46 protein-coding genes and 2 pseudogenes (2 of these 48 only partly in view) are annotated in these 57,671 nt (G+C 39.7%); 30 read left to right on the forward strand and 18 right to left on the reverse strand.

Going from position 1 to position 57,671, the window contains the following annotated elements; all coding sequences use genetic code 11:
* The 3 genes in view from AAEY55_RS02530 to AAEY55_RS02540 are tightly spaced (at most 44 nt apart) and all read right to left on the reverse strand, a layout consistent with a single transcriptional unit that may run on beyond the window.
* Window positions 1-269: the start of a metallophosphoesterase gene (locus tag AAEY55_RS02530; protein ID WP_086995201.1), read on the reverse strand. Its footprint begins 553 nt before the window's first position; 269 of the gene's 822 nt are visible here — the first part of the coding sequence; the start codon lies at window positions 267-269; the stop codon falls past the left edge of the window.
* Entirely contained in the window at window positions 256-714 is a 459-nt protein-coding gene (locus tag AAEY55_RS02535) for a DUF1249 domain-containing protein (protein WP_058374175.1), read from the reverse strand. Before AAEY55_RS02535 ends, AAEY55_RS02530 begins: the two co-directional genes overlap by 14 nt.
* Window positions 715-758: 44 nt before the next feature.
* Window positions 759-1,385, reverse strand: coding sequence for an NUDIX domain-containing protein (locus AAEY55_RS02540; RefSeq protein WP_011329239.1), 627 nt, complete (start codon window positions 1,383-1,385; stop codon window positions 759-761).
* 153 nt (window positions 1,386-1,538) lie between these two features.
* On the opposite strand from AAEY55_RS02540, the gene tolC reads away from it, so the two are divergent.
* From tolC to AAEY55_RS02555, 3 genes are all read left to right on the forward strand, one after another.
* The gene (tolC, locus tag AAEY55_RS02545; RefSeq protein WP_011329240.1) at window positions 1,539-2,894 is read left to right on the forward strand and encodes an outer membrane channel protein TolC; all 1,356 of its coding nucleotides are present in this window, start codon (window positions 1,539-1,541) and stop codon (window positions 2,892-2,894) included.
* A gap of 101 nt (window positions 2,895-2,995) precedes the next feature.
* Window positions 2,996-3,919 carry an LpxL/LpxP family Kdo(2)-lipid IV(A) lauroyl/palmitoleoyl acyltransferase gene (lpxL, locus tag AAEY55_RS02550; protein ID WP_193038449.1) on the forward strand — a complete coding sequence of 308 codons (924 nt, stop codon included), beginning with the start codon at window positions 2,996-2,998 and terminating at the stop codon, window positions 3,917-3,919.
* Window positions 3,920-3,967: 48 nt separating this feature from the next.
* On the forward strand, window positions 3,968-4,534 hold the full coding sequence (locus AAEY55_RS02555) for a toxin co-regulated pilus biosynthesis Q family protein (RefSeq protein WP_179806956.1): 567 nt from the start codon (window positions 3,968-3,970) through the stop codon (window positions 4,532-4,534).
* 67 nt (window positions 4,535-4,601) lie between these two features.
* Here AAEY55_RS02555 and glnE read toward each other — a convergent pair whose 3' ends face one another.
* A complete protein-coding gene (gene glnE, locus AAEY55_RS02560) occupies window positions 4,602-7,397 on the reverse strand; it encodes a bifunctional [glutamate--ammonia ligase]-adenylyl-L-tyrosine phosphorylase/[glutamate--ammonia-ligase] adenylyltransferase (protein WP_011329243.1) in 2,796 nt (931 codons plus the stop codon).
* A gap of 79 nt (window positions 7,398-7,476) precedes the next feature.
* Here glnE and AAEY55_RS02565 point away from each other — a divergent pair, with 79 nt between their 5' ends.
* From AAEY55_RS02565 to ruvX, 6 genes are all read left to right on the forward strand, one after another.
* Window positions 7,477-8,370 carry a hypothetical protein gene (locus AAEY55_RS02565; RefSeq protein ID WP_011329244.1) on the forward strand — a complete coding sequence of 298 codons (894 nt, stop codon included), beginning with the start codon at window positions 7,477-7,479 and terminating at the stop codon, window positions 8,368-8,370.
* A gap of 67 nt (window positions 8,371-8,437) precedes the next feature.
* Complete coding sequence (locus tag AAEY55_RS02570) at window positions 8,438-8,917, forward strand: hypothetical protein (protein WP_089368757.1); 480 nt, start codon at window positions 8,438-8,440, stop codon at window positions 8,915-8,917.
* Between the two features lie 72 nt (window positions 8,918-8,989).
* Entirely contained in the window at window positions 8,990-9,724 is a 735-nt protein-coding gene (rsmE, locus tag AAEY55_RS02575) for a 16S rRNA (uracil(1498)-N(3))-methyltransferase (protein WP_011329246.1), read from the forward strand.
* A 54-nt stretch (window positions 9,725-9,778) separates the two neighbouring features.
* Entirely contained in the window at window positions 9,779-10,729 is a 951-nt protein-coding gene (gene gshB / locus AAEY55_RS02580) for a glutathione synthase (RefSeq protein WP_089368758.1), read from the forward strand.
* 140 nt (window positions 10,730-10,869) lie between these two features.
* Window positions 10,870-11,427 carry a YqgE/AlgH family protein gene (locus tag AAEY55_RS02585; RefSeq protein WP_058374183.1) on the forward strand — a complete coding sequence of 186 codons (558 nt, stop codon included), beginning with the start codon at window positions 10,870-10,872 and terminating at the stop codon, window positions 11,425-11,427.
* 12 nt (window positions 11,428-11,439) lie between these two features.
* The gene (ruvX, locus tag AAEY55_RS02590) at window positions 11,440-11,889 is read left to right on the forward strand and encodes a Holliday junction resolvase RuvX (protein WP_011329249.1); all 450 of its coding nucleotides are present in this window, start codon (window positions 11,440-11,442) and stop codon (window positions 11,887-11,889) included.
* Between the two features lie 66 nt (window positions 11,890-11,955).
* Here ruvX and AAEY55_RS02595 read toward each other — a convergent pair whose 3' ends face one another.
* Both AAEY55_RS02595 and AAEY55_RS02600 read right to left on the reverse strand, forming a co-directional pair.
* Window positions 11,956-13,092 (reverse strand): PilT/PilU family type 4a pilus ATPase, encoded by a 1,137-nt coding sequence (locus tag AAEY55_RS02595; RefSeq protein WP_011329250.1) that lies wholly within the window; start codon window positions 13,090-13,092, stop codon window positions 11,956-11,958.
* A 9-nt stretch (window positions 13,093-13,101) separates the two neighbouring features.
* Complete coding sequence (locus tag AAEY55_RS02600) at window positions 13,102-14,142, reverse strand: type IV pilus twitching motility protein PilT (protein WP_041454575.1); 1,041 nt, start codon at window positions 14,140-14,142, stop codon at window positions 13,102-13,104.
* Window positions 14,143-14,144: 2 nt separating this feature from the next.
* Between AAEY55_RS02600 and AAEY55_RS02605 the strand changes: the two genes are divergently transcribed.
* The 8 genes from AAEY55_RS02605 (at window position 14,145) to AAEY55_RS02640 (ending at window position 21,327) form a co-directional block, all read left to right on the forward strand.
* Window positions 14,145-14,858, forward strand: a complete 714-nt coding sequence (locus tag AAEY55_RS02605; protein WP_011329252.1) for a YggS family pyridoxal phosphate-dependent enzyme — start codon at window positions 14,145-14,147, stop codon at window positions 14,856-14,858.
* Window positions 14,859-14,875: 17 nt separating this feature from the next.
* Complete coding sequence (proC, locus tag AAEY55_RS02610; protein ID WP_197181801.1) at window positions 14,876-15,697, forward strand: pyrroline-5-carboxylate reductase; 822 nt, start codon at window positions 14,876-14,878, stop codon at window positions 15,695-15,697.
* Between the two features lie 12 nt (window positions 15,698-15,709).
* Window positions 15,710-16,243, forward strand: coding sequence for a YggT family protein (locus tag AAEY55_RS02615; protein ID WP_089368759.1), 534 nt, complete (start codon window positions 15,710-15,712; stop codon window positions 16,241-16,243).
* Window positions 16,244-16,301: 58 nt separating this feature from the next.
* Window positions 16,302-16,745 carry a DUF4426 domain-containing protein gene (locus AAEY55_RS02620; protein WP_197181802.1) on the forward strand — a complete coding sequence of 148 codons (444 nt, stop codon included), beginning with the start codon at window positions 16,302-16,304 and terminating at the stop codon, window positions 16,743-16,745.
* Window positions 16,746-16,752: 7 nt separating this feature from the next.
* Complete coding sequence (rdgB, locus tag AAEY55_RS02625; protein WP_041454577.1) at window positions 16,753-17,352, forward strand: RdgB/HAM1 family non-canonical purine NTP pyrophosphatase; 600 nt, start codon at window positions 16,753-16,755, stop codon at window positions 17,350-17,352.
* The gene (hemW, locus tag AAEY55_RS02630; RefSeq protein WP_197181803.1) at window positions 17,349-18,485 is read left to right on the forward strand and encodes a radical SAM family heme chaperone HemW; all 1,137 of its coding nucleotides are present in this window, start codon (window positions 17,349-17,351) and stop codon (window positions 18,483-18,485) included. Before rdgB ends, hemW begins: the two co-directional genes overlap by 4 nt.
* Before the next feature lie 131 nt (window positions 18,486-18,616).
* Window positions 18,617-20,449, forward strand: a complete 1,833-nt coding sequence (locus AAEY55_RS02635; RefSeq protein ID WP_197181804.1) for a DUF885 family protein — start codon at window positions 18,617-18,619, stop codon at window positions 20,447-20,449.
* Window positions 20,450-20,640: 191 nt separating this feature from the next.
* On the forward strand, window positions 20,641-21,327 hold the full coding sequence (locus tag AAEY55_RS02640) for a hypothetical protein (protein WP_192531892.1): 687 nt from the start codon (window positions 20,641-20,643) through the stop codon (window positions 21,325-21,327).
* On the opposite strand, the gene AAEY55_RS02645 is transcribed toward AAEY55_RS02640, so the two are convergent.
* Window positions 21,296-22,012 (reverse strand): SIMPL domain-containing protein, encoded by a 717-nt coding sequence (locus AAEY55_RS02645; protein ID WP_011329260.1) that lies wholly within the window; start codon window positions 22,010-22,012, stop codon window positions 21,296-21,298. The genes AAEY55_RS02640 and AAEY55_RS02645 overlap by 32 nt on opposite strands.
* A gap of 112 nt (window positions 22,013-22,124) precedes the next feature.
* On the opposite strand from AAEY55_RS02645, the gene AAEY55_RS02650 reads away from it, so the two are divergent.
* Both AAEY55_RS02650 and AAEY55_RS02655 read left to right on the forward strand, forming a co-directional pair.
* Window positions 22,125-24,791, forward strand: coding sequence for a bifunctional acetate--CoA ligase family protein/GNAT family N-acetyltransferase (locus tag AAEY55_RS02650; protein WP_011329261.1), 2,667 nt, complete (start codon window positions 22,125-22,127; stop codon window positions 24,789-24,791).
* A complete protein-coding gene (locus AAEY55_RS02655; RefSeq protein WP_011329262.1) occupies window positions 24,792-25,745 on the forward strand; it encodes an ion transporter in 954 nt (317 codons plus the stop codon).
* Between the two features lie 57 nt (window positions 25,746-25,802).
* On the opposite strand, the gene AAEY55_RS02660 is transcribed toward AAEY55_RS02655, so the two are convergent.
* The 4 genes and pseudogenes from AAEY55_RS02660 to AAEY55_RS02675 form a co-directional block, all read right to left on the reverse strand.
* Window positions 25,803-30,308 (reverse strand): EAL domain-containing protein, encoded by a 4,506-nt coding sequence (locus AAEY55_RS02660; RefSeq protein WP_197181805.1) that lies wholly within the window; start codon window positions 30,306-30,308, stop codon window positions 25,803-25,805.
* Window positions 30,309-30,528: 220 nt separating this feature from the next.
* Window positions 30,529-30,732 (reverse strand): DUF3283 family protein, encoded by a 204-nt coding sequence (locus AAEY55_RS02665; protein WP_011329264.1) that lies wholly within the window; start codon window positions 30,730-30,732, stop codon window positions 30,529-30,531.
* Window positions 30,733-30,913: 181 nt separating this feature from the next.
* Window positions 30,914-31,158, reverse strand: a pseudogene (locus tag AAEY55_RS02670) (DUF1289 domain-containing protein).
* A 220-nt stretch (window positions 31,159-31,378) separates the two neighbouring features.
* The gene (locus tag AAEY55_RS02675) at window positions 31,379-32,512 is read right to left on the reverse strand and encodes a 1-acyl-sn-glycerol-3-phosphate acyltransferase (RefSeq protein WP_011329266.1); all 1,134 of its coding nucleotides are present in this window, start codon (window positions 32,510-32,512) and stop codon (window positions 31,379-31,381) included.
* Between the two features lie 502 nt (window positions 32,513-33,014).
* On the opposite strand from AAEY55_RS02675, the gene AAEY55_RS02680 reads away from it, so the two are divergent.
* Window positions 33,015-33,959, forward strand: a complete 945-nt coding sequence (locus tag AAEY55_RS02680; protein ID WP_182683903.1) for a D-2-hydroxyacid dehydrogenase — start codon at window positions 33,015-33,017, stop codon at window positions 33,957-33,959.
* A gap of 137 nt (window positions 33,960-34,096) precedes the next feature.
* Here the strand turns inward: AAEY55_RS02680 and AAEY55_RS02685 are convergent, their stop codons facing one another.
* From AAEY55_RS02685 to AAEY55_RS02695, 3 genes are all read right to left on the reverse strand, one after another.
* Window positions 34,097-34,996: a diguanylate cyclase gene (locus AAEY55_RS02685; protein ID WP_011329268.1), complete on the reverse strand. Its 900-nt coding sequence runs from the start codon at window positions 34,994-34,996 to the stop codon at window positions 34,097-34,099.
* On the reverse strand, window positions 34,980-38,750 hold the full coding sequence (locus tag AAEY55_RS02690) for a PAS domain-containing hybrid sensor histidine kinase/response regulator (RefSeq protein WP_197181808.1): 3,771 nt from the start codon (window positions 38,748-38,750) through the stop codon (window positions 34,980-34,982). The genes AAEY55_RS02685 and AAEY55_RS02690 overlap by 17 nt, the downstream gene beginning before the upstream one ends.
* Before the next feature lie 66 nt (window positions 38,751-38,816).
* Entirely contained in the window at window positions 38,817-40,214 is a 1,398-nt protein-coding gene (locus tag AAEY55_RS02695) for a PhoH family protein (RefSeq protein ID WP_192531887.1), read from the reverse strand.
* Window positions 40,215-40,658: 444 nt separating this feature from the next.
* Between AAEY55_RS02695 and rapA the strand changes: the two genes are divergently transcribed.
* A complete protein-coding gene (gene rapA, locus AAEY55_RS02700) occupies window positions 40,659-43,553 on the forward strand; it encodes an RNA polymerase-associated protein RapA (RefSeq protein WP_011329272.1) in 2,895 nt (964 codons plus the stop codon).
* 100 nt (window positions 43,554-43,653) lie between these two features.
* On the opposite strand, the gene AAEY55_RS02705 is transcribed toward rapA, so the two are convergent.
* On the reverse strand, window positions 43,654-44,571 hold the full coding sequence (locus AAEY55_RS02705) for an FRG domain-containing protein (protein WP_058374201.1): 918 nt from the start codon (window positions 44,569-44,571) through the stop codon (window positions 43,654-43,656).
* A gap of 177 nt (window positions 44,572-44,748) precedes the next feature.
* On the opposite strand from AAEY55_RS02705, the gene rluA reads away from it, so the two are divergent.
* Entirely contained in the window at window positions 44,749-45,402 is a 654-nt protein-coding gene (gene rluA / locus AAEY55_RS02710; RefSeq protein ID WP_350549951.1) for a bifunctional tRNA pseudouridine(32) synthase/23S rRNA pseudouridine(746) synthase RluA, read from the forward strand.
* Between the two features lie 92 nt (window positions 45,403-45,494).
* Window positions 45,495-46,520, forward strand: a complete 1,026-nt coding sequence (locus AAEY55_RS02715; RefSeq protein ID WP_350549954.1) for a DUF3530 family protein — start codon at window positions 45,495-45,497, stop codon at window positions 46,518-46,520.
* Here AAEY55_RS02715 and djlA read toward each other — a convergent pair.
* The 3 genes from djlA to AAEY55_RS02730 are packed head-to-tail and all read right to left on the reverse strand — an operon-like array spanning window position 46,503 to window position 49,029.
* A complete protein-coding gene (djlA, locus tag AAEY55_RS02720; protein ID WP_350549957.1) occupies window positions 46,503-47,360 on the reverse strand; it encodes a co-chaperone DjlA in 858 nt (285 codons plus the stop codon). The two genes, AAEY55_RS02715 and djlA, sit on opposite strands and share 18 nt — an antisense overlap.
* A gap of 17 nt (window positions 47,361-47,377) precedes the next feature.
* Complete coding sequence (murU, locus tag AAEY55_RS02725) at window positions 47,378-48,031, reverse strand: N-acetylmuramate alpha-1-phosphate uridylyltransferase MurU (protein WP_058374205.1); 654 nt, start codon at window positions 48,029-48,031, stop codon at window positions 47,378-47,380.
* The gene (locus AAEY55_RS02730; RefSeq protein ID WP_089368768.1) at window positions 48,028-49,029 is read right to left on the reverse strand and encodes an aminoglycoside phosphotransferase family protein; all 1,002 of its coding nucleotides are present in this window, start codon (window positions 49,027-49,029) and stop codon (window positions 48,028-48,030) included. Before AAEY55_RS02730 ends, murU begins: the two co-directional genes overlap by 4 nt.
* A gap of 93 nt (window positions 49,030-49,122) precedes the next feature.
* On the opposite strand from AAEY55_RS02730, the gene lptD reads away from it, so the two are divergent.
* From lptD to AAEY55_RS02765, 7 genes and pseudogenes are all read left to right on the forward strand, one after another.
* Window positions 49,123-51,369 carry an LPS assembly protein LptD gene (gene lptD, locus AAEY55_RS02735; RefSeq protein ID WP_041454580.1) on the forward strand — a complete coding sequence of 749 codons (2,247 nt, stop codon included), beginning with the start codon at window positions 49,123-49,125 and terminating at the stop codon, window positions 51,367-51,369.
* 98 nt (window positions 51,370-51,467) lie between these two features.
* Window positions 51,468-52,763, forward strand: coding sequence for a peptidylprolyl isomerase SurA (surA, locus tag AAEY55_RS02740; RefSeq protein ID WP_011329281.1), 1,296 nt, complete (start codon window positions 51,468-51,470; stop codon window positions 52,761-52,763).
* Between the two features lie 2 nt (window positions 52,764-52,765).
* Window positions 52,766-53,758 carry a 4-hydroxythreonine-4-phosphate dehydrogenase PdxA gene (pdxA, locus tag AAEY55_RS02745; RefSeq protein ID WP_011329282.1) on the forward strand — a complete coding sequence of 331 codons (993 nt, stop codon included), beginning with the start codon at window positions 52,766-52,768 and terminating at the stop codon, window positions 53,756-53,758.
* On the forward strand, window positions 53,755-54,561 hold the full coding sequence (rsmA, locus tag AAEY55_RS02750; RefSeq protein WP_011329283.1) for a 16S rRNA (adenine(1518)-N(6)/adenine(1519)-N(6))-dimethyltransferase RsmA: 807 nt from the start codon (window positions 53,755-53,757) through the stop codon (window positions 54,559-54,561). Before pdxA ends, rsmA begins: the two co-directional genes overlap by 4 nt.
* Window positions 54,545-54,934: a Co2+/Mg2+ efflux protein ApaG gene (apaG, locus tag AAEY55_RS02755; RefSeq protein WP_011329284.1), complete on the forward strand. Its 390-nt coding sequence runs from the start codon at window positions 54,545-54,547 to the stop codon at window positions 54,932-54,934. The genes rsmA and apaG overlap by 17 nt, the downstream gene beginning before the upstream one ends.
* A 12-nt stretch (window positions 54,935-54,946) precedes the next feature.
* Window positions 54,947-55,765 carry a symmetrical bis(5'-nucleosyl)-tetraphosphatase gene (locus AAEY55_RS02760; protein ID WP_350549960.1) on the forward strand — a complete coding sequence of 273 codons (819 nt, stop codon included), beginning with the start codon at window positions 54,947-54,949 and terminating at the stop codon, window positions 55,763-55,765.
* A 252-nt stretch (window positions 55,766-56,017) separates the two neighbouring features.
* Window positions 56,018-57,671 (forward strand): annotated as a pseudogene (locus AAEY55_RS02765) (methyl-accepting chemotaxis protein); it runs 364 nt beyond the window's last position.

Consider the following 57,671-nt stretch of genomic DNA (forward strand, 5'->3'; position numbering starts at 1 on the left):
CAAAATACTGGGCAAGTAAGTGTACTGTTGCTTATAAGCTCACTAAATAATAAGTAAGATTCCACACTATGATCTTGTGTTAAATCACCGCCAAATACCACTGCATCTAGTTGTTGTAACGCCATATGTTCAAGCGCTTGTTGAAAATATGTGGCTGTATTTACCCCAAAGTACTCAGCATTTCTATCGGCAAATAAATGGCAATCTGTAACATGAGCAATACGTAAAGATGGCTTATTAAAAGTATAAGTATCATCAAACCAAGCCATTATTTACATCCCAATTTAGCGTGGCTTGGCCATGCTCAACACACGCCACCAGCCAATCATATAAAAAGGCGTTAAGCTGATATTTTTCATCTTTTTGATGCATTTTAGGATTAGGGTAACCGTAAGAAGGTTTTATGCGCTGATGATAGTCGTGATGAATAATTTCGGCCACTTTCGCATCATTATAAAGCCTAACGGTTAAGTATAATGGGGTAATGCCTTTTACCATTCCTGATAGCTGTTTAATGGACACATCCATAGTGTATTTAGCCATGTCATCTATTTTTACAGCAAACTCACTGTTACCCAACTTTACCTCGCGAATACTTTGTTTAGTTTGCTCGCTTGGTAATAACTTTAAAAGCCGCACGTAATTATGCTCGCAAAGTGTTAAATACTTTGGAAGGTTTTGAATATATCTTTGGGTTGCTAAAAGTGCTGTCAAAGTACCGCCATTACAATTTATAAATTACTATTTATGTATAAAATTTATGCCCACTTGTTGATCATACCATCACGATTGAGCGCTAACCATTGCAAACAAATAACCGTTGCAGCATTGTCTATTTCCCCACTATTAAGCCGTGCCAGTGCATCATCTAGTGTTAATATATGGGTTTTAATATCCTCCCCTTCCGTTTCTAAACCGTAAACTCCGCTGTTTACTTGGCTTAAATCGGCGCGGGCTAAATATAAATGTAACCGCTCAGTAGTGCCGCCGGGGCTTGAAAGATACGAAAGCATAAACTCGAGCTCGGTTAAATTAAGTCCGGCTTCTTCATAGGCTTCTTTTTTTACTACCGCTGCATAATCCTCACTGCCATCGGTCATACCTGCAATACATTCTAACAGCCATGGCGAATGTTTGCTTTTTATTGCACCAATGCGTATTTGCTCTATTAATAACACTGTATCGGTTACAGGGTCGTAAGGCAGCACGGCAATAGCATCGCCGCGTTCTAAAATTTCACGGCTAATGAGTTGCGACTCGCCACCGGCAAATAATGCATGTTCAAATTGATATAAGTTAATTTTAAAAAAACCATCGTAAAGGTTAGTAATAGGTTTTAATCTCACATCTTGGTGAGTAAATTCGATCAACTTTTTATTGGTCATATAACTACCTCTTACTTATTTTAATAAACTAAAGTGGATTAATATATTCTGTTACACTTACAAACATTGTTTTACTCATTTTTTTTTTAGTTATGAGCCAAAACAGGTTAACATGCCCAATAGTATAAAATTTGTCTAAGGACCGAACCACACATGAAAAAGAACATCCTTGCGGCGCTGGTTAGTTTATCATGCGCAATTGGCGCTACAGCTGCTCACGCTGAAGATTTACTGCAAGTTTTTGAAATTGCGACAGCAAACGATCCTACCGTGTTAAAGGCAAAAGCCCAAGCGGATGCACAATCTTATCAAAGTGATCGTGCGATGAGCGCATTATTACCTCAAATAGGTTTAAGCTTAGGCTACGAAAAAAGTGACTCTACCTCTTTTCAAAGTGTTGGCGATTTATCAAATCAAGTTAAAGTAGAAAGCGATACTGACCAATTCACTCGTGGTGTTAGCTTAAGCCAAACACTGTTTGATTTAGGCGCATGGAATAACCTAGGTATTGCTGATAAACAAGCTCTACAAGCCAGTGCACAGTACGATTTTGCCAAGCAAGATTTAATAGTACGTGTTGCCGATGGTTACTTTAATGTATTAAGTGCTATCGATAGCCTTGAATTTGTTAAAGCTGAAAAGCGCGCTATTGAACGCCAATTAGAGCAAACAAAGCAACGCTACGCGGTAGGCCTAACTGCTATTACCGACGTACACGAAGCTCAAGCTCAGTTTGATAACTCAGTAGCACAAGAAATTGTTGCCGGTAATGCCGTAGAAACAGCACGTGAACTACTGCGCGAAATAACAGGTAAGTACCACGCAAAACTTGACGTTTTAAATACCGAAACATTTTCAACTGTAAAGCCAAATAAACCCTCTAGCGACTTAGTTAAAGTGGCTGAAGAAAAAAACTTAAATTTACAAGTAGCAAAAGTCACAGTTGATATAGCTAAAGATCAAATTGAGCTAGCGAAAGCAGGCCACTACCCAAAATTAACACTTGATGCGCGTTACGGTGATTCTTTAACCAATCGCGACATAAACGGTGCAAGTTTTGATAACCAACCTCGTGCCGATTCGACCACTATAGGTATTAACTTTAGTGTGCCTCTTTACTCAGGTGGTGCCACGGTTGCTGCAACTAATCAAGCACGTGCATTTTACGTCGCTGCAAGCCAAGATTACGAAACTAACTATCGCGCAGTTACACGCACAGTTATTACTTCTTATAATCAGGTGGTTTCAGATATAGCGACCTTTAGAGCGCTAGAGCAAGCGGTTATATCTGCCGAAAGTGCACTTAAAGCAACTGAAGCAGGTTTTGAAGTAGGTACTCGTACTATTGTTGATGTACTTGTTAGCACACAAAATTTGTACAATGCAAAACGTAACCTTGCCAATGTTCGCTATCGCTACGTGGTATCTACGCTGCGTTTAAAGCAAGCAACAGGAACACTGACAAATGCTGACTTAATGGCGATTAATAAAGGTTTAAACGCAATTTAACACAGCTTAGTCTAGTAACTAAAAAGCCAGCATTTTGCTGGCTTTTTGTGTTTTATAGCGCTTAGCGTTAAACTAGCGTTTTTATTATTAGAGAATTTTTTGTGGTTACCTCATCTCCTTTTAAAATATCTTTTTTGGGTCCTCGTTACTGGTTAACTTGGGTGGGTGTTTTCTTTTTATATTTAATTTCGTGGCTACCACAAAAGCTACAACTAGCAATGGGCAAGCAGCTTGGCCGATTAGTGCATAAATATATGAAACGACGCCGCCATATTGCTGAGGTAAATATAAAACACTGCTTCCCAGATATGAGCGAAGCAGACCAGCAAGCATTAGTATTAAAAAACATGGAAAATACCGGAATGGCTATGGTCGAAACTGGTATGGCATGGTGGTGGCCAAAGTGGCGAGTACAAAAAGCTTACGGCTCAATTAAAGGGCTTGAGCACTTTGAGCGCATTCAAGCGTCGGGCAAAGGCGTGTTAATGCTAGTTCCGCATATTTTGCATCTTGAAATGGCGAGCCGTGTAATGGGATTAAAATACCAAGGCTTAGGTTTTTATCGCCCGCACAACAATCCGCTTATGGAATACTTTACTACCAATGGTCGCTTGCGCTCTAACGAATATTTAATTGGCCGAAAAGACGTAAAAGGTTTATTAAAAGCGCTTAAAAACAAAAAAATATGTTACTACTTACCTGATCAAGATTATGGTCGTAAGCATTGTGAATTTGTGCCATTTTTTGCCGTACCAGACACAGCAACAACCACAGGAACGCTAATGTTTGCAGCCAGTAAACACTGTGAAACAGTTAGTTTAGTTAGCCGTCGCGACGAACACGGTAAATACCACTTAGAGGTATTACCTGAACTTGAAAACTTCCCCAGTGGCGACAACAGAGCCGATGTCACTCGTGTTAACCAACGCATAGAGCAAGCAATTAATGCCGCTCCTGAGCAATATATGTGGCTACACCGCCGTTTTAAAACACGCCCCGATGAAAATAGCACTTCTTTTTATTAAAAGTAATGGTATAACAATAGATAATAAAAATAAAAATGAGTACCAACTATGTGGTTCTGGATTAAACATTTATCACTGGCTGCGGGGCTAATAATTCTCGCAGTCTACTTTTTATTAGGTGATGGTCCAGTATTTGATTTTAAAGAATCAAACAATGCAGCGGCGCAAGGATTAAGTCGGTTTTACTCTTCAATTCGTAATAAAGTGAGCGACGAGCAAGGTAAGTTTGTATTGCAGCTTAAAAAGCCAGAACAAACTCTTGAGCGTGTTTTAGCTGAGCGCATGCGTATTATTGAACCGATTCCAAAAACCTGGACAGGTAAAATTGAGCCTCGACGCTTTGAAAACGGGTCAACACTAAAAAAGGCGTTATCGCAATATGCCAGTAATGAAGGCATAGAGTTATATTGGTATTTAAGTAAAGATTACGTCGTTAAAGATCATTTTAGAGTCGATAGCAATTTCACTTCTACCTTGTATCAAGTAGGGCGTGCAATTAACGACGACTTTGAAAACGAAGTATACACTTACTTATGTCATAAACAGCGCGCGGCCGTAATTACTGAACTACCTTCTGAATTTGTTCGCACTAACTGCTTACAACTTAAAACTTGAACTTAATAATTAGCACTTTGATACTCATCTGAGTATCAAAGTGACGCGCGCTTAACCAAAGTTCAAGTTAACTTAATTCAAACACAGTTTGCCAGATTGCAGTTACATTTTTAATGTCATCACTAAATTGTGCACGCTCTGCGCGGCGCCCTTGCTGATCTAAACTCAACACATGATAGCGCGAACGGTAATTAATATACGCCTGAATTAATTGCTGCTTTTGCGCCTTGGTAATGCAGCCAAGCTTTGCAGCATCAGTTAAAATTCTGACGTTATCGGAATACACACATAGCTCTTCAAATTGTTGCGCATAATTTAGCACTAAGTACTGAGTAATAAATTCAATATCTGTCATTGCGCCAACATCTTGCTTTAAATCAAATTGCTGCTCATTTCCTGTTGCTAAATGTTCACGCATTTTTTCACGCATTTTTATTACATCGTCTTTGAGCACTTTTTTATCGCGCGGCTGACACAGTATATTTTTACGAATTTGCGCAAAACGCTCAACAAATTCAGCTTGCCCTAAAATCAGCCTAGCTCGCACTAGCGCTTGATGCTCCCACGTCCATGCCTGTGTTTGTTGGTAATGATTAAAGCTCTCTAGGTTAATTGCCAGCAACCCCGATGCGCCTTCAGGGCGTAGTCGTGTATCAAGCTCATATAAAATCCCCGAAGCGGTTCGGGTATTAAATAAATGCATTAAACGTTGCGCCAATTTTAAATAAAATTGCCTTGAATCTATTGGCTTTACACCATTAGTTTGGCTGCTGCCATCGTGGTTATGTACAAAGACTAAATCTAAATCAGAGTCATAACCCACTTCAAAGCCACCGGTTTTACCATAGGCAATAACCGCAAAACCTTTGCTTTCGTCGTTAGTACTAGGTGGCATACCAAAGCGTTTTACACAATTGTGCCATGCAATATTAACGGCCTGATCGACAATAGCCTCCGCCAGTGCCGTTAAATGATCGCTCACCTTCATTACATCCATAACATCGGTGGCATCGGCAGCGGCAATTCGTAACTGATGCGTTTGTTTAAACTGTCGTAACGCCTCCATTTGCATTTCTAAGTCGTCGGGCTCAATACGTAAAAAATATTGCCTAATTTCGTCTTTATAGGCGCTTAAAGGTGTTGGCTTATAAAGTACTGCGGGGTCTATTAGCTCATCAAGCAAAATAGGGTAAAGCGAAATATGCTCACCTATCCATTTACTATAACAACACAATAATACTAACTGCTTTAAGGCACCTGGGTTTTCGTATAACAGCTCTAAATAGGCGGTACGCGAAATTATTTTATTGAGTATTTGGCAAATAACATTAAATGTTTCGGCAGTGGCATTAAAGTCGTTCATTTGTTTGAGTAAAACCGGCATTAATTTATCAAGAATATTACGCCCTCGATTACCCACTTTTGCTTTAGATATACGTTGTTTAAAGTCGTGTAGTGGTGTTTGCCAATCTTCCCTGGGATCATTTAAAAAACTCACATCACCATGATCCCAAGTACTAATAAATGCGCCTTCGCAAGTATCTAGCGGCTCGGTTTCCTCCCCTATTACATGATTAAACTCATTATGAATTTGCCCCATTACATGCTCTAAATAGCTTAACGTAGCGCTAAAGTCGGGCTGATTGAGTAAATAGTTTAAACGTTGCTGATTTAGCTCCTCATCCGGGAGGGTTTGCGTTTGTTGGTCATCAAATATTTGTAGGTACTGCTCTACTTTACGCAGGTATAAGTAGTTTTTTTGCAGATCTTTTGCTTCAAGCTCATCAATTACTTGGCTTAAGCTAAGCTCTTTAAGGGCGTGTAATAATGATTGAGTTTGCAAATTAGCCTCTCGCCCACCACGTACCATTTGTAGTGCTTGTACAATAAATTCAACTTCTCGTATTCCGCCTGCGCCTAGTTTTATATTGTTGGTTAGGCGCTTACGACGTACTTCTTGAGCAATCATCAACTTCATTTTTCGCAGCGACTCAATCACCGAAAAGTCAATATAGCGTCTATATACAAACGGCTTTAATAGCTGGTTAAACTCGCTAAAATAAATGTTAGGCGTGCCAATTAAGCGCCCTTTTAACATGGCATAACGTTCCCAATCACGGCCTTGCTCTTGGTAATAATCTTCAATTGCATTAAAGCTCATAACTAACGGGCCACTTTCACCAAAAGGTCGCAGTCGCATATCTACTCTAAATACTTGGCCGTCAACGGTCACTTGATTAAGTGCGGTTATTAACTTTTGCGCCACTTTGGTATAAAACACTTGGGCTTCGAGCGAGCGACGCCCGCCTTGGGTTTTAATATTGCGAGGATAGGCAAAAATAAGATCTATATCTGATGAGTAATTTAGCTCTTGTCCGCCAAGCTTACCCATTCCTAACACCATTAAAGGCAATGGCTGACCTTGTTCATTTAAAGGCTCACCATTGGTTTTTGCCACCTGTGTATAAGCCCACTGATTTGCACTTTCTATTAGGTTATCTGCTAATTGGCTTACATACTTGATACTATCGGCAATTGGGTTGTCGCAACATAAATCTAAAAAAGCCACTTTAAGCCAGTACTTTTCTCGGTATTGCCGCAGTAATTTATGGCAATCGCGCTCATCAATATTATTTAGGTCTAAGTCAATAAAAGGAGCTGCAATCACCCTATTTTTAATTTCGGTGTTACATAATAACCAGTTTTTTAGCTCAGGTTGCGATGTTAAACAGCGCCATGCAAAGTCACTCAAGGCTAATAACCGTACCAGCGCTAATTCTTGCTTTTGTTGTGGATAAAGCTGTTCGAAGCGTGTTTCGCCAAGTTTTTGTAATTGAATGGGAAGTTGCTTTACGTTACTCATCAATACTCTCTTTTATATCATCAATAACCGTACTAGAATGATTAAAAACCTATTAAGGTAAATACTACTTAGGAAAACCATGTCATATTTGTCATTATCTAACACTAGTTTACTTGCGATTGCTATTAGTTTTATTGTTATTTGCGTGATCATAATGAGCTTAAGAATAACCACTCAACTAAAAGCAAAACAAGCGCTTAAAGATGAGTTAGCGCAGCATGATAACTTTGCAATGGGGATTAGTTTTGCCTCAGAAATATCGGTGGTGATTGCCTCAGTAGCATTTTTATTTGATGAAATAAGCATAAGCACAGCGCAATCGAACCCATTAAAAGTGATCTTTTTAATCGTTTTATTATTTTTATTTATTAAAGTAGGTCACTTAATTCATCGCAAATGGATTTTGCATCGCTTTAATGAAGAAGCCGCTATTTTAAAACAAAATGTCTGCGCCGCACTGGTCGACTCAGGTATGTTAATTGCAAACTGTATTATTACTTTAGGGCTTTACACTTGGACTCACACTCAAGGTTTTAGCAGTTTACTCATTGCCTTTGTAAGTTTTTTTGTACTACAAGGTATGTTTGCTTTTGATAGTAAAATACGTGAATACCACTTTGCCAAAGCTAACCAAGGCGCATCGCTACAAAGTAACTTTGGCCTTGAAAATACCTCTATTGGTATTCGTTACGCGGGTAAATCAATTGGTTTATCGCTGGCCGCGTATGCTGGTTTGTCCAGCGCAGCGTTTCAAAATGGTAAGATGGTCGAAAATTTATTTACACTCGTGATGCATTGCGGTGTAATGTGGGTGCTACTTTACAGTTTAACTTATGTAATAAAAAAGATTTCGTTACCAAATATCGATACTTCGCTGGAAATTGATCATCAAGATAATATTGGTATTGCTTGTATCGAATTTGCGGTTTTTTGTGCTGTAGGTTATTTGCTTATTAGTATGTTTTCAATTTAACACCAAGCTGATTAAATATAATATTTAATCAGCTTGTGAACACTTTGCTTAAGTGTAATGGGGCCTTATGCTATTTGATGTAACCAATTATCTGTTAGTTGATATAGATAATGAGTTTAGCAGAGCATTTGCTGAGTACTCTTTTAATCATGCTCAGAGCCAATCACCCAGCGGGTTAATAGCAGCTGGTAGCCACACCCGGCAGTTAGTAAAAATGATGTTTGATGAACTTATAAAAGATTACTGCTATTGCGACTTTGAAAATGAAATTAGTGTATCAGAGCTCGCTACCTACTTGCATGATCATCATAAAATTAAAGGCGTATTATTTAACCGTGTTGATTACTTACTTGGCGATGATAAACAGCGCTTTATTTATAACTCACTACACAAAAGTCGCTTTTTAGTTAGCCAAGACGAAAATGGCTTTTCGTTTAGCCCAGTAACAGACCCAGGGCATTCAAATCACTTATCGTGCCATACCGATATAGCACAAGCGTCACTAAACCTAATAGAGACTGATGAGCAATTTAATAAAAATAAATAATTGCACCTAGCTCACAGCTTACTTACCATAGCGGCATATAACTTTTATGCACTAACCAATAAGTGACACCACATGCGAGTTCCTCATATTTATCAGGCATCGAGTATTGCCTTAAACACTCCCGTTACATTAGATGACGACGCTGCAGGGCATATTGGCCGAGTATTGCGAATGAAAGTAGGCGAGCACGTGTCTATTTTTAATGGTGAAGGCGGTGAATACCTTAGTGAAATTATTGAGGTGACTAAAAAAAATGTCGTGGTTATGCCACAACAGCTAAATACTCATGATGTAGAGTCGCCCTTAAAAATTCACTTAGGCCAATGCGTATCGCGTGGCGATAAAATGGATTTTACCATTCAAAAATCGGTGGAACTGGGTATTACCGAAATCACCCCTATTTTTAGTCAGCGTTGCGGCGTTAAATTGATGGGCGATCGACTTGATAAAAAACACCAACAATGGCAAAAAATAGCCATAGCCGCCGCAGAGCAATCTGGGCGTAATTTTGTACCTGTTGTTCATCCGCCGGTAGATCTAAAGCAATGGCTTGCACAGCAAAGTGCAGCAATTAAGCTCACTTTGCATCCACGTGCCGAGCACAGTATCAAAACAATTACCGTCCCAAAAGATGGCGTACGCTTTTTAGTTGGCCCTGAAGGCGGCTTTACTGATGAGGAAATGGCGCAAACAAAGCAACAAAACTTTGTAGATATTCGCTTAGGCCCGCGCGTATTACGCACCGAAACAGCAGCATTAACTGTTTTAAGTGCATTACAGCTGCAGTTTGGCGACTTAGCTAATTGAAATAACTAAAAGTACCCACATATATATATTAATATTCATATTAAGGCACAGCGCATGGCAATTAAGTTAGGCATTATTTCAGATCCTATTAGCGGATTTAATATTAAAAAAGACACTGGTTTTGCAATGATGATGCAAGCGCAAGCACGTGGCTATGAAATTTACTATATGGAAATGGATGATCTTTCACTACGCCAAGGTCAGGCATATGCTACAGCTGCAAAAGCACAGGTTTTTGACGATCCAAACAATTGGTACCAGCTTGAGCAAAAAACCACTATTGCACTTGGCGATTTAGACGTTATTTTAATGCGTAAAGATCCCCCTTTTGATACCGAATACATATACGCAACGTATATTTTAGAGCGTGCCGAACAAGCAGGTACACTCATAGTTAACAAGCCACAAAGCCTGCGCGACGCAAACGAAAAGCTGTTTACAGCTTGGTTTAGCGAACACACGCCCGACACTTTAGTAACGCGCAGCCAAAAGCAAATTCGTGAGTTTTTAGCGCAGCATAAAGACATTATTTTAAAACCGCTTGATGGCATGGGTGGCGCGTCGATTTTTAGAGTTAAAGCAGACGATGCTAACATTGGTGTAATTTGTGAAACATTAACCGAGCACGGCAGTCGCTTTGCCATGGTACAAAATTATGTTCCAGAGATCACTCAAGGCGATAAGCGCGTATTGGTTGTTGATGGCGAAGTAATTCCATATTGCTTGGCGCGTATTCCACAAAACGGAGAAACACGCGGTAACTTAGCCGTAGGTGGACGCGGCGAAGCACGTCCTTTAAGTGAATCCGATTTAAAAATTGCACAAGCTGTGGCACCAACACTTAAAGAAAAAGGCCTAATTTTTGTCGGCTTAGATATTATTGGCGACAAATTAACCGAAATTAACGTAACCGCACCAACCTGTGTTAAAGAAATTGAAGCGGCGTACGATATTTCAATTACGGGTATTTTATTTGACGCAATTGAAAAACGACTCGCTAAATAAGTTAGCGTTATTAAAAGCGCTTTCATATTGTAAGGTTTAAGGTATTCATTATTTTTAAATCGTATGAAAGTGCTTATTTTGTTTTAAAAACATGGGTATGTGCCATACTAAAAATTCATTAACTAAAAAGGGTGAAATCTATGCAGTCATTAGAAAATCATTTTTTAATCGCAATGCCGTCGATGCAAGACCCTTTTTTTAAACGTGCTGTTACCTATATTTGTGAGCACAATGAAGACGGGGCTATGGGCTTGGTAATCAACCAACCTATTAATATTACCGTAGGTGAGTTACTCGATAAAATAGAAATTGATAACGACAAAACTCAGCAAGCAGCGCAAGTTAGCGTATATGCTGGCGGGCCGGTTAAAACCGACCGTGGTTTTGTACTGCACTCTCCAAAGCATGGTTACTCTGCGAGCCAAACGCTCAGCAGTGATATCATGATCACCACCTCTAAAGATGTACTCGCTTCGTTAACCACAGCACAAGCACCTGAACAATTTATTATTACTTTGGGCTACTCTGGCTGGGAGCAAGGTCAATTAGAACAAGAGCTATTGGATAATAGCTGGCTGATAATTAAAGCTGATCCGAAAATTATTTTTGACACCCCCGTTGAAAAACGCTGGGAAAAAGCAGTTTCTATGCTGGGCTTTGATATAAGTCAACTCAGCCCTGAAGCTGGTCATGCTTAACAAGATAAACTTATGACAAAAAAAAACTTCAAGCCGCAAGGCCAGCGTACTGTAATGGGCTTTGACTTTGGCACCAAAAGTATTGGTATTGCTATAGGTCAAGAGCTCACTGGCAGCGCATCGAGCCTTAAAGCTGTAAAAGCACAAGATGGCATTCCTAATTGGGATGACATAGCAGTACAAGTAAACGAATGGCAACCCGATTTAATGGTGGTAGGTTTACCGCTAAATATGGATGGCACCGCCCAAGAGGTAACTTTTAAAGCTAAAAAGTTTGCTAATCGATTACACAATCACTATGCCATACCGGTAGAAACACAAGATGAGCGCTTAACCACCGCCGATGCTAAAGCGCGCTTGTTTGAGCAAGGCGGTTATAAAAACTTAGGCAAAGGCAAAGTAGATAACATGTCTGCGGTGATTATTTTAGAGAGCTTTTTTGAAACAAGTTACGGTGAGTAAAAATATTAGGTGTTAGGCTTTGAATATCAGAGCTTTTAAGCTGATACCCAAAGCCTTCTCTTTAACTTAACTAATATTGCCTTTATCATCAAGGCCATCAATAGTGACCCCTTGTAAAAAGCCCGCCCCTTGCTGCTCATTGTTGCGCAGCTTTATCATTAAGCGCAAATCGTTCGCCGAATCGGCATGGTGCAATGCATCTGCATAATTGATTCGTTGCTGTTTATACAGCTCAAATAAGGCCTGATCAAAGGTCTGCATACCCATTTCTTTCGATTTAGCCATGGTTTCTTTAATACCGCCTATATCACCATTTTTAATTAGCTCTGCAACCATAGGTGAATTAAGTAATATTTCAATAGCAGCAACTCGACCTTGCCCGTCAGATGTGGGGATCAGCTGCTGGGCAATAATAGCGCGTAAATTTAATGCTAGATCGTACTTAAGCTTATCGTGCTTTTCTTTTGGCACTAAATGCATGATCCGATCTATCGCCTGGTTAGCGTTGTTTGCATGCAAGGTAGCCACACATAAGTGCCCTGTTTCTGCAAAGCTTAATGCATACTCCATGGTTTCTTGTGAGCGTATTTCGCCTATTAATATTACGTCGGGTGCTTGGCGTAACGAGCTTTTAAGCGCTGACTCAAAACTTTCGGTATCTAGCCCTACTTCGCGTTGAGTAATAATACTTTTACGGTGTTCGTGTACAAACTCAATCGGGTCTTCAATGGTTAATATATGTCCGCGCTGATTACGGTTTCTATAGCCAATAAGTGCAGCAAGTGAGGTTGACTTACCCGTACCGGTTCCCCCCACAAATAGCACTAAACCACGTTTCGACATAATCACATCGGTAAGTGTAGACGGCAGCCCAAGTTCGCCAATTTCAGGTATTTTAGTAACAATACGACGAATAACCATGCCCGCTTTATCGCGCTGCCAAAATGCCGAAACACGAAAACGTCCTTCGTCAGTGGCAATCGCAAAGTTGCATTCTTTCGTTGTATGAAACTCGGCTTTTTGTTTTTCACTCATTGCCGATTCAACCAACTCAAGTGATTGCTCATCGCTGAGCGGCTCATCATCAAGCGGGGTTAATTCACCATTAATTTTAGCGCTGATAGGCAGTTGGCTTGAAACAAATAAATCAGAGCCTTTTTTATCTATCATTATTTGTAAAAAGTTATTTAAAGATAAAGCCATTAGTATTCCTTAACCACCGAACTGAGTTTTGTCTTGCGCTTTAGCTTGCGCTGCAATATTGGTAACAATGCCATGATTAACTAAGTTTGTTAAACATTGATCCATTGTTTGCATTCCATGCGAAGCGCCAGTTTGAATAGACGAGTACATTTGCGCCACTTTATCTTCACGAATTAAGTTACGAATAGCAGGTACTGCAAGCATAATTTCGTGAGCAGCTACTCGCCCACCGCCAATTTTTTTAAGCAGGGTTTGCGAAATTACCGCACGTAATGATTCCGAGAGCATAGAGCGGATCATGGCTTTTTCTTCACCTGGGAATACATCTATAATACGGTCAATGGTTTTAGGTGCAGAGGTGGTGTGCAAAGTGCCAAATACTAAGTGACCAGTTTCGGCTGCTGTCATTGCCAGGCGAATGGTTTCCAGATCACGTAATTCACCAACTAATATTACATCTGGATCTTCACGAAGTGCACTGCGTAGCGCATTTTTAAAGCTATGTGTGTCGCGATGTACTTCTCGCTGGTTAATCAGACTTAATTTGTTATCGTGGACAAACTCTATTGGATCTTCAATAGTGAGAATATGGTGATGTTTTGTTTGATTTATATAATCAACCATAGCCGCTAATGTTGTCGACTTACCTGACCCTGTAGGGCCAGTTACTAATACTAAGCCGCGAGGATTATCGGCAATGGTTTTAAAAATATCGGGAGCACCTAAATCATCTAGTGTGAGCACTTCACTGGGGATCGTACGAAATACAGCGGCTGGGCCACGATGAGTATTAAAGGCATTAACACGAAAACGTGCTAAATTAGGCACTTCAAATGAAAAATCCACTTCGAGATTTTGTTCGTAGTCCTTGCGCTGGTTATCGTTCATAATATCGTAAACTAGGTTGTTTACATCTTTGTCTCCTAGTGCTGGTATATTAATACGCCGCACATCGCCGTCTACGCGTATCATAGGTGAAACCCCTGATGATAAATGTAAATCGGATGCTTTGTGTTGCACACTAAACGCCAATAATTCGGTAATATCCATTTATGACTCCACAACTAACTGATAAATATATGGTTACAATAGCAGAACGACTCACATCCGCCTACGCTAGAATTGCAGTAGCGGCAAAAAACGCCCAACGAAATAGTAACGAAATAACCTTACTTGCAGTATCAAAAACCAAACCAAGTGCCGATATTATTGCTGCCTACAAGCATGGCCAACGCCAATTTGGTGAGTCTTATGTTCAAGAGGCTGTAGATAAAATAGCGCAACTACACGCATATAGCGATATCATTTGGCATTTCATTGGCCCTATTCAATCAAATAAAAGCGCATTAGTGGCCGCCAATTTTGCTTGGGTACAAAGTGTTGATCGGATTAAAATAGCGAAACGCTTAAACAGCCAACGACCAGCCGATAAAGCCGCGCTTAATGTACTTATTCAAGTAAATATTAGTAATGAAGAGGCTAAGTCGGGTTGCCAGCTTAATGAAGTAGCCGAACTGGCCAGTTTTATTAACCAATGTGAACAATTAACTTTACGCGGACTAATGGCTATTCCGGCTAAAAGCGATGATATTACAACGCAAACTCAATATTTTAAGCAATTACAAACTTGCTTTGATAAACTACAGACCCAATATCCTCAAGTAGATACTTTGTCGATGGGGATGAGCAATGATGTTGAAGCTGCAATTAGTGCAGGCTCAACCATGGTGAGGATCGGCACAGACATTTTTGGCACACGAACTTAAAAGGTGATAACAGATATATGTCAGATAAAACAATCGCATTTATAGGCACAGGTAATATGAGCTACGCCATTATTGGTGGCATGGTAAAAAATGGGTTTAATGCAAACAATATTATTGCCACAAACCGTAACCAAGAAAAGCTGGCCAAAGTGGCAGCCGATTTCAAGGTGAAAACCACCAGTGACAATAACGAAGCCCTGCGCGATGCTGACGTAATTGTACTTTCTGTTAAACCACAAATGATGGGCGATTTATGTAAATCGTTTCAAGAGTCGGGTGTCGACTTTAGCGATAAACTGTTTATTTCAGTAGCAGCTGGTTTAACCGTAAAACGTTTGCGCGAAATGCTTGGCCAAGACGTGAAAATGATACGTTGTATGCCTAATACACCTTCGCTACTTGGCCGTGGTGTATCCGGTTTATATGGCACTGGCGAAACGCCAAGCGAGCACGAATTTGTACAACAAGTTTTTGAATGCACTGGCATTGTAGTGTGGGTTGAGCAAGAATCGCAAATTAACGATATTATTGCAGTTACAGGCTCATCGCCTGCTTATTTTTTCTTATTTATGGAAGCCATAGAAGAGAAAGCCAAAGCACTGGGCTTTAACGATGCAGATGCACGTCGCTTAGTACAACAAACAGCACTTGGCGCTGCCGAAATGGCACTAAGCCAACCCGATATAACCATTTCGCAGTTACGCTCAAACGTAACATCTAAAGGTGGTACTACGCATGCAGCCGTTGAGCATTTAAAAGATAAAGGCTTAACCCAAACCGTTGCCGATGCCATGGATGCGTGTATTACGCGTGCACAGCAAATGGAACAAGAACTTTAAGAAGGTTAAATTATGAATGCCATGCAATTTTTAATCAGCACCCTGTTTGATCTATTTTTAATGGTGGTATTACTGCGTTTTTGGCTACAGTGGGCAAAAGCCGACTTTTACAACCCAATGAGCCAATTTGTGGTTAAAGCCACCTCTTTCGCAGTAAAGCCACTGCGTAAAGTTATTCCTGGGTTTGGAGGCCTTGATTTAGCCTCGCTATTGCTGGCATTTTTTGTTGCCGCAGCCAAAATAAGTGTGCTTATGTGGCTTATTTATAAGTCATGGGCTATACAACCAGTACTTATTCAAGCATTAATCACCGTACTAAAAGAAGGTTTAAACTTAGTTTTTTGGGTACTTATTATTCGCGCTATTCTAAGCTGGGTTAGCCAAGGCTACAACCCAATAGAAGCGGTATTCCACCAGCTGACTGAACCTATGTTAAAACCTATTCGTAAAATTCTACCATCGCTAGGTGGCTTAGATTTATCGGTTTTAGTGCTTATTATTGGTATTCAGTTTTTACAAATGCTGCTTATGGATCTGTTAGTTTAAGCGCTTATTTTAGCTAAAGAGGTCACAAGACCTCTTTTTTATGTTTTAGGAGTTAATTATGCAACGGTTAATTAAATTGTTTTTTATTACCTGTTTAGCTTTTACCTTTAATGCCCACAGTGAGCAAGTTTCCGGCGCGCAGTACAAAGAGTTAGGTCAATGGCAAGTACATTACATCGCTTTTCCTTCAACCTTTGTGCAACCTAAAATAGCCCAAGCTTATCGCCTTGAGCGTAGCGGCTACAAAGGGATTGTTAATATATCTATATTAGCTAATGATACCAATAACACGGCGCAAAAGGCCGTGCTAAAAGGCACAGCTAAAAATCTACTAGGCAATAAACAAACGCTTAACTTTAAAGAAGTAATTGAAGGCGATGCAATTTATTACCTTGCTCAAGTTAACTACACTAACGAAGAAGTTTTACGTTTTGAGATTGAAATACAGCAAGACTCACAATTTCAAAAATTACAGTTTCAGCAAAAATTTTACGTAGATTAAATAACTTATGATAAAAACTTTAGTACTTGCCACAGGCAACCCTGGCAAAGTAAATGAACTTGCAAACATGCTCAGCCCACTCAATATTAATGTTGTGCCGCAAAGCGACTTTAACGTAGGTGAGGTGGCCGAAACCGGTACCACTTTTGTAGAAAATGCCATTATTAAAGCCCGCCATGCTGCCCTAATTACCGGTATGCCTGCTATTGCTGATGACTCGGGATTAGAAGTAGATGGTTTAAATGGTGCGCCAGGTGTGTACTCGGCGCGCTTTGCCGGTGCAGGTGCAACCGATCAAGATAACATAGATAAGCTACTACTTGAGCTGGGTAATAACCCAATTAGAACCGCACGCTTTTGGTGTGTACTGGTATTAATGCGCCACGCTAATGACCCAACTCCGCTTATTTGTAGTGCCAGTTGGGAAGGTGAAATAACCCTAACCCAAAATGGCGAAGGCGGCTTTGGTTACGACCCGGTATTTTTTGTACCAACGCTTAATTGCACCAGTGCCGAGCTTACAAAAGAGCAAAAAAATGCCATTAGCCATCGCGGTCAAGCATTACAAAATTTACTACAGCAACTTAAGCTAAAAGGCGGCCTGTGAACCTACCACCACTAAGCTTATATGTGCACGTACCTTGGTGCGTGCAAAAATGCCCATATTGCGACTTTAATAGCCACGGACAAAAAGGTGAAATTCCTGAAGCTGAATATGTGCAGCATTTAATTGATGATTTAAAAGCCGACCTGCATTTGGTGCAAGGGCGTAAAATTCATAGTATTTTTATTGGTGGTGGCACACCTAGCTTATTAACTGGCGCAGCTTACACACGCCTACTTAGTGAGGTTAAAAGCCTTATTGGGCTTGAAGATAACTGCGAAATAACCCTTGAAGCAAACCCAGGCACCGTTGAAACTGGCCGCTTTAAAGATTATGTAAAAGCAGGTATTAACCGCATTTCTATTGGTGTGCAAAGCATGCAAAACGACAAGCTTAAAGCGCTTGGCCGTATTCATGGCAGCGACGAGGCAAACTACGCCGCAGAGCAAGCTAAAGAAGCGGGGTTAAATAGCTTTAATCTTGATTTAATGCATGGCTTACCTGGGCAAACTCTCGATGATGCACTGGGTGATTTAAAGCAAATCATTGCCTTTAACCCGCCGCATATTTCTTGGTATCAGCTTACTATTGAGCCCAATACACAATTTGCTTCTAAGCCGCCTACCCTGCCACAAGACGAAACCCTATGGGACATTCAAGAGCAAGGCCAAGAGTTACTTGCCCAAGCAGGTTACCTGCAATACGAAATATCAGGCTATGCAAAGCCCGGCTATCAATGCCAACACAACTTAAATTATTGGCGTTTTGGCGATTATATCGGTATTGGTTGTGGCGCGCATGGTAAGGTAACTGATGCAAATACAGGCATAATAACCCGCACCGAAAAAGTTAAGCACCCGCGTGGTTACATGGATCTGATCAAACCTTACTTGTTTAAAAGCTGGCAGGTTGAACAAGACGATTTAGCATTTGAGTTTTTTATGAATCGCTTTCGTCTAGTAGAGCCTTGCCCTATTAACGACTTTAATGCGCTTACACAGCAGCCATTACAAAGCCAACAACACGCGCTACAACAGGCAATTAAAACGGGCTTATTAATACAAACCGATAGCCATTGGCAAGTAACACTGAAAGGTCAGCGCTTTTTAAATGATCTGCTAGAGTTATTTGTTTAACTCTAGGTTCTAGGCTCTAGGCTCTAGGCTCTAGGCTCTAGGCTCTAGGCTCTAGGCTCTAGGCTCTAGGCTCTAGGCTCTAGGCTCTACAAAATTATAATAATAAATTTCTAACATCAAGAGGATAAATAATGCGTAAATTTACTTTTATTGCAGCTGCAGTAAGCGTTGCACTACTTGCGGGTTGCCAGCAAGCTACACAACAAGTAACAGCAGTACCTGCGGTACAGGCACAACCAGTACAAAGCGAAATAAACAAAGCAAATACATTTTTTGAAGATACCTTTACTCGTGACGTAATGAGCAGCCCTGTGTATCAAACTTACATGGGTATTAAGCAAGATTACGACAAGTGGGACGATGGTAGCGAAGCTAAAAAATTAAAAGATTTTGCACAAACCAAAGCTGATTTAGTAACGCTTAATAGCATTAATCGTGCTCAGCTTGATGATGCAACTAAAGTAAGTTACGACTTAAAAAAGCAAGATCTTGAAAACTCAATTGCTGACTTCAAATGGCGTTACCACAGTTACCCGGTAAACCAAATGTACGGCACTCACTCTATGATCGCGGCATTTTTAATTAACCAGCATCAAGTAAGTGATGTAAAAGACGCTAAAGCGTATATATCTCGCTTAAACGGTGTGCCAGCAGTATTTGATCAGTTAATTACTGATTTAGAAGTACGTGCTGAAAAAGGCATTATTGCCCCTAAGTTTGTATTCCCGCATGTTATCGACTCAAGTAAAAATATTATAAAAGGCGCTCCATTTGAGCAAGGCGACGACTCTACATTGCTTAGCGACTTTAAACGCAAAGTTAATAAACTAGAAATCAATCAAAGCGAAAAAGACAGCTTAACAGCTGATGCAGTAGATGCTTTAAAGTCGGCGGTTAAACCTGCTTACTCTAAACTGATTAATTATATAGCCCAACTTGAAAAGCGCGCAGATAACCGCGACGGTGCATGGAAATTTCCTGATGGCGAAGCGTTTTATAACAATGCGTTAAAGCGCACCACCACCACAGACCTAACAGCAAAAGAAATACACGCTATTGGCCTTGCTGAAGTAGCTCGTATTCATGACGAAATGCGCGCCATTAAAGATAAAGTAGGTTTTAAAGGCGATTTAGCCGCTTTCATGCAGTTTATGAAAACCGACAAGCAGTTTTATTTACCAAATACTGATGCAGCTAAAGAGCAATATATTAGCCAAGCAACCGACCTAATTAATAATATGAAGTCGCGTCTTGATGAGTTATTTATTGTAAAACCAAAAGCCGATATGATTGTAAAACGCGTTGAAGCATTTCGTGAAAAAGCAGCTGGCAAAGCGTTTTATCAACAACCTGCACCAGATGGCTCTCGTCCAGGTGTTTACTACGCCAACCTTTACGACATGGAAGCTATGCCCACTTACCAAATGGAAGCACTAGCCTATCATGAAGGCATTCCGGGGCATCATATGCAAATTGCAATTTCGCAAGAGCTAGAAGGCGTGCCTAAGTTTCGTAAATTTGGTGGCTACACTGCTTATATTGAAGGTTGGGGTTTATACTCTGAGCTAGTACCAAAAGAAATGGGCTTATACGAAGACCCATATTCTGACTTTGGTCGCCTTTCGATGGAATTATGGCGCGCAGCACGTTTAGTGGTTGATACAGGTATTCACGCTATGCAGTGGAACCGCCAACAAGGTATTGATTACTACGTAAATAACACACCTAATGCGACCTCTGACGGGGTTAAAATGGTTGAGCGTCACATTGTAATGCCATCGCAAGCAACTGCTTATAAAGTGGGCATGCTGAAGATTTTAGAACTACGTGAAAATGCAAAGCAGCAACTAGGTGATAAGTTTGATATTCGCCAGTTCCACGACGTAGTGCTTAAAAATGGCCCTGTACCACTTAACGTACTAGAAAACTTTGTTAATCAGTGGATAGCAAGTAAACAAGCTTAACTTGTAATAACTCAGTAACAATATAGAAGGTCGCTTATGCGGCCTTTTTTTGTTTTATAAGCCAATTGTTTAAGCTAGAGTAGGTAACCTGAGCTCCGGATAATAAAATTAAATATAACTATGATTCAATACATTAGTAAATCTCTTAACCAGTGTTCAGGCTAGGTAATAATAAACTAAGGAGATAAGCCATGGAATTATGCATACAATTACTTAACGCACGCCTTGCTAAGTATCAACTCGACGAGCTTGATAACGACTTTAAGCAGTTAACCCCTGCTCAGCAAGCAAGCCAATTAATGCACTTGTATCAAAGCGCGCAGCGAATGAGTGTTAAATATAACTTTATGCAAAATGTGGCAATCCGTATTTTAACCAGTAACCCTTTACCAACATCGTTTATTAGCCAACTAAGCACCCTAGACGCATTAAGCTTTTTTACACCTGCGCTTAAAGTTAACAAGGGTTTTTTGGCGCAAAATGAGGCCGGTAACACTGTGTTGCATACTGTATTTAAACACCCTGATGCAGATAATTTACCGTTTAACTATGTACGTTCGTTAATGTTATTTGAATCTAACGATGACTTACTAAAAGCGCTGGCACAGCCTAACCTGCAAGGGTTAACGCCAGTTGCCTGTTATATTGCTTATGCAAATAAACCGACTACGCCAATAAAGCATGAGTTCTCGGCGCTACTCGCATTAATGGAAATGGAGCAAAAGCAAAATGCACAAGCAAAACAGCAATTATTAAATGTATTACAAAGCAATACGGTAAACGAAACCACGCTTTTATTAAGCGCTGCCTATTTACAGCGCTCAATAACTCAAGTGATTAATTTACTTAGTCAGAAAGATAATATTCAACACTCGTAACCACGCGAATATTTTTGATTTGCGGCGTATTAGAGTCACGATCACTAATGCTAAATTGCCCTTGGCGAGCCGTTTTTATTTTACCTAATTTTGAATTTGAGTCTTTGGCAAATTTAGTCGCAACTTCACGGGCTTTTTCGGTGGCCTCTTGTACCATTGCTGGTTTAATGTCGTTTAAACCAGTGAACATATACTCCACACGGGTTTCGTAGTTATCTTGCACTATGGCAATATTTTGCTTAGCCAGCTGACTTACCTTGCTCAGGGCATTTTTTACTTTGTCGGGCGCATTTGAATAAACAATAATATTAGAGCGCACTATATATCTAAATTGTTGATTTTCGCTGCCGTATTCGCGAGCTTGTTTATCTATAATTGATTGGCTGCCAGTGCTAATTTCTTCATCATCAAAGCCGTGTAACTTTAAAAATGCAATTACTGCATCGTTTTTGCCCTCAACTCTACTCACTAACGCTTCTAAGTTATTGTCGGCATCACTAAATTGCAGTGGCCAGATCACAGTATCGGCCAGCACTTCTTGCTCAGCCAATCCTTTTACTTGTACGGTACGTTCCATACCTTTGATATCAAGCGCAGCACCTTTTAAAATAAATCCTAAGCTAATTAGGCCTATACTTAAACAAATAGCCGCAATAACAATATTAAAGTTAGATACTTTATTCATTAAAACTCCCTTGTTAAGCGCCTAAAACAACCCTAAACGCTCGAAAATATAATATAAACAGAGTACATTGTGAAATAATAGATAGCAAAGATTAATCAGCATAGGAAAAGCCATGAGTCTCAAGCGGATCAGTCAGTTTTTTAACCCAAGCTCGGTAGCCGTTATTGGTGCATCTAACACGCCAACCCGCGCTGGTTATGTAGTTATGCGCAACTTATTGCAAAGTGGTTTTAAAGGGCCAATTATGCCAGTAACGCCAAACCACACTGCGGTGCATGGTGTACTGGCATACCCTAGTATTGATGCTTTGCCAAAAGTACCTGATCTCGCGGTTATTTGTACTAATAAAAACACTTTAGATCTTATTATTGAGCAACTTGGAAAACTGGGCTGTCATAATGCCATCATCATTGCTGACGGCTTAAGTAACGCACAAAAACAAACTTTAAAAGAGTGCGCACGTAGCCATCAAGTTACGCTGTTGGGCCCAAATTCTTTAGGGTTATTAATTCCTCATATTGGCCTAAATGCCAGCTTTTCACATACCGTAGCGAGCCCTGGCAAACTCGCTTTCGTTTCACAATCGGCGGCAGTGTGCTCAACCATTTTAGATTGGGCAAAAAATAAAGAAATTGGCTTTTCTTACTTTGTGTCAATGGGCGATTGTCTGGATATTAAATTTACTGAATTGCTCGACTTTTTAGGTCGCGATGCTAAAACTACGGCTATTTTGCTCTACATAGATAACATTGAGGACAGTCGCAGCTTTATTTCAGCCGCTCGAGCGGCTGCTTTTAGCAAACCCGTAATTGTAATTAAAACGGGCAGGACCCATGCGGGCGCTATTGCCGCTGAAGCTCAATCGGGAATAGCGCATAGCTCAGATGCGGTATACGATGCTCTATTTCAGCGCGCGGGTATGTTAAGAGTAAACGATTTACGCGAGCTATTTGCTGCAACGCAAACATTAGCCATGCACCCAAAATTATTAAAAGTAGAGCAGCTCACTATTTTAACCAATGGTGGCGGCCCTGGCGTAATGGCAGTAGATGAGCTAATACAAAGTTCAGGTAAATTAACGCAATTGAGTGAAGAGACATGTGATGCACTCAATAAAGTAATTCCTCGCTCAGAGAAGGCCTCAAACCCGGTGGATATTTTTGGTGACTCAGCCCCGAGCCGCTATAAGCAGGCGTTAGAAATTCTACTTAAAGCTCCTGAAGTAAAAAACTTACTGATTATTCACACTCCATCTGCGCTAGCACCTAGCGAAGACTATGCAAATATTATTGTTAAAACCTTACAAGCACTCCCAAAAATGGCGCGCCCGTATGTTATTACTAACTTTACCGGTGAAGATGCCGCCTATGCTGCTAGGCGTGTTTGCGCTAATAACGCGATCCCAACTTATCGTACTCCCGAGGGCGCTGTTGGGGCCTTTATGCACTTAGTTAGTTATCGACGCAATCAAAAGCATTTAACCCAAACACCTGAGTCGAATACCGTAGATACAAAAATTAATAAGTCGGCAGCTAAAGCCTTAGTAAATGAATTTTTAGAAGAAGGACAAAGTTATTTACCGACCCATCAAGCGAGCCAAATTTTAAGTCATTACGGTATTGAGTGTATTCAAACCGAAGTGGCTTACACGCCAACAGAAGCAAAAGAGCAAGCCATTGAGTTAGGGTTTCCGGTGGCGCTAAAATTAATTAGCCCAAGCATTCCTTCAAAATCTGAAGTGGGTGGCGTAGTGCTTAACTTAAATGACGCTCAAGAAGTAGAGCAAACTGCTTTTTCGATGTTATTAAGAATAAAGAACACTTATCCCGATGCCATTATTGATGGTTTTTCGCTACAAAAAATGGCGCCGCGTGCCGGAGCCAACGAGCTGCGAATAGCAATAAAAACAGAGCCTAATTTTGGTCCCGTTATTTTACTAGGAGAAGCAGGCACCGGCCTTGAATACGCACAAGCAGCAGTAGCTTTGCCCCCGCTAAATATGAACCTAGCAAAATACTTAATTGCCGCGGCGCACGATAAAGGCGTACTAAAGGATCGTATTCTACCTGAAAAAGTAGATAAATACCGGCTCTGCGCACTGCTTACTCGCATCTCGCAGTTAGTAATTGATCAGCCCGACATTAGTTCCTTAGAGCTCAACCCTATATTAGCCAGTAATGGGCAATTTTTAGTGCTGGACGCCACCATGACCATTAACCGCTATCGAGTGCAAACGCATCGTAAACGTTTATCTATTCGCCCCTACCCGATTGAATTGGTAGAGGCCGTAACGTTAAAAAATAATACCCAAGCGACGCTGCGCCCAATTAAACCAGAAGATGAGCAAGCACATCAGCAGTTCGATCAGTCTTTAACTAAAGAGGATCGCTATAAACGATTTTTTGGGGAGTTAAGGCAGTTTAATCACGACCAACTCGCTAAAATGACGCAAATAGATTACGACCGTGAAATGGCCTTTATTGTATCTCAAACATATCAAGGGCAGCCTCGCACTCTTGGCGTATCGCGCGTTATTATGGATCCTGATAATTTACAGGCCGAATTTGCCGTTGTAGTGCGCTCAGACTGCCAAGGCCTTGGCCTAGGTCGTATATTAATGACAGCCGCAATTGAGCACTGTAAGCGCCAAGGAGTTAAATCTATTGAAGGGATTACTTTACCAGAGAATACCGGCATGATTGAGCTTGCGCGTAAATTGGGCTTTAAAATAAGCCGCGACTTTGAAGAAGGCAGTATAAATATGGTACTTAAACTATAAATGAACTATATACGAAAACTTAGACAAAAAATTGCGCACACTTTTGAAGCCTCTGGAGAGTATCAGCGCGCGGGGCACATACTTGATGTAATGCTGGTTTGTCTCATAATGGTCAACGTAGTTGCCATTGTACTTGAGTCTGTATCGAGTATTGCTAAGCAGTACCATGAAGAATTTTTCTTATTAGAAATTGTTTCCATAACTATATTTTCTATTGAATACATAATACGGCTTTGGACCTGTGTAGACAGAGTTAAATATGCAGCTATTGAGGGCTCAAATACCAAACGACGCTTGCACTATATTTTTTCGCCTTTAGCATTAATTGATTTAATTGCTATATTACCTAGCTTATTGATGTTTTTCTTTATGCTAGATTTGCGCTTTTTACGAGTTTTAAGGTTACTGCGAGTATTTAAGTTAACCCGTTATTCGCGTGCTATGCAGTTGCTGTTACAAGCCTTTATTGATGAAGGCAGTACACTTTTAGCGGCATTTTTTATTATGGCCGTGGTGCTTATTTTAGCCTCTTGTGGTATTTACTTGCTTGAACACGATATACAGCCCGATAAATTTGGCTCTATCCCTGCGGCAATGTGGTGGGCTATGGCAACGCTAACTACCGTAGGTTACGGCGACGTAGTGCCCATAACACCTATTGGTAAACTATTTGGTGGGGTAATAACCCTAGTGAGTATGGGAATGGTTGCAGTGCCTACCGGTTTACTTGCATCGAGCTTTTCTGAGCAAGTACGCAAACGCCGTCAAGTATTCGAAAATGCAGTACATGAACAGATCACTAACGGCACTCTCAGCGAGGAGCACCTCAGTCACCTTGAAGATCTGCGTTACAAACTAGGGCTGAGTAAACTAGAGGCCAATAAAGCCATAAAAGTTCAGCTTAACGAGCGCAGCGAACACATGTTTTGTAGAAACTGTGGCAAGCGCCCATAAATAGGTTAAAAGTAGTTGTCAGCTTTTAGCTGGCAACTGCACACTAAGGGCTTTCCTTTAATCTTGCTTAAACACGTCGCTCCAATCGCGAGTAATTAAAGGAATAACAGCATTTGTGGGCACAGGTTTACTAAATAAATAACCTTGAAAATAGTCGCAACCAAGTGCTTTTAAAAATACTAATTGATGGGTACTTTCAATGCCTTCTGCCACACATTCTTTATTTAAGCTGTGGGCTAAAGTAAGCGTAGATTGAATAATTGCCTCATCATTAGAATCAACCCCTATATCTTGTACAAAACTACGGTCAATTTTTAATACATCAATAGGAAAGCGCTTCAAATAAGTTAACGATGCGTAACCTGTACCAAAGTCATCCATATAAAGCCTACAACCTAGTTGTTTTAACATATCCATACTCGATAAGGCCTGCTTTGAATCGCGCATTAATATTGATTCTGTTATTTCAAATACAATCGCCTTAGAAGGGATAGCTGCTTTAATTAATGCCTTTTTAATTTCAGGCACCAAGTGTTCAAATTCAAAATCGAGTGCCGATAAGTTAATCGACAAATATAACTCGGGAGCAATTTTGCGCCAAGCCACTAACTCTTCTAAAGCACGGCCCAATGTTTGCAGCATTATTTTTGTAATTAAACCAATACTCTCTGCCGCTAACGAAAACTCTTGAGTGTTCACTAATTGATTTTTTGGCCAGCGTAGCAATACTTCAAAGCCTTCGGTTTTTTGGCTATTAGCACTTATAATAGGTTGATAATAATTACAAAATTCATGCTCTTGATGCGCTTTAGTTAACTGCGATTCTAGGTGCAGTGCTTTTTGCACCCGTTGATTCATCTCTTGCTTATAAAACTTATAGCTCCCTTCTAAATTATCTTTAGCGTGGTATAAAGCAATATTGGCAGCTTTTAATAGATCTTTATATTGCTGCGCATCACCTGGATATGTGGCAACACCAATGCTTAAATTAATATTAATTATTTGACCATTAAGGGCAATATTTTTATTAACACAGCCCATTAATTTAGTGCAAACGAGCAATACCTCTTCTATTTGCTGTATATCTTCCACCAACACAACAAATTCATCACCACCAAATCGAGCTACGCTATCGCTGGGGCGTAAGGTACTTTTTAATCGCTCTGCCACTGTTTTAATCAATTCATCGGCAACTTCTCGCCCTAACGAATCATTAAAGTGTTTAAAGCGTTTAATATTAATATGCAGCAAAGCAACCTTACTGTTATGGCGCTGTGCTTGATCAATGGCATGTATTACACGGTCATTAAATAATGCCCTATTTGGCAGGCTAGTTAGCTGATCGTAGTTGGCGAGTATATGCAGCTCATTTTCTGCTAATTTTTGTGCATTAATATCGGTTAAAATAACAACGTAACTGGTTAGTCTGTGTTCGTTATCGGCAACTGCACTTATTTTAACAAGCACGTGGCGTTGCTCGTTATTAACCAATGTTACTGTGTCTTCGCAAGAAAAGTGCTCCCCTACATTGAGCTTTTGCATAATGCGCAAGTAATCAAAGCGGCTGCTGCGCGAAATTCCTAAATTAAGTACTCGACTAGAGCGCGGCTCAGCTGGGAAGTTAAACGCAGTTTGCAAGGATTTATTAGAGGCGCGTATATTAAAGTTTTTATCGAGTATAAATACCCAATCGCGAGTTTGCTCAAAGGCTGCTGCGAATAAGCGAGCATGCTCTTCAAACACCATTTCACGGGTCATATTGGTGTAAGTTCCGGCCACTTTTTGCGGTAATTTATTATGCCACTCTACTACTTTGCCAAAATCTTTGTACCAGCGCCAATGCCCTTTTGCATGCCTAAGCCTGTAGGTACAATTAAAAGATCCTTTATCTGTAGATAAAAACTCTAACCACTCCAATCTAAATAAAGGTCTGTCTTGTGGGTGTATTTTTACTAAATAGTCATCTAAATTTACGCATTCAACGCTGTAGCCTAATTCATTTATTAACCGCGGTTGATAAATACTAAGGCTGCTTGACTGCCAGTCCCAAACCCCGGATTCACTGCCCTCTAGTGCCAGTTTTAAACGCGCTTCGCTTTCTTTACTTTCTTTGTGAGCTGCCAATAAAATACGCTGTATTTTATTGCGGCGCATTACCCAAGCAACCACTAAAGCAATTAACAATAATGCATATAGCACCACAAAATAAGGGGCACGCCATAGTGGGTATTTCACTTTTATTTTTAAACTAGCGGGCGACGTATATTCGCCGGTTAATGGGTCTTTAGCCCACACTTTTAATTGGTAGTTACCCGGATTTAATTTTGGAAATAACACTCTGTTGTTACGGGTATAACTTTTTTGCCCGTTATCGAGCTGATACTCATAAATAATCCGCTCTTGAAAACTAAACGACATTGCCGAAAAAGCTATTTCTAAACCTATATCGTCATGATTTAATGTTATTTCTTCAAGTGGTTGCTGTAAATTAAGCGACAAGTTTCGCGACATTAAATTGATCCGAGTAATATTAACGTGATCAATTAACGCTTTGGTGTTTTGATTGTTCATTGGGTGAAAATAGGTAAAGCCTTTTAGGCTACCATAAGCAATACGCCCATCTTTTAAATGTGCCATAGCGCCGCTGTTAAATTCTGCAGAGAGCAGCCCTTCTGACGTAGTAAATTGCTGAAAATGCAGTGTAGTCGGGTTTAAACGCCAAATGCCTTTATGACTACTCATCCAAATCATGCCATCGTCATCAAGCACCATATCGTACAATAAGGTACCCAATTTGTTTTTGTCTAAATCAATAGTATGAACAAGTTCATACGTTAAGGCATCAATGCCAATCAGGCCAAAGTTGGATAACGAGAGCCATAAAATATTATTACGATCAACTTCATACGACAGCACATTTATGGCAACATTTTCATGTTGTTTAGGAACCTTATATATTATTTTTAGAGTTAAACTGTGAGGATTAACTTGATATAAAATCCCACCACTAAAAAATAAAGGTTTATCTGGTTGTGTCGATAATGGTGGTAAAAACCCATGCGCTAAAAAAGGGTCAAACTGAGTAAACTCGCCCTCTAACTGGGTTAGTTGCTGGGTATTAATATTATACATAAGCATGCCATGATCTGAGTGCACATAGTACAAGTTACCATCGGGCATTAAAGTAACACCATGAACCCAGCCGGCGATCAGCTTTTGGTTGCTCGGATTTTGTGTTTGCGGCTCAGTTAATTGCAGGCTAACAGGGTCAAAAATAAATAAACCTCTGTTGGAGTGCAGCCATAATTTATTTTTATAAGGCATTATTTTATAAATAGTAAATTCAGTGGTTAGCAAATCAACTTTAAAATCTTGTAAATACGTTTTGCCTATATTTGTTTTTAAATCAACTTCAGTTAAACCATTATGCGTAGCTAGCCATAGCTTGTCTTTATACTCAGTAATACCCCAAATAGAATGATGCGATAAGCCGTCACCGCCAAGCATGCTGCCCTCAACATTGGTAAACTGATAGTTATTATTGGCTAAATAAAACGCCCCATCTGTTTTAGTGGCCACCCATGTTCCACCAGAATTATCTTTAACCATATCAATAATACTCGTATCGGCTAGGGTATATTTACTTTGGTTAATGCGGGTGTTTTTTATTATTTCCCCCGTTTTTAAATTAAACTTGAACAACCCTTTATCAGTGGCTAAATCAATTTTTTCATGGTCATTTGTAATTTGCCAAATGTTTAAATTATCAAGCAATACACTATTGTTAAATGCCACATCGGGGCGCTCAAACATGCTCGATAAATTGCTAATATCAACTTGGTACAACCCTTTAACAGCGCCCACTAATAGCTGATTATTGTTAGCAATAGCAAATGACTTCACATTATTTTGGTAAATATGCTCAGCCTCTGCGCGTAAATGCTCTAATGGCCGCACTTTTTCACTGGCAATATCAAACACATAAGCACCATGACTCGTACCAATAAATATATAGCCATTATAATAAAATAACTTTCTAACTAGGGTACTTTTGTATTTACTCGGAAGCTCAAAAATAGTGGTTATTTCACCACTTTCAATATCAAGCTTTGCAAAGTCACGGCCTCGGCCAATCCAGAGGGTTTTATCATCTATTGCTAACATGCTAAAAACAGATTGATTAATTATCTGCTCTTCGCTTAGCGGCTTTTCTAAAAACTGTTTATAAGAATCGGTAGCTGGATCATAGCGAAATAGCCCTGCCAGCAGTGAGGCAATCCAAATATGCCCTTGGGTGTCTTGATATATGCGGTCAATAATAGCTTCTTCAAGCTCACCATTAGGCCCGTTAATTGGCATTACTTGGTAGCCATCATAACGGTTAAGGCCACCTTCTGTTGCCAGCCATAAGTAACCGTTATTATCAATAAGCATAGTATTAACATAGCTTTGAGATAGCCCCTCACTAGGAGATAAACGCTTCACTTGTGCGTTTATTTGGCTGCTCATTATTAGCATAAGTGCGAGCAAGCAACTTATTGTTCTGTTAATAGCTTTACCCATTCTTGATCCCACTTATTATGTTGCTTTTGATAGGTATTTGACTGCGACGATATACGATATTGGTACACACCAAAAGCACTACTAAGGAATGATTATATGTTAATATCGAGTTAAAACCAATAATGCGGTATAAATCAGGTCTACTTTTAGAGATGAATGTATAAATCCTATAAACTAAAGAGGTTTTAAATCAACTCGAGCTGCTCAAGTAAGCACAACATTAGCCTAACATTAGCGCTAAATACCTTTCAAATTGTTGCTTTAAAGAAGCTTGCTCTGCAATAGGGCGACTATGGAGGGTGTTATATATTTGCTCACGTGTTTTTTTCCCGCGCTTAATTTGATACGCCCAAAAAGAAGCCTCATAATCTAACTGAATTTGATACTTTTGTTCACGAGGTAAATTACATAAATTAAAACTCACAGTAACTCCTATTACTTACTAAAGATGTTTTATTATACTTATAAATAGTTATGAATGCTGCTTTAATAAAGCATCTAGGCCAACAAGCTTAGTCAGCTAAATGCTATATTATGTTTGGGGATTTAATAGCTTATTGGCTCAGATAATTACGAATTTAATCAACAAAGGGCACGCCCCCTAACTAAAAGTCAAAACCTTGCTGATTAATTAATTCGCTAGCGGCAGTAACGTCTAGTTTTTTTGTATAAAACGCTTGTAGCGCTGCTGGCACAAATTTAATACTTTTTTCTTTTGTGCGTTGGTTAACGAATTCCATAAAAAACGCTCATCGCGGCTACGATAACAACCTTTACAATATCCCCTATTATTAACCAAACAAATACTCTTGCAAGGGCTTGGAATATCAAATATTTCAATTTGTTGCATTGCCCCTCCCCACACTTATAAAGATACAGGTTAAGTATAGCGTTATTTACTCAAAGAGCAGCTTTGTGAGTAATTAGCTCTGGACGTTTAGTAAATCTCTTAACCAGATAAAATGTAGGTATCAGCCGGGGCATAAACCACAGCCCAACATGCGCTGAAGCTGTAATACAAATTTACTTCGCTTTAGCTAAAGTGCCGTAACAAAAAGCAGCTTTAGCTTTTAATGCTCACAACTTTTAATATTTACTTCTGCTTTACGATGATATGGCTTTGCATACATAGCTAATACCAAAGGTTTAAGCTCTTCGGGCACTTTATCCATACGTTTTGCAAACTTTGCAGCGTCGGCTTTATTAATGACTGCTTCTGTACAGCCGCCTGCTATAAAGTTACCTGGGTGCAAATAAAATGAATCTATTATTTGTTTATCTATTGTTTTAGCCAGCTCATCTGCGCTGTCGCAATGTGACTCTATCGGCTGTCCAAAAGCTAAATGAATATGTCCTTTAGATGAGCTAAAACCTTCAACAATACTGGCTATGTCTTCACCTACAGATTTTACATATTGACCATGGTGTTGTTTATGATAAAGCTCTTTTGCTTTAGCAATTGCGCAGGGTTCGTATTGATACGATATTGATACCGGCACTATTTTTAGCTCTTTAATATAATCGCCAAATTCTTTTTTTTGCTTACGCCCATTTAGTTGTAGCATTTTTAGTAGTGCCGGATCGGTTTGATCTACACCGTCTTTTGCTCGCCCTTCTTTTTGCGCTATCCAAATAGAGTTTCCTGCTGTTAGTGAGTCATAAATATAGGAAGATAACTGCGTTAATGCTTTAAGCATTTCTTTAGGGGCTTTTGCAGATCGCTTTACTATAAAGCTTTTATTTAATCGCATAAGCTCAGTGATATAGGGTCTTTGCAATAAATTATCTCCTATTGCAATGCGCACTGTTTTCATTTTATGTTGAAACAATCCCCAATTTACTAAAGCCGGATCGAGCACAATGTCACGATGATTCGATATAAATAAATAGGCCTGATTAGGGTCTAGTTTATCCAACCCTGAAAAAGTGACTTCTGACGTAGTGCGTTTTACTAACTTATTTAAATACTTTGCAACTTCATTTTGTACATCTTCAACGCTATTAATTTGGCCCCATTTTTTACGTAGTTGCTGTCTAATTAATGGTCGTGCAACAAATGGAATTGCCGATAAAATGCGTGGTAAATTGTACTTTGCAATTACATCAATAAATGCATTATCGTCAATTAAACGCTTCAGCGAAGTGGCAACTTCATCATCATTGTAAGGTCTTATGTCAGCGTACTTATCTTCTAATTCAATCATTTAGCGCATCTACAAAGTTAAAAACGGCACGCCAAAGCGCACCGTCGTGTCTAATTTTGATTATAACTCAATCAAAAATACGAAACTAGCAATACTAAAGTTCGATTTACCTAGTTCAAATAGAGTTATAGTTTAGTCGGCAAGTTTATAAGTTTGCACACTTGATGCAACTTACATTGCCCTGTTGTTATTTATAGTGAATATTAGTTAAAGCAAATAGCTTTACTAAAGCTGCATGGCGACGGCAGTACAACAAAATAGCCGTAAAGGGTAGCATGTAACAACTAACCTAGTGGGCAGACCACATTTAAGTTGGCCTACGTTTTTACGACTTTAAAATTAACAAAGTGTATGCTTTATAGTACTTTAGTGTATTAATCTTGCATACGTATGCTGCGCTGTATTTGCTTTCATTAGTACTGCAAATATTTCCAACCTCAAATCAAGCAATGCAAGCATTGCAAATAACTCTCTTAAATGGGGTTTAATTTTAGGAAAAAATATGAAAATTACTATTCTCGATAATGCGACTCTTGCTAAAACATCACTTGATTGTATTGCTCAATTAGGTGAGCTTACCGTTCATGAATTAACAAGTGCGGAGCAAGTTGTTGCTCATAGTAAAAATGCTGACGTTTTAATTACCAACAAAGCAGTTGTAAACCGTGAAACTATGAGCCAATTAAAATCACTAAAGCTAATTTGTGTTAGTGCCACTGGTACTAATAATGTAGATTTAGTAGCAGCTAAAGAGCTTGGTATTGCAGTAACTAACGTTGCCGGCTATTCAACCCCCTCTGTAGTACAACATACCTTTTCTTTAATCACTAATTTATTAGGTAATACACATCGCTACCAAGCGGACTGCCAACAAGGTGCATGGCAAAAAAGTGAAATGTTTTGCCGCCTAGATTATAGCTTTAACGATTTACAAGACAAAACATTCGCTATTATTGGTGGTGGAACACTTGGTAGCGCGGTTGCAACGGTTGCTAGCGCTTTTGGCGCAAATGTAATTACTGCCGAGCGCAAAGGGACACAGTGCCGTGAAGGTCGTATCCCTTTTGAACAAGCAATTAAAACCGCCGATATAATTAGTGTGCACTGCCCATTAACCGATGAAACTCGCGATCTAATTACACTCAATGAGCTTAAAATGATGAAGCCAAGTAGCATTATCATTAATACTGCACGTGGCGGCATTATTAACGAAGCAGACTTAGCAACCGCTCTTGAGCAAAACTTAATTGCAGGTGCCGGGGTTGATGTGCTGACTAAAGAGCCCGCTGAACTAACTAACCCACTGGCTAATTATAAAGGCAATAACTTACTGCTTACGCCACATATTGCTTGGGCAAGCACAGAGTCAATTGTACGTTTGGTAAATGAGGTAAGTTTAAATATTGTGGCGTTTACGCAGCAGCAATCACGTAATCGCTTAGTGTAATACCTTGCTGTAGTGCCCTGCTGTAATGCCCAGCTGTGTAGCTCTAAAAAGCGCTACACTTTTTAAAACGTGTTCATCCGAAAATTAACTATTAAACGCCAATAACGTTGGCGTTTACTTTACAAATAAAAGTTTAATTAGCGGGCAACAACTTGATTACGGCCACCCTCTTTCGCTGCATATAAACCTAAATCAGCTTCTTCTAAAAGTGCCTGCTCAGTTTCAATACTTGCGTTTTCAGTACTAGCTACACCAATACTAATAGTTACATGCTCAGCATTAAGCGATGCTTTATGCGCTATATTTAATGCATTAACAGCATTACGTAGCTTATTTGCAAAGCCTGTCGCTTCAGCTTTATCTACACCGGGTAAAACGGCTGCAAACTCTTCTCCGCCATAGCGTGCAATAAAGTCACTGCCACGCTCACATTGTGCCGCAAGTGCTTGAGCCACCGCTTTTAAGCAGTCATCGCCAGCTCGGTGCCCATAAGTATCGTTGTAACGCTTAAAGTGATCTATATCCATAAGTAGCACTGAAAGTGGTGTGTTGTTGCGCTTACTTTTACGCCATTCACGAGATAGGTTTTCGTCTAGGTTGCGTCTATTGGGTATTTCGGTTAGGCCATCAATCGAAGCTAACATTTCAAGCAAATCATTTTTTTGCTTAATAAGCAGTTGATTACGTACTCTTACGCGCACAATTGATGAACAAAATGGCTTAGTTATATAATCCATTGCACCTAGTTCTAAACCTTTAGACTCGTCATCATGGCTGCTATTTGCCGATATAAAAATAACCGGGATCATTTGCGTTGCTGAATCTTCTTTTAATTTAACCAGTACTTCGTAGCCATTCATTCCTGGCATAACAATATCGAGTATAATTAAATCAACTTGTGTTGTTTTTATAAAAGTAAGCGCTTCGTCACCACTTTTAACTAAAAACACCTCATGCTCATCGCTAAGTGTTTTTTCGAGTACAATTCGATTAAGAGCATCATCATCAACAATTAATACTTTAGCTTTTTTTGACATCCATTGCCCCTAAAACGTTTATAAAAACAACCACCTGTTCTAACTGCATAATAAGCTCTTTCGTTGTTATTTCAACAGCTTTATCGGTTGTTTTAAGATCTTTTTCAGTTTGCTGTGCGCATTGCGACAGCCGACTAAAGCCTAAATTACCCGCTACGCCTTTAATACTATGCGCTATACGAATTAAGTCATCTTTATTATTACTTATTTTGAGCTGCGCTAATTGATTTTTGCACACACTAGCAAATTTACCGATCATAGTGTTAAGCAGTGTTTCGTTTAAACTAAACTGAGTTAAAGCAAATGAGTACTCAAAAAAGCTCGGCTTATAAGGTGCTAAATCGGTTATTGCACCTATAAGCACTTCTGCAACCACAGGTTTAGTTAAATGCTTATTCATGCCACACGCTAAAGAGCGTTCAATATCTGCAGGCTCACAATGAGCGGTTAGTGCAAAAATAGGTAATTGCTCTGCACTATACTGCTGCCTAATTAAAGTTGTTGCTTGGCAACCATCTAAATGAGGCATTTGCACATCCATTAAAATTAAGTCTGGCATTAAATTCGGTAATAATGCCATACCATCAATGGCACTAGTGGCTGTAACCACATTAATTTTTGCTTGGCGTAACACGCTGCTAATTATTTCTAAGTTTAATTGATTATCGTCAATCGCTAACACTAACAGACCCGACACACTTGGGTTTAATTTCGTTGTATTCGTTATTTTTAAAGCTGACTCTAAATTTAAATTAAACAATCGCTGTGCAAGCGCTGACGTTTTAATATGCTGTACAGTTAAACCCATGCTGATCGGCAAATTTAACCTTGGTTGATTACTTACAACAATAAGCGTAATTGCTTTTGCAAATAAAATATCTTTAATTACAGCTACCGCTAATAAAGCAGGTAAATCTGCTGCACCTATAATTAATTGCTTGGCTTTTAAATGCTCCCGAGGAGATTTTAATAATTGCTCTAAATTAGTATAAGTTAGCGTAGGAAATGCATTTATAACCTGAGTTAATTCGTGACTATGCGCTGATAAAATAACTAATGTATTATCAGGTAGCTGCTTACAAGCAGGTACAACATCTAATAAAACACTAAAGTAAAACTCACACCCTTCGCCTTTTTCACTATTTAGCGCTATTTCGCCACCCATTAACAGCACTGCCGACTTTACAATAGCCAGCCCTAAGCCCACGCCATGATGAGTTCGCGTAGATGACTCATCCCCTTGGGTAAAGGCATCGAATAAGCGCCTTTGATCGGCTTTATCTATGCCAACTCCGGTATCTATTACCTTAAAGCAAATATGTTGTTGCTCTGAGGTATCGCTTGGTAATAAATCCATTTTAAGGGTAATACTACCGGTTTTAGTAAATTTAACGGCATTAGTTAATAAGTTACCTAATACTTGCTGTAAGCGAATGCTGTCGCATATAAGGTTGGGGGCAATTAAGGGATCAATATCAATAATTAATTCAATCCCTTTGTTTTCACATAAAGGTGCCGTTAAACTTTCACAAATATCAACCAACTCAACAATGCTAAATGGCGCGAGTTTTAACTGCGCTGCCACACTTTCTACCCGTGCAAAATCCAGCATTCTGTTAAGCATTAACAACAAGCTGTGTGCTGCGTGCTTAGCTTGCGCGGTTTGCTCTAATTGTTTTGGCGTAAGTCCTTGCTCAATAAGCATATCAAGTAAACCAAATACCGCATTTAGCGGTGTGCGGATCTCATGACTTAAATTAGCAATAAATCGACTTTTTGCTAATGTGGCGCGCTCTGCATCATGTTTTGCTTTGGTTAATATACTTATATCTTGAATATGAATAACATAATACAGCGGCTCGGCATTTTCATTCCACACTAACGACACGCTCAGCTGTAACCAATCTGCCAGTTCGCCGTGCGCTAAAGTTAAATGGTATACCCGTTTTTTATTATTTAGTAATTGCGCTAACGTGGCTTTAATTTCTTGCCATTGGGGGTTACTAAACACCCGATTTAAAGGCGCTCCCGCCAATAAATTTTGTTCAGAAGATAGCTCTCTAGCCGCTTTATTCGCTTGTAAAATAGTATGATCAAGCGAAAGTAACACCACTCCATTAGCCGCAAACTCTATCGCACTTCTAAATTTAGTTTCTGATTCTTTTAATGCATGTAGGGTTTGCTGTTGCTCGGTTATGTCGCGGCCAATCCCCATAACGCCTAACAGTTGTTGCTGTTCATTATAAAATGGCGCTATGGTTAATAAGTAAGAGCGTTCTGCGCTATCAATACGTTGTTGAATTTGCGTGCGATTGTGTAGTACTTGTTGCTCTAGCTTACTAATTTTTTTACTATCGCTGCTCTCATTTTCTATTAATTTACCAACTAGCTCAGCTTGCTTTTTACCAATAAATGTTTCAAAAGCTTTATTACAACCTAAAAATAAGCCATCAATACTTTTAAAATAAATAAAGTCAGGAACGTTATTAAGTACAGTATTAAGTAAAGCTAAATGACGCTCTTTGGCTTCGTAGCTGCTGGTTAGTTTTTCAGACTGTAGCTGCAATTTTTTATCTAAATCTTTATTAACGTTCTGTAGGGATTCGACCAGCTGAGTATTTTTAGCAAATATAGCTTTTACCTTTAAAAACCATGGCTGCCAATTTAAAGGAATTTTATAGTTTAACTGCTCGCCAGTTACAGTGTCGTTATGCTCTAGATAACGCATTAAAAAGGTCATCGGCTTGATAAAAATACGCTGGCTCAACCAAAAAAACACGCTAAACATAATGCTTAAAAACACGGTTAAAAATATAAATTCTATCGCTGTTTCGTAAATAATCGGCGCAGATAACTGCTCTATTGGCTCATGGTAGGCAGCATGTATAGGGTAGTTACCAATTGGCTGCATTAAAAACTGATTACCTTTAATTTCCTTAGTATTATTGTGCTCTATTAATACTGCCGGCCAATATTGATTTAACTTAACAGCTTTGTTTATCAACTTTTGTGAGCTGGCAATAACCTCATGATACTGATTCATAAATATATATTCGCCTTGCTGCGGCGATACTTTTTTTAGCCAATTAGAAATAGCTTGTAAGTCATAAATAAGAACTATGTAATCTTGGGAGTTAATATCTTGTTGTCGGCCAATGGCAAAGTAGGCTTTATTAGCAACCTTAATAATTTGGCTAGAGCTGAGTTGCTCGGTTAAAAGTGGTGGTTTAAATTTGCCTTTTAAAATATCAGTTAAAAAGGCACTTTGGCTACGATCTCGCCTGGCAACGTAAGCAAAACCTTGCTCATCAACATAAGCAACTGCACTTAATGACTGTATTAGCGCTAACGTGGTGTTAAATGAAGGGGCTAACATAACGACTTTTTGCCAGCGTAATAAGGCACTTTGCGATTGAGAAAATTCGCCAGCACCTACTATTTCGCCATTTAAATTACTTAAATAACGATAGTAATAGTCATCATACTGATTAACGTGCAATGGCATTGTGCTATCTGCTAAATGCGGCTTAGGTTGGTGATACAAATTAAACATAGCGGTAAATAAATTATTTACCCCAGCCATAGTATGTTCAATTTGCGCCGATACATTAGCAAAATCGCCATGGCGCTTTTCTATCGCACGTTCAACCTTAATATTGTAAAGGTGCAAACATAATAATAAAGCCACAAACAAAGGCACGGCCAAAGCCACAACTAAAGAGCGGTAATAATCTTTTAAGGGTAAAAACTTCAACTGTTTGCCTGTTTTATGGCTCAATAATCAGCTAATAGACTAGCGAGCCATAATGTTAAGCGCAAGTTATAAGTTTTCTTCAGCGAATGAAGCTAGGCGACTACGTACCACACCATTGAGGTTTATTGTTGCGCTACCTTCAAAGTTTTTAAAGCGCTCCACAATATAAGTTAAGCCCGAAGTAACCGGTGTTAAGTAGTTACTGTCTATTTGTGCCAAGTTACCGGTACAAATTAGCTTAGTACCTTCGCCGCAACGGGTAATAATGGTTTTTAATTGTGCCGCCGTTAAGTTTTGGCTTTCATCTAAAATAACTACTGCATTTTGAATACTGCGACCACGCATAAAATTTACCGACTTAAACTGAATATTGGCTTTTTCCATAATATAATTACGGCTTGAAATTGGATTTTCGTCGCCCTTATGTAATACCTCTAGGGTGTCGGTAATGGCCGCTAGCCATGGCGCCATTTTTTCTTCCTCAGTGCCGGGTAAAAAGCCAATTGACTCGGCTATTTCTGGCGTATTACGCGTTACTATTACTTTGTCGTAAATGCCTTTTTCGATCACCATTTCTAGTGCACTAGCAAGCGCCAATAAAGTTTTACCACACCCTGCAGGGCCGGTTAAAATAACCAGTTCTATGCTGGTATCTAATAAAGCATCGAGTGCCATACCTTGGTAAATATTTTTTGGTTTAATACCCCATGCACCTTGGTTCATTAATCGCTCATAACCTATATCTTTTAAGGTTATATGCTCCTCATCGTACGATTTAACTCGCGCTGCAAACTGATCCCCCTCATCAATTAAATACTCATTATAAAATACATCAGGGATTAAGTTTTTAGCCAAATGATGCAAGGTCTCACGGCCATATTGCTCAGTATTACATTGGCCAACATGCTGCCAAAAGTCTCCGGCTATTTTTTTGTAGCCGCTGGTTAGTAAGCTAATGTCGTCTATAAGCTGATCGGTGCGGTAATCCTCAACATAATTAAGCCCTGCACCTTTGGCTTTTAAGCGCATATTTATATCTTTAGTGACTAATATTACTTTGCTATTTGTGTGCTGCTTTTGTAAATGCACTGCACAGTTAATAATGCGATGATCGTTTTCATTGCCTGGCAGGCCAGAAATAGAGTCGGCAAATAAATGATCGTTTACAATAATTAAGGTGCCGTTTGATGCTGTTTTCGCTTTTTTATTGCTAGGAAGGGCTACGCCTTGGAGCATTTGCTCTGGTGTGGCATTTTTTAATATTTCATCTAAACCACGAATAGCCACGCGAGCATCACGGCTTACATCGTGTTTTCTATCTTTTATATGATCAAGCTCCTCTAACACTGTCATCGGAATAACTACATGGTGCTCTTGAAACGATAAATACGCGAGGGGTTCGTGAAGCAATACATTGGTATCTAGCACATACATTTTACTTTTAAGGTTCGAAGCATTTTCCATAGCACTTTCCTTACTTTTTATGATGAGTATGCTATACCAAACTAACTAAGTGCTTTTGAGTAGTGATGGCTCGTTAGTTACTTAGGTATAATTTTAGTTTAGTCTATTTGTCATAAAAGTCCGTTTTATTACAAACTCGATTTTGTTTTAATTAAACCTTAAAACTAAAGTAATTGACTGACTAAAATAGTGCATTTTAAAAGTTAATTAAGTAGGTTTTGCTAAGGAAATATTTTTAATGCTGCTAACGCTCAAAGTAATAGCTGCAGAGCTATTTATTATCTTACTGTGTACTTATTTACCCAAAAAAGATCCAGATGTTAGCCGTTTTGTTAGGAATAATTCACACTTACCGAATTAATTAAAAGTGAGGCTAATAGCGCCTTGCAGTGGTGTTGTCTAACAGGTAACATAGCCGCCTTTTTCTTCATAGACGAGACATATATGAATTTTTCCTTAGGTCAGCGTTGGATCAGTGATACAGAGTCAGATTTAGGATTAGGCACAGTTGTTGCCATTGAGGGCCGTCAGGTCAGCATATTATTTCCTGCTAGTGGCGAAAGCCGCGTTTATTCTTGGGCAGAAGCACCCGTAACCCGTGTGTCATTTAATCCTGGCGATGTGATCAAAAGCGTTGAAGAGTGGGAATTAGAAGTTGAGTCTATTGAAGTGCAAGGCGAGCTACTTTGTTATCACGGTACTCGTGTTGATAATGGTGAAGCAGCCAAACTAAAAGAAACCTTTCTAGATCATTTTATTAAGTTTAACAAACCTCAAGATCGTTTATTTGCCGGCCAAGTAGATCGTTTTGATCGTTACACGCTGCGCTACCAAACATGGTTACATAAATTTGAACGTGAACAGTCGCCTATAAAAGGCTTAATTGGTCAGCGTGCTAATCTTATTCCGCATCAGCTTTATATAGCCCAAGAAGTAGGTAAACGTTTTGCACCACGCGTACTTTTGTCAGATGAAGTAGGCCTTGGTAAAACAATTGAAGCGGGAATGATTTTACATCAGCAAATTATTAGTGGCCGTGCCAGCCGTGTGCTTATTGTAGTACCCGAAAATCTGCAGCACCAATGGTTAGTAGAAATGCTGCGCCGCTTTAATTTACGTTTCTCTATTTTTGATGAAGATCGTTGCGATGAAGCGTTTGCCGACTCGCCAAATGTATTTGATACCGAACAACTGGTACTTACCAGCCTAGAGTTTTTAACCAAGAAAAAACGTTGGTTCGAACAAGCAACTTTAGCTGACTGGGATTTACTAGTAATAGATGAAGCGCATCATTTAAGTATTAATAATGGTAAGCCAAGCTCAGAGTATCAACGTATGGCCGAGCTTAGCCAAGATATTCCGGGCCTTATTTTACTTACCGCCACGCCAGATCAACTTGGTCATAGCAGCCACTTTGCTCGCCTACAGCTACTCGATCCAGACAGGTTTTACGACTACGACGTATTTAAAGAAGAGGAAGCAAATTACAAAGACGTTGCCGAAGCTGCTAATCAATTACTCCAAGAGCAAGGCCTAGACGAGAGCGCTAAAGCGACTTTAATTGAGCTATTAAAAGAAACCGACATTACCGATATTCTGGCAAAAGCACAGCAAGGTGATTTACCCGCGCGTAAAGAAATACTTAACATGTTACTGGATCGCCACGGCACCGGCCGCATCTTATTTAGGAATAGCCGCAGCGGCATTGACGGCTACCCTAGCCGTATATTACACGCTTACCCTATGCCATTGCCAAAGCAATATAAAACAGCAATGACAGTACTGGGCAATATGAGCGGCATTCAAAATCCCGAACTTAGTGCACAGCGCGCACTATTCCCAGAAAAAATATTTCAAGAGTTTGAAGGCGAAAGCGCCAGCTGGGGAGCATTTGATCCTCGCGTAGATTGGCTAATCGACACTCTTAAAACCCTTAAGCGTGAAAAAGTACTGCTAATATGTGCTAAAGCCGAAACAGCTATCAGCCTTGAGCAAATACTACGTGAACGCGAAGCAATTAAAGCCTCAGTGTTTCACGAAGGTATGTCGATTATTGAGCGTGACCGCGCCGCTGCATTTTTTGCAGACGAGTACGACAACGCGCAAATACTGCTGTGTTCTGAAATTGGCTCTGAAGGGCGTAACTTTCAGTTTTCACATCATTTAGTGTTATTTGATTTACCACTAAACCCAGATTTACTAGAGCAACGTATTGGCCGACTAGACCGCATTGGACAAACTCAAGATGTGAACATTCACGTGCCATATTTTGAAAACACCGCCCAAGAAGTATTACTACGTTGGTACAACGAAGGCCTAGACGCATTCGAATCTACCTCGTCAACGGGACAAATGTTGTATAAAGAATTCCGTGATGACCTACTTGATTACATTGCAGCGCATAACTGCGACGAAGACGAGTTAGATCCATTACTTGAGCAAGTAGCACAAAAAAATGCGGTACTGCGCAAACAAATGGAAAGCGGACGCGACCGTTTACTTGAGCTGCATTCATCGGGCCAAGGCGCAGCCGACTCTTTGGTAGCTGATATTGAAAAACTAGACAATCAGTTTGAACTGCCTAGTTACATGATTAACGTATTTGACACCTTTGGCGTAAGCCAAGAAGATAAAGGCGAAAATACCATTATCTTAAAGCCAACCGAGCATATGTTAAACGCCTCGTTTCCGGCATTAAGAGAAGATGGCATGACAGTTACATTTGACCGCGATACCGCGCTTTCGCAAGAAGACGTGCACTTTATTAGTTGGGATCATCCTATGGTGCAAGGCACCCTAGATATGATTTGTGACGACGATTTTGGTAGCGCATCGGTTGCTTTGCTTAAAAACAAAAAACTACCACCAGGCACCTTTTTTGTTGAGCTTATTTTTGTAGCCGAAGCAATGGCGCCAAAAGTATTGCAGGTTGGTCGCTTTTTACCACCTACGCCAATTCGTATTTTACTCGATAAAGCAGGTAATAACTTAGGTGAAAACGTGGCGTTTGACGGCTTTAATCAGCAGCTTTCTGCCGTTGGTCGCCAAACAGCCAGTAAACTAGCCGGCGCATTGCAAAGTGCTATTCACCCAATGATCAGCACCGCAAAAGACATGGCACAAGAAAAACTTGAAGTTATTCGTGCTGCGTCACTGGCTAAAATGCAAACATCACTAAGTGAAGAGCAGCAGCGATTAGTCGCCCTTAAGCAAATTAACCCTAATATTCGCCAAGAAGAAATTACCTTCTACGATAAGCAACGCACAGATTTAACTACCTACATTGAAAAAACCCAGTTAAAACTCGATGCGATTCGTTTAATTGTGGTTTCGCACTAACGCTTTGGCGATAAGCTGACAGCCGTTAGTAAAAAATTGCTAATGTGCGAATGAAGAAAGCGCGGTATTTAAATTGTACCGCGCTTTTTTCCTGTATAAATTACCTCACAAACCTAATTTTAACTGGGGAGTATTTTTCCATACTAGAAGTAAACTCTTGATTTCTTAAAGCATAATCATTTTTAATAAATTGAGAAACCATATCTATCTCGGGAAAGAGTTTTGCTTTCGAAATCCCTACTCCTGCCAATTGTTTCAAAATACTTAACTTATCAGAAGCTTTAATAATATACCTTTTAGATTTCGGTCTAAATATCCATTCCTGAGGAATTTCAGCCGGAGTGTACTTGTTCTTACCAATACCAAATAATAAAAAAGCTCCATCTTGACTGGCTAACCTAGGGTTATCCATTTTTGGTTTAACACAAACAACACTTTGAAGATGCTCTGGATTAATTCTTTCCAAAAAATGGGGCTTCTCTTTTTTTATATCATGCATTAGCTTTAAGGCATGATGATTTTTTGGGTTGTGAAAGTTTTTATCACTCCCTCTAAATTGGGGGGTAATTTCAAAATCAGATGGAGACCAAGCAAGATTCGATATAACGCTTACTGTATCGCTATCAAAATACTTAACTTTCTGATCAGGAATTTTAAAAAATATTATTTCTCCATCTTTATCTTCATCGTCTTGTCCAATACACGCAAAATATAAAGCTACTAAAGGATTCTCCGAAAGGTCAAGTAACCGAGTAGGTAAGTCATAGTGTTGCATTTTCACCAGTTTTTCAAAGCTACTATTCATCGAACTAAACTCATTTGGGCACCTCATAATGATTTCTTGGATCATTTTATGCTCATTTGAATACCACAGCTTTTTTCTATAAATAGATGGTAGAGAAAAAAACGTCTTATTAGCGTGTCCTCTGAAAAAAAACGAAAACCCTTCCTCTTCCAACTCAGGTGTAATACCGAGTAAAGTCCTCAAACTCCCTAGTTGTGTTTCTTTAATATCCATTTTTATCTTTACTTTAATTATGTGTAGGCTTCTAATTTACAATAACTTATATAGAGCTATTTTTTTAGTTATTATTAAACTTTCGAAATTATTTTTAATAATTGTAATAATATTACGCATTGAGTATTCCTTATTACTTCACTAAAATGGCGCCCTTGTAAATCACTGAGGTCGGCCGTGTTAATTAACTACAATCCCCCAACAGATCCGTATTTAACTATTCTGTATCAGGATGAGGACTTACTCATCGTTAATAAGCCTAGCGAGTTGTTAACCGTGCCAGGTAAAGACCCTAAACATGCCGATTGCTTAATAAGCCGTGTTATCCGAGTTTTTCCTACTGCTAAAATAGTGCACCGTTTAGATATGGCAACGTCGGGCATACTTTGCTTGGCAATGAATAAAGCCGCACACCGCCATGTAAGTATGCAGTTTCAGGAGCGCGAAACCGCCAAGCGCTATATTGCCCGGATATATGGGCAACTTGAGGCGCAAACCGGCTCGGTTGATTTACCGCTTATTTGCGATTGGCCTAATCGCCCCAAGCAAATGGTTGATCACGAAAACGGTAAGCCGTCGCTTACGCACTTTAAAATACTTGAACGTGAACCACATGCAACCCGTGTAGAACTAACCCCTATTACAGGGCGCTCGCACCAGTTGCGTGTACATATGCTAAGCCTAGGCCATCCTATTTTAGGTGATAGGCTTTACGCGCACAAAGAGGCACTCGCTGCGGCGCCGCGCTTGCAATTACACGCACAAATGCTCAGCTTAAAACATCCAACTACTGAGCAAATACTTACATTTGAAGCTGACCCTGATTTTTAGCGCTAACAATTAATATTAAAGTTTAGCCTGTTACGCTAAACTTTTTTGCTGCTGCGCCGATATCTAAGTAATATTTTTTATTTGAGTTGGTTATGCTATTGGCGCAGTATTTAAAGGTAATTAAACTAAACGTACTGCTAAGCTGTGCGCTACTTTTAACTGTGCAAGTAACTGCAGCAGAGCATATTGCCCCACCCTCATATGCAAGTATTGAAAATAATGATATTCAACACTTACTTCCCAATGATGAAATAAAGCCTATATTAGCTGGCGATACTGAATTTTTAACCTTGTACAGCGAGTATATGAGTGCTGATTTTAGAGGCACTGTACTGCTTATACCTGATTGGCAATCAAGCGCGACCAATAATGCCGGAATGAGCTTTTTACGCAAAGAACTAAATAATTTAGGCTACACTACCTACGCAATGACAGTACCTGATATTAACTGGCAGGCGAGTGAAGTAGCCACTGCTGCAACTAACGAAAACACTGCAACTGAAAGCACCTCAGCTGAAAATATTCTTGCCCAAAGCTCTGACAATGTAAATACAGCTAATCAAAGCACTGATAATGAAAGTGCTGCTGTTGAAAGTGCTGCAGTTGAAAGTGCTACTATTGAGGATACTGGTGTAAACAAAAGTGCTGAGCCACACCATGTTAATGCCATTGAAAAAGTGAGTGACGCGGTACTCGATAACTATAAAGTAAATTTAATCGCCCGCTATGAAGCACTGTATAATACAGCAATGGCAGAGCCGAATAATATTGTAGTAATTGCCCAGGGGATCAGTGCTGGCGTGCTACTTGAACATTATGCGCAATTTCCCGACTCAAGACTTAATGCATTTATAAGTTTAAGCAGTTATTTACCTAACAGTAAGCGTAATCAAGACTTAAGCCAAACTTCGTCTTTAATTGCCCCACCATTACTGGATATTTACTACGCTAACGATAACAACGAGATTTTAATGAACCTTAAAAATCGTCAGCGCTGGGTTAACCGCAACGCAAAATTTGATTATCGCCAACGCCAGTTATTTGGTTTGCGCAATCAGCCCGATCAACATGCACGCCTAAGTAAAGAAATAGACGGCTTTTTACGCCGACTTTTTTAAATACTCGTAAGCAGCTTGAATATCTTGGCTTTTTTTGACCGCTAATTCCATCATATGTTTTGGTAAACCTTGCGATACCAATTTATCAGGGTGATGCTGCGCCATCAGTTTTCGATACGCGAGCTTTATTTCTCGCGCTGTTGCCGAGTCATTAAGCCCTAATAATGCCAACGCTTGTGCGCGGTTTATATTATTATTAGGTGGTACATGATGGCCTGAACCTTCACGGTAACTGCTACTTTGCCCTTGTTGTTGTTTATAACGCTGTTGCTGCTGCCTAAAGCTAAACTCTGCTTGGTAACGCTTTAATACAAAAGCAAAGTGCGCTCTAGATACGCCTAACTGTTTACTCACTTCTTGTAAAAGTAGTTTTTCTTGCTCAGCGAGTACACCATCTGAAAATGCCATTTGAATTTGAATTTCTAAAAATAGCTGTAATAAATCATAACGCTTAGCAAAACGTTCTTTAAAGTCTTGTACTGTTTCTTTTAATGAAAAATCATTTTCTTTACCCGACTGAAATGCATGTTGTGCTTCGCGGCGCTCTTCGCCTTGTAGGCCCATTTCGTCCATAAATAACGTTGCAGCTTTAATATGTACTTCGCTAATGCGCCCATTTGATTTAGCAATATGCCCCATAACTGCAAAACAGCTAGAAAAAAACAGCGCTTGACGCTCGTTGACGTCGTCACCTTTAAATAAGTTTGAAAAGCCACCGGCTTTATCAAAATCTTTTTTTAAGCTTTTATCAAACATATGGCCAAGATATAGGCCAAAAATAGCACCAAATATTTTGCCAAACATAAAACCGAAAATAAACCCGAGTATTTTTCCCCACATCTAAATTATTACCTCTATTAAATTTGTCGTTGATTAAGTGCTGATAATCGCTCAGGAGTACCTACATCATCCCATTGGCCTATGTAGAGTTCGGTAGAGACTAAATGTTCAGTTAATTTTTTAGCTAAAATAGGCCCAAGCGGACGAACACCTTGCTCAAAATCGTTAAAAAAATCGGCTTGATATCGGCCAATTCCAGAAAATGTATATTTTTGACTATCACTCGACAAATGACTGAGTGCAAAATCACCGTTAGGATTATGCGGTGGGTTTTCTATCAGCACTATGTGCGCCTCACCCGCTTGTAAATGCAGTTGAGTTAACGCGCTTACATCGTAATCGGTATATATGTCGCCATTTATAACAATAAAGGTATCGCCTAATAGGGGCAGCGCAGCAATAATGCCACCGGCCGTTTCAAGGCCACCTGCCACTTCTTGGCTATAACGTATATTTACGCCCCACTTGCTGCCATTGGCAAAATAATCTTTAATTTTATCACCTTGCCACGCAAGGTTTATTACTATTTCGGTAATACCCGCCGCTTTAAGATTAACAATATGATGCTCAATTAATGGCTTACCCGCTACTGCCAACATAGGTTTAGGCATATTTTGCGTTAGTGGCATCATACGTTGTCCGCGCCCGGCCGCTAAAATCATCGCCTTCATGTGCGCTCCTTAGCCAAGCGCTCAACCACTTTAGGAGCAATGGTATTTTGTATAAATAAGCCAAGGGCCTGTAGCTCTGAATAATTAGCAGCTACCTCTACAATGTATGCAAGTGTAGGAAGTATATTAGCCAAATAACCTTTTTTACCATCACGTAAATACAAACGACAAAAAATACCTGCCGCTTTTAAATGGCGCTGTAAACCGGTTAAATCAAACCAATATTTAAATTCATTAAAGGTAACATTAGCAATTAAACCTTGGCGATTAAATTCATCGTATCCGTATTTAACTAAATGAGTTAATTCGCTCTCTGGCAGTTTAAAATAGCAATCGCGTAACAAAGATACCAAGTCGTAACACAACGGCCCGCGTACAGCATCTTGATAATCTATGATCGCCCATTGCTGGTTGCAGCGCATAATATTACGACTATGGTAATCGCGGTGCATGGTAACGCTAGGCTGAGCAAGCATGGTATTACTAAGCAGATCACAGCTTGTTTGCCACAGCATTTGTTGCTCTGCTGTTAGTTCACAATCAATGAAGTCATGCATTAACCACTGGCTGAATATGCCAAGCTCAACAGCTATAAACTTTTTATCATAAGCTTGCATAGCAGCGGCTGCAGGTGTTTTTGCCCACTGTACGCTCAGCTTAATTAATTGCTGGTAATACTCGGTGCGGTGCTCATCATCAAGCATGTCTGCTAGGTGCGTGCTGCCTAAGTCACTTAAAATAAAAAAACCTTGCTGCTCGTCACTGGCAATAATAGCGGGCAATAAAAATCCTTGCTGCGTAAATACGCTATTAAGCGAGATATACGGCGCATTATTTACTTTAAGCGGATCGGAATCCATCACTATAAAGCTGTTATTAGCACAATTTAAGCGATAATAACGACGAAAACTCGCATCGGCAGTAATTGCCGCTAACGTGCATTGTTGCTCACTAAAGTGAGTATTTATAAAGAGTTGTAAGCGTTCAAAACGTGTCATTTTATAAGCTATCTATTTTTCACTAATTACTTTGCCATTGTTTTCCTTTATTATGTCTACTTGAAATTAATCACAGCGTATAAAGGTCGATAAATGAGCAAAACCTGGGGCATATTGATGCTAAGCGTACTGAGCGCACCATCGCTTGCCGAAACTGAACTGACACACAAGTTTTGTGGCACTTCAATGCAAACCAGAGCTTGGCAACCGCTTCCTGGCTTAAAGCTAGGTATGGTTGATATTCGCGCTAACGACGTAGAGCTTTTAGGCACACAAAGCGCTGAATTTACTGGTAATGTTGATATTAACACCGTTAATATGAGTTTGTCCGCACAAACTGCACTAATCGATAAACAACGCGGTTTACTCAATGCTACTGGGCCAATTACTTATCGCGACAAAATAAGCGAAGTTAACAGCACTGGCCTCAACGCCGATTTAAATAATTCAGCAATCAGCTTACTTGGTGCACAATATAGCCTAACACAACAGCTAGGCAAAGGTGGCGCTGAAAAACTCACCGTTGATGAGTCTGGCTTAATGCTAATGAATGCAAGCTTTACTGCTTGCCCTGGCGAAGTACCTGTGTGGGCCATTGAAGCCGACGAAATTAACCTTTCTCGCGAAGAAGGCTGGGGCGAAACCTATAATGCGGTTTTACGCATCCTAGATACGCCGGTTTTATATTTACCTTATTTTACCTTTCCGCTTGATGAGCGCCGTAAATCTGGGTTACTTACGCCTAGTTTTTCAAGCTCAGATCGCTATGGTTTAGAAACTATTACGCCTTACTACTGGAATATCGCTCCCAATTTAGATGCCACCATTACCCCGCGTTATATGTCGCGTAAAGGTTTACAACTGCAAACTGAATTTAGATATTTAACCCAAGAGCATGAAGGCTTAGTGGGTATTGAATATTTAAATAAAGATGATTCAGACCCCGATCTTGGCGATCGTTATATGTTTCATTGGCAACAAAAAAGCTATTTAGGTGAAAACTGGCGCGCTAATGTTGATATAACAAACGTGAGTGACGACAACTACTTAACTGATTTAGACTCTAATTATGCCAGTAAAACCGATACTCAATTGTACAGAACAGGCTCGCTTACTCATATGGGCGACACTTGGCGTACCGATATTACAGTACAAAACTTTGAAGTACTGGGAGATCACTTAGAGTCTTATACCGCTTTGCCACAAATTAGTTTTACCCAAACCGCACCTTGGCAATACGACAACTTTGATTTTAGTGTATCGGGAGAAGTGAGCCACTTTACTAATAGCTCAGCTATTATTGATCAAGCTACTCGAATACATATTGAGCCAAAAGCTCGCTTTGATTATAAAGAACATGCATGGTCGTTTTTATCAGAAGTAAGCATATTACAAACAAACTACAAACAGCATGGTGATTTAGAAGGTACTCAATACAGCGAAAGCGTATCGCGTACACTGCCAAAAGTACGTTTGTATACACAACTTAATTTTGAGCGCGAAACCTCCTACTTTATTGATGACGGTATTCAAACTTTAGAGCCACAGCTACAATATTTATATACCCCTAATGAAGATCAATCTGATATTGGCTTATTTGATACTGCCAAACTACAAGATGATTTTTTTGGTTTATTTAGAGACACACGCTTTTCAGGTGTTGATAGAATAGCTGCTGCTAACCAATTTACCTTAGGTGCAACGACTCGGTTATTTGACAAAAAACACCAAGAAGTATTTAATTTTAGCGCCGGACAAATATTTTATTTAAGCGATTCAGCCAAACCTACAGAGCAAGGATTAAACTCAGACACCAACTACAATGCCTTGTTTGCAGCACAAACCATGGTACATTGGCATCGTCGCTGGTATTTATCTGCGGGTATTCAGTATGATACTGACGGTAAACAAATTATTCAGTCTAACGTAACGCTCGACTATAAAGGCGACGATAATGAGCTAGTTCAATTGAACCATCGGTATTCAGATGATGTCTCAGGTAATGCAATTGAACAAACAGGCTTATTTACAAGCATTCCAGTGAGCGACGAATGGCAGTTTATTGCAAGCTATCACCGCGACCTTGAAAATAACCGCAGTATCGAAGTGTTAAGCGGACTACAGTATGAATCGTGCTGTTGGGCATTTCAAATTACTGGCCATCGCCAAATTGTTACCGACTTAAATCAGTCTATAGGGCAACAACAGGCGACTTTTGATTCAAGCATTCGTTTGAATTTTGTTTTAAAAGGGTTAGGTAGTAAAAGCCGTTATGATGCTAAAAAATTATTACAACAAGGTATTTTTGGTTATCGTAGACCGTATTTTCTTAATGACTAGGACACTATTTTTAAAGTTAAAGTAGTATTAATTAACGCTAAAAATTGAGTATTCCCTAGGATCACAACAGTACTATTAGCAAGAGTAGTAAAAAGAATATGAATTTAAAAAAATTATTAACATCAGCAGTTTTAAGTATTAGCTTATGCCAAAGCGCATTTGCAGCTCCGGTTGAAATCGACAAAGTTATTGGCATAGTCAACCAAGGAGTTATTTTAAAAAGTGAAGTGGACACCATAGTTAACCGTGTTAAAAAGCAAGCTGAAGAACAGAGTCAGGAGCTTCCTAAAGACGAAACATTACGTGTCCAGGCCGTAGAGCGATTAGTTAACCAAACACTCATGATGCAAATGGCTGAGCGTATGGGGTTAGAGATTTCAGACAGCCAACTAGATCAAACACTTGCAAGTATGGCTAAAGAGCAAGGCGGTAGCATTGCAGATTTACGTCGTACTATTGAGGGCTCGGGAGAAAGCTTTCAAGCATACCGTGAAGAAATTCGTAAAGAGATCACTACGCAACAAGTTATGCGCGCCAATGTTGATCGCCGTGTTTATGTAAGCGAGCAAGAAGTAGATAACTTACTAAAAATTATGGAAAGCCAAGGTCAAAACGCAGAAGAGTATGACATTGGCCATATTTTAATTGATATTCCTAGTGATGCTAGCGCCGATGAAATTGCGTCAGCTAAAACGCGCGCAGACAAAGTAATTGAATTACTTAATGACGAGCAAGAATTTAAACGCATTGCTATTTCATCATCAAGCGGCTCTCAAGCACTTGAAGGTGGACAACTAGGTTGGATGGGCATTAACGAAATGCCGTCGTTATTTGCTGAAGCCGTAAAAGGTAAAAAGCAAGGCGCTATTATTGGTCCGCTGCGCTCTGGTGCTGGTTTTCATATTATAAAAGTCCAAGATGTTCGTGGTCGTCAAGTTGTAGAAACAACTGAAACTCGCTCACGTCATATTTTAATAAAACCATCTATTATTTTAAGTGAAGAAAAAGCACGTAGTATGCTTGCCGGTTTTGTAAAAGACTTACGCGCTGATAAAGCCGACTTTGCAAAACTTGCTAAAGAATACTCAGAAGATCCAGGCTCAGCCCTTAAAGGTGGTGAGTACGATTGGGCTGATCCAACTAGCTATGTTCCTGCCTTTAGAGATACTTTATTATCACTTAAGCAAAATGAAATTAGCGAACCATTTAGAAGCCAATTCGGTTGGCATATTGTGCAGTTACTCGATACCCGTGTAGCTGATAAAACCGAGCAAGCTAAACGCAACCGCGCCCATGGCATGCTATTTAATCGTAAATTTAAAGAAGAAAGCTTTAACTGGCAGCAAGAAATGCGCGAACAAGCCCATGTTGAAATTTTCCCAATAGACGAATAACTATGACATTACGTATCGCAATTACCCCTGGTGAGCCTGCGGGCATTGGTCCAGATTTACTGTTAAAACTTGCCCAACAAACTTGGGACGCACAGCTTGTTGCCATTGCCGACGCGAATATGCTTAAGCAACGTGCTAAACATTTAGGCTTAAGTATAAAGCTAATAGAGTTTGATCAGCACGCTGCAGCAACGCCTGCACCAGCAGGAAGCCTTTACCTACATCAAGTAGATGTAGCTGAGCCTGTAGAGCTAGGTGTGCTTAACGATGCTAATGGCCAATACGTATTAGACACTTTGCGTATTGCCAGTGAAAAAAACATGGATGGCACTTTTGCAGCAGTTGTTACCGGCCCTGTACATAAAGGTATTATTAATAAAGCCGGTATTTCGTTTAGTGGCCACACCGAGTATTTTGCACAACAGTCGAATACCGCAGATGTAGTAATGATGCTTGCTACGCAAGGCCTAAGAGTAGCGCTGGTAACGACGCATATTCCACTTGCCTATGTATCGCGTGCTATTACAGAGGATCGGCTAATCAAAGTAGCGAGTATTTTAAACCACGACTTACAAACTAAGTTTGGTATAGAAAAGCCGCGTATTTTAGTCTGTGGTTTAAATCCTCATGCTGGTGAAGATGGCCATTTAGGCCGTGAAGAAATAGATACCATTATTCCAACACTTGAAATACTTAACAACCAAGGTATGAACCTGATTGGTCCACTCCCTGCCGACACTTTATTTCAAGATAAATACCTAAATGAAGCCGATGCCGTATTAGCTATGTATCACGATCAGGGGCTACCTGTGCTAAAATACAAGGGATTTGGTAACTCGGTAAATATTACCTTAGGTTTACCATTTATTCGCACCTCAGTAGATCATGGTACTGCTCTGGATTTGGCAGGCAAAGGTACTGCTGATGTTGGCAGTTTTGAATTAGCGATCCGCGAAGCAATTAAGCTCGCCCAAGAAAAAGCACAAAATCAATGACCGATAAAGTACATTTAGGACACCGCGCCCGTAAACGTTTTGGACAAAACTTTTTATTTGATGACATGATCATCGGTAAAATAGTGAGCGCAATCGATCCTAAACCAGAAGATAACCTAGTAGAGATTGGTCCAGGCCTTGGCGCAATTACTGAACCGGTAGCCGAATTAAGCGGCCATTTAACGGTTGTAGAATTAGATAAAGATTTGGCACAGCGTTTAATTGAACACCCATTTTTGGGACCTAAATTAACCGTAAACCAAGGCGATGCAATGACCTTTGATTTTGCAAGCTTGGTGAGAGATGACAAAAAACTAAAAGTGTTTGGTAACTTACCGTATAACATTTCGACTCCGTTATTATTTCATCTTTTTGAATTTGCAGACAATATTGAGCACATGCACTTTATGCTGCAAAAAGAAGTAGTAAAACGCATGGTTGCAGGCCCGGGGAGCAAAACCTTTGGTCGTTTAAGCGTAATGACTCAGTACTACTGTAATGCAATGCCGGTTATAGAAGTACCGCCTGAGTGCTTTAAACCTGCGCCTAAAGTAGATTCGGCGGTTATTCGCTTAATCCCTAAAAAGCCTGAACAACGCACTGCAAAAAGCGTGAAAATTTTAAATAACGTTTGCCTAGAAGCTTTTAACCAGCGTCGTAAAACACTACGCAATAGTTTAAGCAACTTACTAACTGCGGATGAGCTAACCAGCATTGGCATAGATGTTACTTTGCGTGCTGAGCGCTTATCGTTACAACAATTTATTGACATAGCAAATTGGATTTATGACAACAAGCAGTAATATTGGATCGCCTGTAAAGGTATCTGTTGAAACATTTTATGTAGAAGAGCAGTCGCAACCTGAACTCGAAAAGTTTGTATTTGCTTATTCTGTAACCATTAAAAACCACAGTTTGTGTAGCGCTAAATTACTGAGCCGTTATTGGTTAATTACCGATGCAAATGGCAAAGAAATTGAAGTGCAAGGCGAAGGTGTGGTCGGCGAAAACCCAGTTATAGCACCCGGCGAAAGTTATAAATATACCAGTGGGGCAATACTAGATACCCCGGTAGGTACTATGCAAGGGCACTATACGTTACGTAACGAGTTTGGCACTGAGTTTAAAGCGCCTATTAACGTGTTTCGTTTAGCCTGCCCTAACATACTGCACTAGTACACTATACACATGGCTGACTACGCAATAGGTGATTTGCAAGGCTGCTTTAACGAGTTTAACGCGTTACTCCAACGCGTTAACTTTAATCCAAGTAAAGATCATCTCTACTTGGTGGGCGATATAGTCGCTCGAGGCGCTGACTCACTAGCCTGTTTAGAGTACTTATACAAACACCAAAATAGCATTACAGTTACGCTAGGCAATCATGACTTACACCTGATTGCCTGCTATCTACTTAATAAACCACCCAACCCTAATGATAAATTAGCAGCTGTATTCAATAGCACTAAACTCCCCCACTATATTGCATTTTTACAAACTCAGCCTTTGGCACTTTACCTTAAGCAGTACAATAGCTTTATATCCCATGCTGGGCTCAACCCTGACTGGTCGATAGCACAAGCCTTACAACATGCTCAGTTTGCTCAGCATTGTTACAGCTCGCCTAAAGCGCATGACTTTTTTGCAAACATGTACCAACCTCACCCCATTAATAACCCTAATGAACTTAATAACTATGAAAAGTTTAGATACATAGTTAACTACTTTACCCGTATGCGATTTTTAACTGCCGATAACCAACTCGACTTAAGTGCAAAAGGAGAAGTAACAAGTGGCAATAACTTAACCCCTTGGTTTATGCATCCAGCAATAACAACGGCTAAACAAACGCTTATTTTTGGCCACTGGGCAGCATTAAATGGTAAAACACCTCATAATCATTTATTAGCCTTAGACACCGGATGTGTTTGGGGAGGCGCCATGACCTTAATAGAATTAAAAAGCAAACAAAAAACTGTAGAAAAATCACAACTTTCGTCTAAATAAACTGAAATAAAGTAATACATCTGTTAAGTTTAATGTCGCATGTTGAAACTTTGTAACTACAACCTGTTCACATTAAGTTGGCATTATATTTAGTAGCAAAAATAGCACTCCTATAATTAGAGCTACGCATGGCCATTGCTTAATTAAAAATAATCAACACAGATTAAACAATTAAAATTAACTTTAATTACTTAACTTATTGCAATACAAGCCGATAAGTTTTAACTGATATACTTTAGAATGGAAATCCGTATGAATTTAACAGTGAGCCAGCGTATTTGGGGTGGATTTATTTTCATCACTCTACTGCTTTTAATAATTGGCGGTAACTCTTTAATAAAAATAGCAAATATTGATCGCTCCACCCAAAAAGTAAATCAGTTGTCGCTGCCCGCTTTAAATAAAAGCGCTGAATTACAAGCCGAGTTTATTTTAATGAGCAAAGCTGCTCAAGCTAGTTTTTATACCTCTTCTGCAGAGCAACTAGAACCAATAAAAAACCAAGTGCTCGAACAAAAGCAGTTATTCAATACGCTGCATAGTGAATTACAAGAAGTGGTTAAAAACGATCCACTATTGAGTAAAAGTAGCCAACAAGTTGAAACAACCTATTTAAGTTTTTTAAGCACGGTAGAGGGCTTACTTGCCGACAAAGCTAAACAGCTAGCACTGAATAAAATGTTAAAAGCGCAACTAGAAAGCATAGAGCTTGCCGCCGAAGATGCAAACTCAATTGTACTCGATATTATTGATATAAACGGCTTAGAGCAAAGTAACCCACGCGCTTACCAGGCTGCTAATAATCTTGAAAACAATTTTATGTCTGTAGTAAGCAACAGTACCGACATGCTAACGGTTAAAACGCTTAATACCTTAGATATTGTAAAAAATGAACAAGTATACTACTTCGAAGAAGTGACCCGCACCATAGCGCTAATTAAACCAGCCATAGAGCAAAGCCATAGTGGTTTATACAATAGTCTAAAAGAATACGTAGACACGCTAGAGAGCAACATTGTAGGTAACAATAGCCTTGCTGCGAATAAAAAACGCTTAATCGATGCAATTAGCCTTACTGAACGTGAACTTGCAGAGTCTGAGCAAGCAACTAAAACAGCGCTAAATCAAATTGACGTACTTGTAAAACAAGCCAGCGATGTTGCTTTTTCATTGCAAAAAGGGGTGCGCAGCGACGTAGATTCTGCAAACTTGTGGACTTGGATAGGCATGATAATAGCCACCATAATTGCAATTATCGTGGCAGTCGTTACAGTTAATCGTATTACTAAACCACTGGCTGAAGTTAACCGCATTTTAGATATTGTAGCAAGTGGCGATATGACACAGCGCTTAGATGACAGTGCCAAAGATGAGTTTGGTGAGCTATCTAAAAGCTGTAACACCTTAATTGATAGCCTTCGCAGTTTAATTAAAGGCATTATTTCACGCTCAACTCAGCTTGCAGCTGCATCAGAGCAAACCTCAACAATTACTGGCGAATCAAGTAAAGCAATTCGTAATCAGCAAGCACAAGTTGAACAGGCAGCTACAGCAACAACAGAAATGAGTAGTACATCACAAACGGTAAGTAATAGCGCTCAACAGGCGTTACATGAGATTAAAAATGCCGATAAAGAAGCCGAGCGCGTTAAAGACATTTCAAATCAAAATAAAGCCACTATCGAGCAACTAGCTTACGAAGTTGATGAAGCGTCGAATGTTATTAATAAGCTCCACAAAGACAGCGCATCGATTGGCAGTATATTAGATGTGATTCGCGGTATTGCTGATCAAACAAACTTATTGGCATTAAATGCCGCGATTGAAGCAGCGCGTGCAGGTGAGTATGGGCGAGGCTTTGCTGTAGTAGCAGATGAAGTACGCTCTCTGGCAAGTAAAACACAAG

The organism is Pseudoalteromonas sp. 120-MNA-CIBAN-0494, from assembly GCF_040308885.1.
GTDB lineage: Bacteria > Pseudomonadota > Gammaproteobacteria > Enterobacterales > Alteromonadaceae > Pseudoalteromonas > Pseudoalteromonas nigrifaciens.

Coding starts and splice junctions, on each gene's coding strand:
- AAEY55_RS02540 (WP_011329239.1), bottom strand. CDS start 1,385: ATGACCAATAAAAAGTTGATCGAATTTACTCACCAAGATGTGAGATTA.
- tolC (WP_011329240.1), top strand. CDS start 1,539: ATGAAAAAGAACATCCTTGCGGCGCTGGTTAGTTTATCATGCGCAATT.
- AAEY55_RS02555 (WP_179806956.1), top strand. CDS start 3,968: ATGTGGTTCTGGATTAAACATTTATCACTGGCTGCGGGGCTAATAATT.
- glnE (WP_011329243.1), bottom strand. CDS start 7,397: ATGAGTAACGTAAAGCAACTTCCCATTCAATTACAAAAACTTGGCGAA.
- AAEY55_RS02565 (WP_011329244.1), top strand. CDS start 7,477: ATGTCATATTTGTCATTATCTAACACTAGTTTACTTGCGATTGCTATT.
- AAEY55_RS02570 (WP_089368757.1), top strand. CDS start 8,438: ATGCTATTTGATGTAACCAATTATCTGTTAGTTGATATAGATAATGAG.
- rsmE (WP_011329246.1), top strand. CDS start 8,990: ATGCGAGTTCCTCATATTTATCAGGCATCGAGTATTGCCTTAAACACT.
- gshB (WP_089368758.1), top strand. CDS start 9,779: ATGGCAATTAAGTTAGGCATTATTTCAGATCCTATTAGCGGATTTAAT.
- AAEY55_RS02585 (WP_058374183.1), top strand. CDS start 10,870: ATGCAGTCATTAGAAAATCATTTTTTAATCGCAATGCCGTCGATGCAA.
- ruvX (WP_011329249.1), top strand. CDS start 11,440: ATGACAAAAAAAAACTTCAAGCCGCAAGGCCAGCGTACTGTAATGGGC.
- AAEY55_RS02595 (WP_011329250.1), bottom strand. CDS start 13,092: ATGGCTTTATCTTTAAATAACTTTTTACAAATAATGATAGATAAAAAA.
- AAEY55_RS02600 (WP_041454575.1), bottom strand. CDS start 14,142: ATGGATATTACCGAATTATTGGCGTTTAGTGTGCAACACAAAGCATCC.
- AAEY55_RS02605 (WP_011329252.1), top strand. CDS start 14,145: ATGACTCCACAACTAACTGATAAATATATGGTTACAATAGCAGAACGA.
- proC (WP_197181801.1), top strand. CDS start 14,876: ATGTCAGATAAAACAATCGCATTTATAGGCACAGGTAATATGAGCTAC.
- AAEY55_RS02615 (WP_089368759.1), top strand. CDS start 15,710: ATGAATGCCATGCAATTTTTAATCAGCACCCTGTTTGATCTATTTTTA.
- AAEY55_RS02620 (WP_197181802.1), top strand. CDS start 16,302: ATGCAACGGTTAATTAAATTGTTTTTTATTACCTGTTTAGCTTTTACC.
- rdgB (WP_041454577.1), top strand. CDS start 16,753: ATGATAAAAACTTTAGTACTTGCCACAGGCAACCCTGGCAAAGTAAAT.
- AAEY55_RS02635 (WP_197181804.1), top strand. CDS start 18,617: ATGCGTAAATTTACTTTTATTGCAGCTGCAGTAAGCGTTGCACTACTT.
- AAEY55_RS02640 (WP_192531892.1), top strand. CDS start 20,641: ATGGAATTATGCATACAATTACTTAACGCACGCCTTGCTAAGTATCAA.
- AAEY55_RS02645 (WP_011329260.1), bottom strand. CDS start 22,012: ATGAATAAAGTATCTAACTTTAATATTGTTATTGCGGCTATTTGTTTA.
- AAEY55_RS02650 (WP_011329261.1), top strand. CDS start 22,125: ATGAGTCTCAAGCGGATCAGTCAGTTTTTTAACCCAAGCTCGGTAGCC.
- AAEY55_RS02655 (WP_011329262.1), top strand. CDS start 24,792: ATGAACTATATACGAAAACTTAGACAAAAAATTGCGCACACTTTTGAA.
- AAEY55_RS02660 (WP_197181805.1), bottom strand. CDS start 30,308: ATGGGTAAAGCTATTAACAGAACAATAAGTTGCTTGCTCGCACTTATG.
- AAEY55_RS02675 (WP_011329266.1), bottom strand. CDS start 32,512: ATGATTGAATTAGAAGATAAGTACGCTGACATAAGACCTTACAATGAT.
- AAEY55_RS02680 (WP_182683903.1), top strand. CDS start 33,015: ATGAAAATTACTATTCTCGATAATGCGACTCTTGCTAAAACATCACTT.
- AAEY55_RS02685 (WP_011329268.1), bottom strand. CDS start 34,996: ATGTCAAAAAAAGCTAAAGTATTAATTGTTGATGATGATGCTCTTAAT.
- AAEY55_RS02695 (WP_192531887.1), bottom strand. CDS start 40,214: ATGGAAAATGCTTCGAACCTTAAAAGTAAAATGTATGTGCTAGATACC.
- rapA (WP_011329272.1), top strand. CDS start 40,659: ATGAATTTTTCCTTAGGTCAGCGTTGGATCAGTGATACAGAGTCAGAT.
- AAEY55_RS02705 (WP_058374201.1), bottom strand. CDS start 44,571: ATGGATATTAAAGAAACACAACTAGGGAGTTTGAGGACTTTACTCGGT.
- AAEY55_RS02715 (WP_350549954.1), top strand. CDS start 45,495: ATGCTATTGGCGCAGTATTTAAAGGTAATTAAACTAAACGTACTGCTA.
- djlA (WP_350549957.1), bottom strand. CDS start 47,360: ATGTGGGGAAAAATACTCGGGTTTATTTTCGGTTTTATGTTTGGCAAA.
- murU (WP_058374205.1), bottom strand. CDS start 48,031: ATGAAGGCGATGATTTTAGCGGCCGGGCGCGGACAACGTATGATGCCA.
- AAEY55_RS02730 (WP_089368768.1), bottom strand. CDS start 49,029: ATGACACGTTTTGAACGCTTACAACTCTTTATAAATACTCACTTTAGT.
- lptD (WP_041454580.1), top strand. CDS start 49,123: ATGAGCAAAACCTGGGGCATATTGATGCTAAGCGTACTGAGCGCACCA.
- surA (WP_011329281.1), top strand. CDS start 51,468: ATGAATTTAAAAAAATTATTAACATCAGCAGTTTTAAGTATTAGCTTA.
- pdxA (WP_011329282.1), top strand. CDS start 52,766: ATGACATTACGTATCGCAATTACCCCTGGTGAGCCTGCGGGCATTGGT.
- rsmA (WP_011329283.1), top strand. CDS start 53,755: ATGACCGATAAAGTACATTTAGGACACCGCGCCCGTAAACGTTTTGGA.
- apaG (WP_011329284.1), top strand. CDS start 54,545: ATGACAACAAGCAGTAATATTGGATCGCCTGTAAAGGTATCTGTTGAA.
- AAEY55_RS02760 (WP_350549960.1), top strand. CDS start 54,947: ATGGCTGACTACGCAATAGGTGATTTGCAAGGCTGCTTTAACGAGTTT.